The organism is Pseudomonas sp. G5(2012) (genome assembly GCF_000408945.1).
In the GTDB taxonomy this organism is placed as follows: Bacteria; Pseudomonadota; Gammaproteobacteria; order Pseudomonadales; family Pseudomonadaceae; genus Aquipseudomonas; species Aquipseudomonas umsongensis.
Genome location: NZ_APIO01000089.1, coordinates 1 through 48077, shown reverse-complemented (window position 1 = coordinate 48077; position 48077 = coordinate 1). Strand labels below are relative to the sequence as shown.

General features: G+C 60.1%; 43 protein-coding genes, 5 tRNA genes and 1 pseudogene. 31 read left to right on the top strand and 18 right to left on the bottom strand.

Going from position 1 to position 48077, the window contains the following annotated elements; all coding sequences use genetic code 11:
- Positions 1-27: 27 nt before the first annotated feature.
- From PG5_RS23980 to PG5_RS23965, 4 genes are all read right to left on the bottom strand, one after another.
- Positions 28-432 (bottom strand): META domain-containing protein, encoded by a 405-nt coding sequence (locus PG5_RS23980; protein ID WP_020799715.1) that lies wholly within the window; start codon positions 430-432, stop codon positions 28-30.
- A complete protein-coding gene (locus tag PG5_RS23975; RefSeq protein ID WP_020799714.1) occupies positions 432-866 on the bottom strand; it encodes a hypothetical protein in 435 nt (144 codons plus the stop codon). Before PG5_RS23975 ends, PG5_RS23980 begins: the two co-directional genes overlap by 1 nt.
- A 77-nt stretch (positions 867-943) precedes the next feature.
- Positions 944-1936, bottom strand: coding sequence for a 2-hydroxyacid dehydrogenase (locus tag PG5_RS23970; RefSeq protein ID WP_020799713.1), 993 nt, complete (start codon positions 1934-1936; stop codon positions 944-946).
- Between the two features lie 21 nt (positions 1937-1957).
- Entirely contained in the window at positions 1958-4711 is a 2754-nt protein-coding gene (locus tag PG5_RS23965; protein WP_020799712.1) for a response regulator, read from the bottom strand.
- A 213-nt stretch (positions 4712-4924) separates the two neighbouring features.
- Here PG5_RS23965 and PG5_RS23960 point away from each other — a divergent pair, with 213 nt between their 5' ends.
- The 8 genes from PG5_RS23960 to PG5_RS23925 all read left to right on the top strand — a co-directional run bounded on the left by PG5_RS23960 (position 4925) and on the right by PG5_RS23925 (position 14422).
- Entirely contained in the window at positions 4925-5644 is a 720-nt protein-coding gene (locus PG5_RS23960; protein ID WP_020799711.1) for a response regulator transcription factor, read from the top strand.
- The gene (locus PG5_RS23955; protein WP_042955696.1) at positions 5634-7037 is read left to right on the top strand and encodes a sensor histidine kinase; all 1404 of its coding nucleotides are present in this window, start codon (positions 5634-5636) and stop codon (positions 7035-7037) included. The genes PG5_RS23960 and PG5_RS23955 overlap by 11 nt, the downstream gene beginning before the upstream one ends.
- A 117-nt stretch (positions 7038-7154) precedes the next feature.
- Positions 7155-8177: a YhcG family protein gene (locus PG5_RS23950; protein WP_020799709.1), complete on the top strand. Its 1023-nt coding sequence runs from the start codon at positions 7155-7157 to the stop codon at positions 8175-8177.
- A 108-nt stretch (positions 8178-8285) separates the two neighbouring features.
- Positions 8286-9188 carry a cysteine synthase CysM gene (cysM, locus tag PG5_RS23945; protein ID WP_020799708.1) on the top strand — a complete coding sequence of 301 codons (903 nt, stop codon included), beginning with the start codon at positions 8286-8288 and terminating at the stop codon, positions 9186-9188.
- Positions 9188-10540 carry a 23S rRNA (uracil(1939)-C(5))-methyltransferase RlmD gene (rlmD, locus tag PG5_RS23940; RefSeq protein WP_020799707.1) on the top strand — a complete coding sequence of 451 codons (1353 nt, stop codon included), beginning with the start codon at positions 9188-9190 and terminating at the stop codon, positions 10538-10540. Before cysM ends, rlmD begins: the two co-directional genes overlap by 1 nt.
- 121 nt (positions 10541-10661) lie before the next feature.
- The gene (relA, locus tag PG5_RS23935; RefSeq protein WP_020799706.1) at positions 10662-12905 is read left to right on the top strand and encodes a GTP diphosphokinase; all 2244 of its coding nucleotides are present in this window, start codon (positions 10662-10664) and stop codon (positions 12903-12905) included.
- 112 nt (positions 12906-13017) lie between these two features.
- Complete coding sequence (gene mazG / locus PG5_RS23930) at positions 13018-13851, top strand: nucleoside triphosphate pyrophosphohydrolase (protein WP_008062856.1); 834 nt, start codon at positions 13018-13020, stop codon at positions 13849-13851.
- A 28-nt stretch (positions 13852-13879) separates the two neighbouring features.
- A complete protein-coding gene (locus tag PG5_RS23925; protein WP_020799705.1) occupies positions 13880-14422 on the top strand; it encodes a DUF2058 domain-containing protein in 543 nt (180 codons plus the stop codon).
- A 70-nt stretch (positions 14423-14492) separates the two neighbouring features.
- On the opposite strand, the gene PG5_RS23920 is transcribed toward PG5_RS23925, so the two are convergent.
- The 6 genes from PG5_RS23920 to PG5_RS23895 all read right to left on the bottom strand — a co-directional run bounded on the left by PG5_RS23920 (position 14493) and on the right by PG5_RS23895 (position 22021).
- Positions 14493-14681, bottom strand: a complete 189-nt coding sequence (locus tag PG5_RS23920; protein ID WP_020799704.1) for a hypothetical protein — start codon at positions 14679-14681, stop codon at positions 14493-14495.
- A 389-nt stretch (positions 14682-15070) separates the two neighbouring features.
- The gene (gene fabB / locus PG5_RS23915) at positions 15071-16291 is read right to left on the bottom strand and encodes a beta-ketoacyl-ACP synthase I (protein ID WP_008016529.1); all 1221 of its coding nucleotides are present in this window, start codon (positions 16289-16291) and stop codon (positions 15071-15073) included.
- Positions 16292-16302: 11 nt separating this feature from the next.
- Positions 16303-16818, bottom strand: coding sequence for a 3-hydroxyacyl-[acyl-carrier-protein] dehydratase FabA (gene fabA, locus PG5_RS23910; RefSeq protein WP_003179264.1), 516 nt, complete (start codon positions 16816-16818; stop codon positions 16303-16305).
- A gap of 247 nt (positions 16819-17065) precedes the next feature.
- A complete protein-coding gene (locus PG5_RS23905) occupies positions 17066-18967 on the bottom strand; it encodes an ATP-binding protein (protein WP_020799703.1) in 1902 nt (633 codons plus the stop codon).
- On the bottom strand, positions 18964-19896 hold the full coding sequence (locus tag PG5_RS23900) for an ABC transporter substrate-binding protein (protein ID WP_020799702.1): 933 nt from the start codon (positions 19894-19896) through the stop codon (positions 18964-18966). Before PG5_RS23900 ends, PG5_RS23905 begins: the two co-directional genes overlap by 4 nt.
- Before the next feature lies 1 nt (position 19897).
- Positions 19898-22021: a TonB-dependent siderophore receptor gene (locus PG5_RS23895; RefSeq protein ID WP_020799701.1), complete on the bottom strand. Its 2124-nt coding sequence runs from the start codon at positions 22019-22021 to the stop codon at positions 19898-19900.
- Positions 22022-22216: 195 nt separating this feature from the next.
- Here PG5_RS23895 and PG5_RS23890 point away from each other — a divergent pair, with 195 nt between their 5' ends.
- The 9 genes from PG5_RS23890 (at position 22217) to PG5_RS23850 (ending at position 30187) form a co-directional block, all read left to right on the top strand.
- Entirely contained in the window at positions 22217-23242 is a 1026-nt protein-coding gene (locus PG5_RS23890) for an NAD(P)H-dependent glycerol-3-phosphate dehydrogenase (RefSeq protein WP_020799700.1), read from the top strand.
- Between the two features lie 29 nt (positions 23243-23271).
- Entirely contained in the window at positions 23272-23619 is a 348-nt protein-coding gene (locus tag PG5_RS23885) for a DUF4389 domain-containing protein (RefSeq protein WP_020799699.1), read from the top strand.
- Positions 23616-24071, top strand: coding sequence for a phosphohistidine phosphatase SixA (sixA, locus tag PG5_RS23880; RefSeq protein WP_020799698.1), 456 nt, complete (start codon positions 23616-23618; stop codon positions 24069-24071). The genes PG5_RS23885 and sixA overlap by 4 nt, the downstream gene beginning before the upstream one ends.
- Positions 24072-24233: 162 nt before the next feature.
- Positions 24234-25889, top strand: coding sequence for an AMP-binding protein (locus PG5_RS23875; RefSeq protein WP_020799697.1), 1656 nt, complete (start codon positions 24234-24236; stop codon positions 25887-25889).
- A 31-nt stretch (positions 25890-25920) separates the two neighbouring features.
- Positions 25921-26364, top strand: a complete 444-nt coding sequence (locus tag PG5_RS23870; protein WP_020799696.1) for a hotdog fold thioesterase — start codon at positions 25921-25923, stop codon at positions 26362-26364.
- A 118-nt stretch (positions 26365-26482) separates the two neighbouring features.
- Positions 26483-27289 carry an alpha/beta fold hydrolase gene (locus PG5_RS23865; RefSeq protein WP_020799695.1) on the top strand — a complete coding sequence of 269 codons (807 nt, stop codon included), beginning with the start codon at positions 26483-26485 and terminating at the stop codon, positions 27287-27289.
- On the top strand, positions 27286-28140 hold the full coding sequence (locus tag PG5_RS23860) for an alpha/beta hydrolase (RefSeq protein WP_020799694.1): 855 nt from the start codon (positions 27286-27288) through the stop codon (positions 28138-28140). Before PG5_RS23865 ends, PG5_RS23860 begins: the two co-directional genes overlap by 4 nt.
- A gap of 118 nt (positions 28141-28258) precedes the next feature.
- A complete protein-coding gene (locus tag PG5_RS23855) occupies positions 28259-29065 on the top strand; it encodes a DUF4892 domain-containing protein (RefSeq protein WP_020799693.1) in 807 nt (268 codons plus the stop codon).
- A gap of 69 nt (positions 29066-29134) precedes the next feature.
- On the top strand, positions 29135-30187 hold the full coding sequence (locus tag PG5_RS23850; protein WP_033044862.1) for an AI-2E family transporter: 1053 nt from the start codon (positions 29135-29137) through the stop codon (positions 30185-30187).
- Positions 30188-30207: 20 nt separating this feature from the next.
- Here PG5_RS23850 and PG5_RS23845 read toward each other — a convergent pair whose 3' ends face one another.
- Positions 30208-31257 (bottom strand): HAMP domain-containing sensor histidine kinase, encoded by a 1050-nt coding sequence (locus tag PG5_RS23845; RefSeq protein ID WP_020799691.1) that lies wholly within the window; start codon positions 31255-31257, stop codon positions 30208-30210.
- Entirely contained in the window at positions 31257-32015 is a 759-nt protein-coding gene (locus PG5_RS23840; protein WP_020799690.1) for a response regulator, read from the bottom strand. The genes PG5_RS23845 and PG5_RS23840 overlap by 1 nt, the downstream gene beginning before the upstream one ends.
- Before the next feature lie 296 nt (positions 32016-32311).
- Between PG5_RS23840 and pyrF the strand changes: the two genes are divergently transcribed.
- On the top strand, positions 32312-33010 hold the full coding sequence (gene pyrF / locus PG5_RS23835; RefSeq protein WP_162247449.1) for an orotidine-5'-phosphate decarboxylase: 699 nt from the start codon (positions 32312-32314) through the stop codon (positions 33008-33010).
- Positions 33011-33115: 105 nt separating this feature from the next.
- On the opposite strand, the gene PG5_RS23830 is transcribed toward pyrF, so the two are convergent.
- The gene (locus tag PG5_RS23830; protein WP_020799688.1) at positions 33116-34120 is read right to left on the bottom strand and encodes an NADP-dependent oxidoreductase; all 1005 of its coding nucleotides are present in this window, start codon (positions 34118-34120) and stop codon (positions 33116-33118) included.
- 235 nt (positions 34121-34355) lie between these two features.
- Between PG5_RS23830 and PG5_RS23825 the strand changes: the two genes are divergently transcribed.
- The 3 genes and pseudogenes from PG5_RS23825 to PG5_RS35435 all read left to right on the top strand — a co-directional run bounded on the left by PG5_RS23825 (position 34356) and on the right by PG5_RS35435 (position 37216).
- A complete protein-coding gene (locus PG5_RS23825) occupies positions 34356-35117 on the top strand; it encodes an SDR family oxidoreductase (protein ID WP_020799687.1) in 762 nt (253 codons plus the stop codon).
- A gap of 134 nt (positions 35118-35251) precedes the next feature.
- Positions 35252-36358, top strand: a pseudogene (locus PG5_RS35440) (HAMP domain-containing protein); the annotation flags it as partial.
- On the top strand, positions 36335-37216 hold the full coding sequence (locus PG5_RS35435; protein ID WP_371106620.1) for a methyl-accepting chemotaxis protein: 882 nt from the start codon (positions 36335-36337) through the stop codon (positions 37214-37216). The pseudogene PG5_RS35440 and the gene PG5_RS35435, both read left to right, overlap by 24 nt.
- Positions 37217-37350: 134 nt before the next feature.
- Here the strand turns inward: PG5_RS35435 and PG5_RS23815 are convergent, their stop codons facing one another.
- Positions 37351-38109: a hypothetical protein gene (locus PG5_RS23815; RefSeq protein ID WP_020799685.1), complete on the bottom strand. Its 759-nt coding sequence runs from the start codon at positions 38107-38109 to the stop codon at positions 37351-37353.
- A 365-nt stretch (positions 38110-38474) separates the two neighbouring features.
- On the opposite strand from PG5_RS23815, the gene PG5_RS23810 reads away from it, so the two are divergent.
- The 5 genes from PG5_RS23810 (at position 38475) to PG5_RS23790 (ending at position 39040) form a co-directional block, all read left to right on the top strand.
- Positions 38475-38550 (top strand) — tRNA-Glu (locus PG5_RS23810).
- A 2-nt stretch (positions 38551-38552) separates the two neighbouring features.
- Positions 38553-38628: transfer RNA gene (locus tag PG5_RS23805), tRNA-Gly, on the top strand.
- A gap of 104 nt (positions 38629-38732) precedes the next feature.
- Positions 38733-38808, top strand: a tRNA-Glu gene (locus PG5_RS23800).
- A gap of 3 nt (positions 38809-38811) precedes the next feature.
- Positions 38812-38887: transfer RNA gene (locus PG5_RS23795), tRNA-Gly, on the top strand.
- 77 nt (positions 38888-38964) lie between these two features.
- Positions 38965-39040: transfer RNA gene (locus PG5_RS23790), tRNA-Gly, on the top strand.
- A gap of 68 nt (positions 39041-39108) precedes the next feature.
- On the opposite strand, the gene PG5_RS23785 is transcribed toward PG5_RS23790, so the two are convergent.
- Both PG5_RS23785 and PG5_RS23780 read right to left on the bottom strand, forming a co-directional pair.
- Positions 39109-39747, bottom strand: coding sequence for a LysE family translocator (locus PG5_RS23785; protein WP_020799684.1), 639 nt, complete (start codon positions 39745-39747; stop codon positions 39109-39111).
- A gap of 26 nt (positions 39748-39773) precedes the next feature.
- A complete protein-coding gene (locus tag PG5_RS23780) occupies positions 39774-40400 on the bottom strand; it encodes a hypothetical protein (RefSeq protein WP_020799683.1) in 627 nt (208 codons plus the stop codon).
- A gap of 91 nt (positions 40401-40491) precedes the next feature.
- On the opposite strand from PG5_RS23780, the gene PG5_RS23775 reads away from it, so the two are divergent.
- Positions 40492-41490, top strand: a complete 999-nt coding sequence (locus tag PG5_RS23775; protein ID WP_020799682.1) for a LysR family transcriptional regulator — start codon at positions 40492-40494, stop codon at positions 41488-41490.
- 133 nt (positions 41491-41623) lie between these two features.
- On the opposite strand, the gene PG5_RS23770 is transcribed toward PG5_RS23775, so the two are convergent.
- Together PG5_RS23770 and PG5_RS23765 are read right to left on the bottom strand one after the other, a co-directional pair.
- Complete coding sequence (locus tag PG5_RS23770; protein ID WP_008062898.1) at positions 41624-42031, bottom strand: PA2817 family protein; 408 nt, start codon at positions 42029-42031, stop codon at positions 41624-41626.
- An 81-nt stretch (positions 42032-42112) separates the two neighbouring features.
- Positions 42113-44560 carry an acyl-CoA dehydrogenase gene (locus PG5_RS23765; protein WP_020799681.1) on the bottom strand — a complete coding sequence of 816 codons (2448 nt, stop codon included), beginning with the start codon at positions 44558-44560 and terminating at the stop codon, positions 42113-42115.
- A 248-nt stretch (positions 44561-44808) separates the two neighbouring features.
- Between PG5_RS23765 and PG5_RS23760 the strand changes: the two genes are divergently transcribed.
- From PG5_RS23760 to PG5_RS23745, 4 genes are all read left to right on the top strand, one after another.
- Positions 44809-45468, top strand: a complete 660-nt coding sequence (locus PG5_RS23760) for a transglutaminase family protein (protein ID WP_020799680.1) — start codon at positions 44809-44811, stop codon at positions 45466-45468.
- Between the two features lie 43 nt (positions 45469-45511).
- On the top strand, positions 45512-46135 hold the full coding sequence (locus PG5_RS23755; RefSeq protein ID WP_020799679.1) for a glutathione S-transferase family protein: 624 nt from the start codon (positions 45512-45514) through the stop codon (positions 46133-46135).
- Between the two features lie 132 nt (positions 46136-46267).
- Positions 46268-47200, top strand: coding sequence for an ABC transporter ATP-binding protein (locus PG5_RS23750; protein WP_020799678.1), 933 nt, complete (start codon positions 46268-46270; stop codon positions 47198-47200).
- Positions 47197-47976 carry an ABC transporter permease gene (locus tag PG5_RS23745; RefSeq protein WP_020799677.1) on the top strand — a complete coding sequence of 260 codons (780 nt, stop codon included), beginning with the start codon at positions 47197-47199 and terminating at the stop codon, positions 47974-47976. Before PG5_RS23750 ends, PG5_RS23745 begins: the two co-directional genes overlap by 4 nt.
- Positions 47977-48077: the final 101 nt, after the last annotated feature.

The window sequence follows — 48077 nt, the reverse complement described above, 5'->3', positions numbered from 1 at the left end:
AGCGTGGGAACGATCAGGTAGAGGAGATCAACCCTCTTCCAGCCACCAGCGCAACGGCTTGCCTTCAGCTGGCCAGAAGCGCATCTGGTCGATCGACGAGACGTCCCAGCGCTGCACGCTTTCCAGCGCCTGGAGGAAGCGTTTTTCCTGCTCCATCAGTGCCGGCGCACAGAGCTTGCGAGTGCTGCCGATCTTGCCGAAGCTCAGCTTGTCGCCTTCCAGTGTGTACGGCGCAAACCAGTGGTTGCAACCGCCGCTACCGTAGGCGCGACCGTCTTCACCCAGGGTGATGGTCAGGTGGCTGTAGTCCATCAACGGCCGTTCGCCGATCCACTCCAGGATATAGCTGCGATTTTGCTGCAGTTGCACCGGCTCGGCGGCGCAGCCCAGCAGGCTTGCACCGGCCATCGCAGTCAGGGCGAGGCGTTTCATCACGCAGGCTCCTGGCATTTGGGGCACAGGTGTTTCTCGCCAACGGTGGTCCAGCCCAACTCGGCAATCCGCGCGGTGGCAGCAGGCTTTTCGGCCTTGTTGCCGAGCTTGGCGTCAACGGCGAATTCGAAACTCAGCTCCTTGGCGCAGCTGTCGCAGTTCACCTGCCAGGTATGGATCGCCAGTTCGCCGAACACTGGACCACTGGCCACCGCGACCCATTGCCCTGGCGGGTTGATCAGGTGGCGAACCGTTTCGACGGTCAGGCGCATGGACAGGTCCTTGGCGCCCTTGAGGGTCACGACCAGCACGTCGTTATTACGAATCGAGCCGCCGTTGCCGGTGACTTGATAACGTCCCGGCACCAGGGCGCGGCATTCAGTGAGGGTGTGTTGCGGGTTCATCAGGGTGTAGCGGAAATCGTGTTCGACCATGGGTCCTCCAAATATGCGCGATATGCTAGCACGGGCATAAGCGCAGCATGGCGCGGGCATATGACCTTCGATCAGGTTCAATCACCCTCGACCTGATTCTCCGGGGTTCCTGCCGCCCAGGCCGCGATGTTCTGCAAGGTGGTCGCGGCAATAGCGCCCAAGGCTTCGCGGGTGAGGAAGGCCTGGTGTGCCGTGACGATCACGTTGGGGAAGGTCAGCAACCGCGCGAGTACATCGTCCTGCAACGGCAGATCGGAACGGTCTTCGAAAAACAGTTGCGCTTCCTCTTCATACACATCCAGTCCCAAATAACCCAGTTGGCCAAGCTTCAAGGCATCGATCAGTGCCGGGGTGTCCACCAGGCCGCCGCGGCCAGTGTTGATCAACATGGCGCCAGGCTGCATGTGCGCCAGGGATTGGTGGTTGATCAAGTGCTTGCTCTGCTCGTTGAGCGGGCAGTGCAGGCTGATGATCTGCGACTCGGCCAGCAGCTGCGGCAAGCTCAAGTAGCGGGCGCCCAGCGCTTCGACCTGCGGATTGGGGAAGGGGTCGTAGGCCAGCAACTGGCAACCGAAGCCATGCATGATTTTCGCAAAAGTCGCGCCGATCTGCCCGGTGCCGACCACGCCGACGGTCTTGCCCACCAGGTCGAACCCCGTCAACCCGTGCAGGCTGAAATCGCCTTCGCGCGTGCGGTTGTAGGCGCGGTGCAGGCGTCGGTTGAGGGCCAGGATCAGGGCTACCGCATGCTCGGCCACGGCGTGGGGCGAATAGGCCGGGACGCGCACGACCGCCAGCCCCAGTCGCTTGGCCGCCGCCAGGTCGACATGGTTGAAACCGGCCGAACGCAAGGCGATCAGACGGGTACCCGCCGCAGCCAGGCGTTCGAGCACCGGGGCGCTTAGATCATCGTTGATAAAGGCACAGACCACCTCGTGGTGCTCCGCCAGCGCGACGGTATCGAGGCTCAATCGTGCCGATTGGAAGTGCAACTCGATACCCGGTGGCAGGCTGGCGGCGAGAAAGCTGTCGCGGTCGTAGGTCTGGCTGCTGAAAAGAATCGTGCGCATGCTGTCCTCCTGGAAAGTGCATCAGGCGTTGATGCGCGCCTGGGCGGCTAGGCGATTGATCGCCCGGTCGAGATCTTCAAGTGCGCCGAAGGCCTTCGGGTCTTGCTGCTTGAGCAAGGTTTCGCTGCGTTGGCAAGCGGCGCGCAATTGCGGAACTCCGCAATAGCGGGTTGCGCCATGCAGGCGATGAACCCGTTCGATCAGGGCGTTATGATCGTTACTTTGTCGAGCCTGGCGGATGGCTTCGCGGTCGGCTTCCAGAGATGCCAGCAGCATTGCCAGCATGTCAGCCGCCAGATCGGCCTTGCCGGCGGCCAGGCGCAAGCCTTCTTCGTGATCGAGCACCTGCAACTCGTAGGTGCTGGCGTGGCCATCGCCTGCACGCTCGGGCGTATGGTTGCGCAGTGCCAACCCGCTCCATTTGAGTACCACTTGCGCCAGTTGCCGCTCGCTGATCGGCTTGGTCAGGTAATCGTCCATGCCGCTTTGCAGTAATGCGCGTTTTTCGTTGGCCATGGCATGCGCCGTGAGGGCCACGATCGGCAGCGGCGTGCAATGCCGCTCGCTTTCCCACTGGCGGATCGCTTCGGTACTTTGGCGCCCATCCATGCCGGGCATCTGCACGTCCATCAATACCAGGTCGAATGTCTCGTTCTGCACCGCCTTGATCGCTGCGTAGCCGCTTTCCACGGCGAGCACCTTGGCGCCCATGTCTTCGAGCAGGGTTTGCACCAGCAGCAAATTGGCCGGGTTGTCGTCGACGCACAGCACCTTCGGCGCGCGGCTCGACAGCGGCTCGCTGGACTCGGTGCGCGACTGCCGTGGGTTGACCAGGTCGGACAGCGCGCGCCGCAGCTTGCGGGTACAGGCAGGCTTGGCCTGGAGCTGGCTGTGGGGGTTGGGCACCGACAGGTGGAATAGCGTCTGCTCCGTGGTGGGGCACAGCACCAGCACCTTGCAACCCAGGTGCTCGAGGTCCCAGATGTGTTGGTTCAGGCGTTCCGGTGGCATGTCGTTGCTGGTGATGCCCAGCACCGCGAGTTCGATCGCCTGATCGGTCTGATGCACGCCGGTGACGCCGTTCGTCAGGTTTTCCAGGGTATTGAACGTGGTGACGTCCAGGCCACAGTCTTCCAATTGATGCTGCAACGCCTGGCGTGCCAGCTCATGATTTTCCAGCACGGCAACCCGCCGTCCGAGCAGCGGCGCACTCGGCAGGTCCTCGGCATCGTCGCGGGTCTTGGGCAGGTTCAGGCTGATCCAGAATTCCGAACCCTCGCCCGGGGTGCTGTCGACGCCAATCTCGCCTCCCATCTGTTCGATCAGGCGCTTGGAGATCACCAGGCCCAGGCCCGTGCCACCGGGTTGCCGCGACAGCGAGTTATCGGCCTGGCTGAAGGCCTGGAACAGCGCGCGCACGTCCTGGTTCGACAGACCGATGCCGGTGTCCTGGATGCTGATGCGCAATTGCACGCTGTCTTCGTGCTCTTCTTCGAGCATGGCCCGGGCGACGATGGTGCCCTCGCGGGTGAACTTGATCGCATTGCTGACCAGGTTGGTCAGGATCTGCTTGAGCCGCAACGGATCGCCCACCAGCGACAGGGGCGTATCGCGATACACCAGGCTGATCAGCTCCAGCTGTTTGGCGTGGGCGGCCGGGGCGAGGATGGTCAGTGTGTCTTGCAGCAGGTCTCGCAAATTGAACGGAATATGGTCGAGCACCAGCTTGCCCGCCTCGATCTTCGAAAAGTCGAGGATCTCGTTGATGATCCCCAGCAGGCTGTCGGCAGACTTTTCGATGGTGCCCAGGTAATCGAGCTGGCGCGGGGTCAGTTCACTTTTTTGCAGCAGGTGGGTGAAGCCGAGGATGCCGTTGAGCGGCGTGCGTATTTCATGGCTCATGTTGGCCAGGAACTCGGACTTGATCCGACTCGCCTCCAGCGCCTCCATGCGCGCCAGGTCCAGTTCGATGTTCTGGATCTCGATGGTCTCGAGGTTCTGGCGCACGTCCTCGGTGGCCTGGTCGATGCTGTGTTGCAGTTCTTCCTGGGCATTCTGCAGCGTGCCGGCCATGCGATTGATGCCGGAGGCCAACTCATCCAGCTCCTGGCTGCCCAGGGGGGGCAGGCGGGTTTCCAGATGACCGTCCTTGAGTTGCGCCACGGCTTGTTTGATCTGGGTCAGCGGCCGATTGATCGTGCGGCCCATGCGCAATGCCAGCAGCGCCGCGCCGCCGAGACCGGCGCCGATCATCAACAGGCTGGCGAACAGGCTGCGGTAGCCACGCAGCAGCATGCCGTTGTGGGACAGTTCGAGTTCGACCCAGCCCAGCAGGCGATCGGCTTCATCGGGGATCACGTCGCCGGCCAGGTTGCGGTGTTTGCCGAACACCGGCAGCAGGTAACGCGTTGCTTCGTTGCCACTGCGACGCTGCATCTGCGAGCCTTCGCCCATTGGCGCCTGGGTCAGCATGGTCGGCCCGGCGTGGGCCCGCGGCGTGCGGTCTGGCGCAAGGAAGGTCACGGCTCGCACGTCCGGTTGTTCCAGGGACTGGGTGGCGATACGTTCCAGCATTTCGTTGTTGTTGTGCCCCATGGCTGGCGCCACCAGCGGCGCCAGTTGCTCGGCGATCATTTCGCCGCGCTGCAGGAGTTGGGTTTGCAGGTCCGATTGCTGCATCCAGGTGAAATAGCCGCCCAGGACCAATGCCATGAGGCTGGTCGGCAGCAACGTCAGCAACAGCACACGGCCCTTGATTCCCAGTTTCGTCAGCACGCCACTCTCCTGCAACCGGCTGTTTATCGAGCTGCGCGTGCGTCTGGCACGCGCCACTTGCGCAGTGTAGCGATTTGCAGGCGGGCGATCCTCGATAATTGATGCCGTCACTCGTCGGTTGGTCGTGCGCTTTTGCACCCTGCGCAACCCTTGGGTTGCCCCGGGAGAAGCAATCTTGAATAATTACCAACTGAGAATTATTTGCAGATACTAATGACGACCATCAACGCTGGCCATCCCCGTATCCTCTCCATCGAAGACGACCTCGTACTCGGTGCCTATGTGCATGAACATCTGGGCCGTAGCGGCTTTCAGGTGACGTGGTGCCAGAACGGCCGCGAGGGCCTGGACATTGCCCGCGAGCAAGCCTTCGATGTGGTGTTGATGGACATTTTGTTGCCAGGTATGGACGGGCTGGCGGTACTGACGCAACTACGCCGCAGCCATTCCACCCCGGTGTTGCTGATGTCGGCACTCGGTGCCGAAGCCGATCGCATCAGCGGCTTTCGGCTGGGGGCCGATGATTATCTGCCCAAACCCTTCAGCATGATCGAGTTGCGCGTGCGCATCGAAGCCATTCTGCGCCGCGTAGCGCTCGATCGCCGGCCGACGCCTGTGGCGATGGTGGCCGAGGTAGACAGTCTGCGTTTTGACGACGATCACTTCGACGTTTTTCATGGACAACAACCTGCCGGCCTGACTCGAACTGAGTATCGCCTGCTGGAAACCCTGAGCCGCAGCGTCGACGAAGTGCTGAGCAAAGCCTTTCTTTATCAACAGGTACTGCAACGCGGTTATGCCGCCCACGATCGTAGCCTCGACATGCACATCAGCCAGATTCGCCGCAAACTCAAGGCCATCGGCTATACCGAGCGGGAGGTGCGCACGGTCTGGGGCAAGGGCTATATCCTGAGTGCCGTCGATGAGATGTAACGTGCCGGGCCGGCACTCGCTGTTCTGGAAACTGGCGTGCCTGTTGGTGGCGTTCTGTCTGCTGATGATCTGGTTGAGCTGGTCCTGGGGCCGCTACATGGAGCAGCGCAACCAGTTCCTCTCCGATGAGGCCCGCGGCACCCTGGCGCGCTATGCCGCCGAAGCCGAACAAGCCTGGCAGCAGGGCCAGAGTGTCGGCATCGATGACTGGCTGCAGGGCATGCATCAGCGGGAAAAAGGCTGGGTCGGTGTCATCGGCGGTGATTTGCAGTCCTTGAGCAACCAATCGCTGACGGACAAGGAAGTCGAGCGCCTGACTTTTTTGCGTGGCCTCGATTGGCCGATCCACAAAAAAGGCCGGCCGTGGATGCGCATACCGTTTCCCAGTGACCCGTCCGTCGGCAGCCTGGTGATCGAACTGCCGCAACGCTTCGTGCCCGGGCGCTACCGGGTGTTCTGGCGGGTGATCACCAACGGTGTGATTCCGGGCTTGTTCACCTTGCTGTTGTGCGTGGGCCTGTATCGCTTGTTGGTGGTGCCGCTCAATCACTTGCGCGAACAGGCCAATGCCTGGCGTGCCGATCAACTGAACGTACGGCTGTCGAGCCGCACTACCAATCGTTCCGATGAGTTGGGCGAATTGGCCAGGGCGTTCGATCACATGTCCGAGCGCCTGCAAAGTACCGTGGCATTGCAGCAACAACTGTTGCGCGACCTGTCCCATGAATTGCGCACGCCGTTGAGCCGCCTGCGGGTGGCCAGTGAAAGCGAGCAGGGGCTTGAACAATTGCGCGAGCGTATTGGCCGCGAAGTCGATGGCATGCAACGGCTGGTGGAGGACACGCTGCAACTGGCCTGGCTCGATACCGAACGTACGCGATTACCCGACGAATCGATCCAGGTCCAGGCCCTGTGGGAAATGCTCACGGAAAACGCCTGTTATGAAAGTTGCTGGCCGGATACGCAGTTGCAATGCTCGGTGGACGCCTCCTGCTGGGTGCGCGGCCATCTCAATACCCTGGCCCAGGCCCTCGAGAACATGCTGCGCAACGCCATTCGACATTCGCCCGAGGGTGGCATTGTTCATTTGGGCGGGCGGCGTGACGGCGACTTCTGGCACCTGTGGCTGGAGGATCAAGGTGGTGGCGTGGCGGAGGCGGATCTTGAGCGGATCTTCCTGCCCTTTACCCGCCTCGACGGCTCGCGGCCGGGGGATGGCGGATTTGGCCTGGGCTTGAGCATCGCCAGGAATGCGGTGCGGCGTCAGGGTGGAAGGCTTTGGGCGCAGAACACAGGGAGCGGGTTGCGGATGAATATGCGGTTGGTGGCGGATGATGGAACTGTCAGTGACGATGCCATCGCGAGCAGGTTCTCCCATCCTGCAACGCACTGATTTTGCCGGAGCGTTCCTGAGTTTCTGTACGACATTTCCCAAAGGGTATCACCGGTCATTTCAAGCATCCTTGACGGCTTAAGCTCAGGCTCTTACTCGTGTCCAAGGAGTCATTGCATGACCGTACCCCAGGTGCCCGGCAGTACCACCGATGATCGCTTCAATGAAGTGCTTGCCCTGATTCACAGTGCCAGGCGACAGGCCGTGCAGGCGGTGAATACTCAACTGATCGAGCTCTATTGGCAGGTTGGTGCTTATATAAGCCGCAAGATGGAGAAGGCGGAGTGGGGTGATTCCGTTGTTGGTCAATTGGCGGAGCATCTCAGTCAGACCCAGCCGGGGCTGCGTGGCTTTACTCGGTCGAACCTGTTCCGCATGCGTCAGTTTTACGAAACCTACCGTAGCGAATTAAAAGTCGCACCACTGGCGCGACAATTGTCCTGGTCCCATAACTTGATCATCTTCGGCCAAAGCAGGCACCCGCAAGAGCGTGAGTTTTACCTGCGAATGGCCGTTCAGGAAAAATGGTCAAAGCGCGAGCTGGAGCGTCAGTTCAAGGCGGCGCTGTTCGAGCGCAGCGTAACCCAGCCGGCCAAAGTCTCCTCAGTACTGAAACAGACTCATCCCTCTGCGCTTGAAATATTCCGCGACGCCTACATGGTCGAGTTTCTCGACCTGCCCGGCGCCCACGGCGAAACCGATTTGCATCGGGGCTTGCTGGCGCGTCTCAAGGAATTTTTGATCGAGCTAGGTCGGGATTTCTGTTTTGTAGGCTCCGAATATCCGCTACAAGTCGGCGGGCGTGATTTTGCCCTGGACTTGCTGTTCTTTCACCGTGGTCTTAACTGCCTGGTGGCCATCGAACTCAAGGTCGGGCGTTTTGAGCCGGAGTATTTGGGCAAGCTGGGCTTCTATCTGGAAGCCCTGGATCGCGAAGAGCGCAAGCCTCATGAAAACCCGGCAATCGGTGTCCTGCTCTGTGCCAGCAAGGATGACGAAGTCGTCGAATACGCCCTTAACCGCAGCCTGTCACCCGCGCTGATCGCGGAGTATCAGGTCCAACTGCCGGACAAACAGTTGTTGCAGGCCAAGCTGCATGAGTTCTACGCCCTGAATGTCGCTCAATCGGAAGAAGGCTGAATCAGACGCTTATTCCCATAAACCATAAGCACCACACTTTGCGTGATATGGCCTTGCGAGGTTTGCCGGTATGATAGGCGCCCCCGCAGTCTGGATTGCGAATACGCCATGACCTTGCAGTACCCAACCATCGCCGATTGCGTCGGCAACACTCCGCTGGTCCGTTTGCAGCGCCTGCCCGGCGAAACCAGCAACACTCTTTTGCTCAAGCTCGAAGGGAACAACCCGGCGGGTTCGGTCAAGGACCGTCCGGCGCTGTCGATGATCACCCGCGCCGAGTTGCGCGGGCAGATCCATGCCGGCGATACGTTGATCGAAGCGACCTCCGGTAACACCGGCATCGCGCTGGCCATGGCCGCGGCGATCAAGGGTTACAAGATGATCCTGATCATGCCGGACAACTCCAGCGCCGAACGCAAGGCTGCCATGACCGCTTATGGTGCCGAACTGATTCTGGTCAGCCAGGAACAAGGCATGGAAGGCGCCCGCGACCTCGCCCAGCGCATGGAAGCAGAGGGTCGCGGCAAGGTGCTGGACCAGTTCGCCAACGGTGACAACCCGGAGGCGCACTACACCACCACCGGTCCGGAAATCTGGCGCCAGACCCAGGGCACCATCACCCATTTCGTCAGTTCCATGGGCACCACCGGCACCATCATGGGCGTCTCGCGCTACTTGAAAGAACAGAACGAGAACGTGCAGATCATCGGTCTGCAACCGATGGAAGGTTCGGCGATCCCGGGTATCCGTCGCTGGCCCCAGGAGTATCTGCCGAAGATCTACCAGGCCGATCGCGTGGACCGTATCGTCGATATGGCCCAGAGCGAAGCCGAAGACGTGACCCGTCGGCTGGCTCGCGAAGAAGGCATCTTCTGTGGCGTGTCATCCGGCGGTGCCGTGGCAGCGATGCTGCGCCTGTCCAAAGAAGTTGAAAACGCGGTGATCGTCGCGATCATCTGCGACCGTGGCGACCGATACCTGTCGACCGGCATTTTCGACGCGCCCAACTGATGGCCAAGCATGAGAGAGGCCTGCGCTTCCAGCCCACGGGCGGCAGCAAGGCCCCGCAAGTCCCGACCGGCAAAAAGCAGCGCCTGAACATCGAGCGCCTGGCCAACGACGGTCGCGGTATCGCGTTTTTCGAAGGTCGCACCTGGTTCGTCATCGGCGCACTGGCCGGTGAAGAAGTCGAGGCACGCGTGCTCGGTGCCCACGGCAAAGTGGTCGAGGCGCGTACCGAGCGGGTGTTCAAGTCCAGTGAACTGCGTCGCCCGGCACCGTGCGCCCATGCTGGTCGTTGTGGCGGCTGCAGCGTGCAGCATCTGCCCCACAACGAACAACTCGCCCTGAAACAGCGCATGCTCGCCGAGCAATTGTCGAAGGTCGCCGGTGTCGAGCCCGAAGAATGGGCCGCGCCTTTGAGCGGCTTGGAATTCGCTTATCGCCGTCGCGCGCGGGTAGCGGTGCGCTGGGACATGAAAGCGAAAAAACTCGAAGTCGGTTTCCGCGCCGCCGGCAGCCAGGACATCGTCGGCATCGATGATTGCCCGGTGCTGGTACAGCCCTTGCAGCCGATCATGGCCCACTTGCCGCAGATGCTGCGACGATTGAGCAAACCTCAGGCCCTGGGGCACGTGGAATTGTTCAGCGGCTCATCGCTGGCGGTATTGCTGCGCCACATGGCGCCGTTGTCCGAAAGCGACTTGACCATCCTCAAGGAATTCTGCGCGCTCCATGAAGCCCAGTTGTGGTTGCACGGGGACGGCGAGCCGCATCCGGTCGAGGCCGATCAGTCCTTGGGCTATCGTCTTGAACAGTGGGATTTGAATCTGGCGTATCGGCCCGGGGATTTCATCCAGGTCAATGCGGGGGTCAACGAAGCGATGGTTGCCCAGGCGCTGGATTGGCTGAAACCGCAAGCCGATGAGCGAGTTCTCGATCTATTCTGTGGGTTGGGTAACTTTGCCTTGCCATTGGCTAAAGCTGTTCGCGAAGTCGTTGCGGTGGAGGGTGTGCAGGTGATGGTCGATCGCGCAGCCGCGAATGCTGTCAGCAACAATCTGCATAATGCGCAGTTTTTTCAGGCCGATTTATCCCAGCCGTTGACCGATGCTGAATGGGCGCGTGAAGGCTTTTGTGCGGTACTCTTGGACCCACCGCGTGACGGCGCTTTCGAGGTCGTGCGCAAGCTCAAGTCCCTGGGGGCCGAGCGGTTGGTCTATGTGTCGTGCAACCCGGCAACCCTGGCGCGCGACACGGTCGAATTGATCAAGCAGGGCTACCGGTTAAAACGTGCCGGGATTCTCGATATGTTTCCTCAGACGGCACATGTCGAAGCCATGGCGTTATTTGAAGCGAGCTAGGATGCTCGTCTGGTCCGACTGGCCCGCCCGTGCAGCCGCGTACCAGCCCGACGTGGGCTCATGGGCAACGAAGGTCAGCGATTTGACGCATTGAATCTGCGTCGTAGGGAAGGTAAGCAAGATGGTACAGGTGAGAGCACACCAGCCGATCAACACCGACGGCAGTATCAATCTCGAGGCTTGGCTCGATCACGCGGTCAGTGTCGATCTGGCACTGGATCGCGAAGCCTTGAAAGAAGCCTGCGAGTACGCTCGCGAGGCCGAACAACAAGCCAATGCGGCGAAGAATTTGTGGTCCGAAGGGACCTCGAGTTTCCGCACCGGCCTTGAGATCGCCGAGATCCTCGCCGACCTCAAGCTCGATCAGGATTCGCTGGTTGCCGCGGTTCTCTACCGCGGTGTGCGTGAAGGCCAGATTCCGTTGCCGGCGGTCAGCCAGCGCTTTGGTCCCGTAGTCGCCAAACTCATCGACGGCGTGCAACGCATGGCCGCGATCAGCGACAGCCTGAGCCCGCGCAAGTCCATGGTGATGGGTACTCAGGGCCAGGTGGAAAACCTGCGCAAGATGCTGGTGGCCATGGTCGACGACGTTCGCGTCGCCCTGATCAAACTGGCCGAGCGAACCTGTGCGATCCGTGCGGTGAAAACCGCCGATGACGAAAAGCGCAACCGCGTTGCCCGCGAGGTGTTCGACATCTACGCGCCGCTCGCTCATCGCCTGGGTATCGGCCACATCAAGTGGGAACTGGAGGACTTGTCCTTCCGTTACCTGGAGCCGGACCAGTACAAGCAGATCGCCAAGTTGCTCCACGAGCGGCGACTGGATCGCGAGCGCTTCATCAGCGACGTGATGAGCCAGCTGAAAAACGAATTGCAGGCCACCGGGGTCGATGCCGATATCAGCGGCCGGGCCAAACATATCTATTCGATCTGGCGCAAAATGCAGCGCAAGGGCCTGGAGTTCAGCCAGATCTACGACGTGCGCGCCGTGCGTGTGCTGGTGCCGGAAATGCGCGACTGCTACACCGCGCTGGGCATTGTCCACACCCTGTGGCGGCACATTCCCAAAGAATTCGACGACTACATCGCCAACCCCAAGGAAAACGGCTATCGCTCGTTGCACACGGCGGTGATCGGTCCTGAGGGCAAGGTGCTGGAAGTACAGATCCGTACCCACGCCATGCATGAGGAGGCCGAACTCGGTGTATGCGCCCACTGGCGCTACAAGGGCACCGACGTCAAGTCTGGCTCCAATCACTACGAAGAAAAAATCTCCTGGCTGCGTCAGGTGCTCGAGTGGCACGAAGAGCTGGGTGACATTGGCGGGTTGGCCGAACAGCTGCGGGTCGATATCGAACCCGACCGGGTCTACATCTTTACCCCGGACGGTCACGCCATCGACTTGCCCAAGGGCGCGACGCCACTGGACTTCGCCTACCGTGTGCACACCGAGATCGGTCACAACTGCCGTGGCGCCAAGATCAACGGGCGCATCGTGCCGCTCAACTACAGCCTGCAGACCGGTGAGCAGGTCGAGATCATCACCAGCAAGCACGGCACGCCAAGCCGCGACTGGCTGAACCCGAACCTGGGTTACGTCACGACGTCACGGGCACGGGCGAAGATCGTTCACTGGTTCAAGTTGCAGGCCCGCGATCAGAACGTCGCCGCCGGTAAAACCCTGCTGGAACGGGAACTCAATCGCCTCGGCTTGCCAGCGGTGGATTTCGACAAGCTGGCCGACAAGGCCAACATGAAAACCGCCGAGGACATGTTTGCCGCGCTCGGTGCCGGCGACCTGCGCCTGGCGCAACTGGTCAACCTGGCGCAGCAACTGGTCGAGCCGGAACGTGGCAACGAACAGCTGGAACTGATTCCACGCAAGGCCACCGGCTACAAGCCAGGCAAGCGTGGTGATATCCAGATCCAGGGTGTGGGCAACCTGATGACCCAGATGGCAGGTTGCTGCCAGCCGTTGCCGGGGGATGCGATCGTCGGCTACATCACCCAGGGGCGTGGCGTCAGTATCCACCGCCAGGACTGTGCCTCGGTGCTGCAATTGGCCGGGCGCGAGCCTGAACGGATCATTCAGGTCAGCTGGGGGCCGGTACCGGTGCTCACCTACCCGGTGGACATCGTCATCCGTGCCTACGACCGTTCCGGATTGCTGCGTGATGTCTCGCAGGTGTTGCTCAACGAGCGAATCAACGTGTTGGCGGTCAATACCCGCTCGAACAAGGAGGACAACACCGCGCTGATGTCCCTGACCATCGAGATTCCAGGGCTGGACGCGTTGGGGCGGTTGCTGGGGCGGATTTCCCAGTTGCCGAACATCATCGAAACCCGGCGTAACCGTACGCCATGAACCTCACCCCTGTAGGAGCTGCCGCAGGCTGCGATCTTTTGATCTTGATTTTTTAAGATCAAAAGATCGCAGCCTGCGGCAGCTCCTACAGTGCGTTTGAATGGGATTAATGATGTACAGCCTTGAAGACTTATTGCACCTGATGAACCGCCTGCGCGACCCGCAGTACGGCTGTCCGTGGGACATCAAGCAAACCTACGCCACCATCGTCCCGCACACCCTCGAGGAAGCCTATGAAGTTGCCGATGCCATCGAGCGGGGTGATTTCGATCACCTGCAGGGTGAGTTGGGCGACCTGCTGTTCCAGGTGGTTTACTACAGCCAGTTGGCGCGGGAAGAAGGGCGTTTCGAATTCGCTGGCGTGGTCGACAGCATCACCCGCAAGCTGATCCGCCGTCATCCGCATGTATTTCCCACCGGTGATCTGTACGCGCCGCTGGATGTACCGCGCTTGAATGAAGAGCAGGTCAAGCAGCGCTGGGAGGAGATCAAGGCCGAAGAGCGCGCGGAGAAGTCCGCTGCACCGCAACAGCTGTCCTTGCTCGATGATGTCCCGGCAGCATTGCCGGCACTGTCCCGTTCGGCAAAATTGCAAAAGCGCGCAGGGCAGGTCGGCTTCGATTGGCCCGACGCCTTGCCTGTATTGGACAAGGTTCGCGAAGAACTTGATGAAATACTCGAAGCGATGGCCGACAACGACTCGGTGGCGATTGCCGATGAAGTCGGCGATCTACTATTTTCCGTGGTTAATCTGGCGCGTCACCTCAAGGTCGATCCGGAAACTGCGCTGCGTGGTGCCAACAGCAAGTTCGAACGACGCTTCCGTTTTATCGAACAGGCATTGCGCGACACCCATCGTCCCATGGAAGATTGCACCCTCGAAGAGTTGGACGCCCTGTGGGGCGAAGCCAAACGCCAGGAAAAGAATGTGCCCAGCTGCGGTTGAGCAGTTGCCTAAGTGAGTAATAAGCACCATGAGCATTTCCCTTCGCGACCAGTTGCTCAAAGCAGGGCTGGTCAACCAGAAGCAGGCCAAGCAGGTCAGCAAAGACAAACAGAAGCAGCAACGCCTGGCCCACAAGGGGCAGATCGAGCTTGATGATTCCCAGCAGCGTGCAGCCCAGGAGGCCATGGCCGAGAAGGTCAAGCGCGATCAGGAGCTCAACCGTCAGCAACAGGAAAAAGCCGAGGCCAAGGCCCGTGTCGCGCAGATCAAGCAATTGATTGAAGCCACGCGCCTGCCGAAACTGACGACCGAGGACTACTACAACTTCGTCGACGACAAGAAGGTCAAGCGCCTCTCGGTCAACACGCTGATGCGTAACAAGCTCAGCAACGGTTCGCTGGCCATCGTGCATCACGCCGGCGGTTATGAAGTGATCCCCCGTGAAGCTGCCCTGAAGATCCAGGAGCGCGATCCGCAGCGCATCGTGCAACTGAATGTGCAGACCGAAGAAGTGGCCGCCGAGGACGATCCGTACGCGGCCTATCAGATCCCGGATGACCTGATGTGGTAAGCGGTTAACGGCTGCAATAACGACAAACCCCGCTCATGGCGGGGTTTGTCGTTTTTAATGCGGTCATTGCTCAAGCGGAGCGTAGCGCTCGTTGCTGCTCCAGAGTTTCCAGTTCGGCCTTGTAGTTGTGGGCGTCAGTCTCGCTATGGAACATCCCGACCAGCAGGTCCTGTTGGTACACATCCCAGATGCGGACACCGGCGGCTACGCCTTCGTGTGACATGCGTGAATCGTCGCGTTCAGTTACTTTTACAGTCATCTGCTAGCTCCAATTTCTATTATCTGCAGCAAGGCATGTGCAGGACTCTGTTATAGAGTTTGGTAGCTAGCTAAGTAAACGACTGAGTCTGGAAAGAGTTTGTTGCAGAATTGGAAACAGTCCTGCAGCCCGCGTAATCCGCGACATTCAGTCGCAGGCTGTTGAGTTCCATGACAAAAGCTTCATGTTCACGAGGAAGATTCGCGGCCTAAAGGCCGACCTTGTGGGAGCGCGCCTGCTCGCGAAGACGGCATCACATTCAACATCTTTATCGACTGTCAGGCCGCCTTCGCGAGCAGGCTCGCTCCCACAGGGTTTTGCGTTTTTGAAGGCAAAAAAACGCCCCGAACCAGTCGGGGCGTTTTCATGTGCGGCTCAGCAGCGGGAAATTACTTGCCTTCCCAGCGCTTCAGTACCAGCGTGGCGTTGGTGCCACCGAAACCGAAGCTGTTGCTCATCACGGTGTTGATGGTGGCGTTTTCGCGGGTCTTGGTCAGTACCGGCAGGTCCGCCACTTCAGGGTCCAGCTCGTCGATGTTGGCGGAACCGGCAATGAAGTTTCCTTCCATCATCAGCATGCAGTAGATCGCTTCGTGAACGCCGGCGGCACCCAGGGAGTGACCCGACAGGCTCTTGGTGGAGCTGATGGCCGGAGCCTTGTCGCCGAACACTTCACGCACGCCTTTCATTTCCGCGACGTCGCCGACCGGAGTCGAAGTGCCGTGGGTATTCAGGTAGTCGATCGGGGTGTCGACGGTGGACAGCGCCTGCTGCATGCAGCGGATCGCGCCTTCGCCGCTTGGGGCGACCATGTCGTAGCCGTCGGAGGTCGCGCCGTAGCCAACGATTTCCGCGTAGATTTTCGCGCCGCGGGCCAGAGCGTGTTCCAGCTCTTCCACCACGACCATGCCGCCACCGCCTGCAATGACGAAGCCGTCACGGTCTGCGTCGTAGGCGCGGGAAGCTTTTTCCGGAGTGTCGTTGCGCTTGCTGGACAATGCGCCCATGGCGTCGAACAGGAACGACTGGCTCCAGTGTTCTTCTTCACCGCCGCCGGCGAAAACGATGTCCTGCTTGCCCATCTGGATCTGTTCCATGGCGGTACCGATGCAGTGAGCACTGGTGGCGCAGGCAGAAGCGATGGAGTAGTTCAGGCCCTTGATCTTGAACGGAGTGGCCAGACAGGCGGAAACGGTGCTGCTCATGGTCCGCGTGACGCGATATGGGCCAACGCGCTTTACGCCTTTCTCGCGCAGGATGTCCAGCGCTTCCATCTGGTTCAGTGTCGATGCGCCACCGGAACCGGCAATCAGGCCGGTGCGCGGGTTGGACACTTGCTCTTCGGTCAGGCCGGAGTCAGCAATGGCGTCTTTCATGGCCAGGTAGGCGTATGCCGCCGCGTGGCCGACGAAGCGATAGATCTTGCGATCGATCAGTTCTTCAAGGTTGAGGTCAATGGAGCCGGAAACCTGGCTACGCAGACCCATTTCGGCATATTCCGGGTTGAACCGGATGCCAGGGCGGCTTGCACGCAGGTTAGCGGAGACGGTCTCTTTGTCATTGCCCAGGCACGAAACAATGCCCAGACCAGTGATAACGACGCGGCGCATGCGGATAACCCTTAGAAGTTGTCAGTGGAGGTGAAAACGCCGACCCGGAGGCCTTCGGCGGTGTAGATTTCGCGACCGTCGACAGTCACCGAACCGTCGGCGATGGCCAGGTTCAGCTTGCCCTTGAGGACGCGCTTGATATGAATGTTATAGGTGACTTTCTTGGCGGTCGGCAGGACCTGGCCGAAGAATTTCACTTCGCCCGAACCCAGCGCACGGCCACGGCCCGGCAGGCCTTGCCAGCCCAGGAAGAAACCGACCAATTGCCACATGGCGTCGAGGCCCAGGCAGCCCGGCATCACCGGATCACCTTCGAAGTGGCAGGCGAAGAACCACAGGTCCGGAGTGATATCCAGCTCGGCGACCAATTCACCTTTGCCGTACTTGCCACCCTCTTCGCTGATCAGGGTGATGCGATCGACCATCAGCATGTTCGGGGCGGGCAGTTGCGCGTTACCTGGGCCGAACAGCTCACCGCGACTGCAGCGCAGCAGGTCTTCCCGGGTAAAGGCGTTTTGTTTGGTCATGCGAGCTCCTCAATAGTCCCATGCGGCAGGTGGGGCAAATCATCCCGGCCGATCGAAGCGTTCATGCCTCGAACCGGCAGCCTACTCATAGACTATTGCGTTGTAGTGAAAGTCACAGCACCAAGGACATGAATGTACACTTGTGCACTGAAATTTTTAATCAAGCCCCTTTTCGAGCTTGTTCGGGTGCCTAAGACTGCCGCACTTTCGCCTTTCACGCCAGTCACAGATGCTCGAAAGGCCTGTACTACTGCACCCATCGCTGCAGAATTTGCTGAAGATCAGTGCGTTTGAAGGGCTTGGCGAGGTAATCGTTCATTCCCGCCGACAAACAAGCTTCGCGATCCCCCTGCAAGGCGTTGGCGGTCAGGGCAATGATCGGCAAGTCGGTACAGCCGGGCAGTTCACGAATCTGCCGGGTGGCTTCATAACCGTCGATGACCGGCAGTCGGCAGTCCATCAGTATCGCCTCGAAAATCAGGCTCTCGGCACTGCGTACTGCCTGTGCGCCATCGGCGGCGACGCTGACAGTAAAGCCGAGGCTGCGCAGCATGGCTTCGATCACTGTCTGGTTGACCGGATTGTCTTCGACCAGCAGCACATTGCGCCCTTCGCCATCCCCCTTGTGGGTCGGTACGCGCGGTGCCCGAGCCGGCAAGGCTTGCTGATACAACGCCAGCGGAATCTCGAGGGTAAATATCGAGCCACGGCCTTCCTCGCTCTGGGCGCGCAAGGTGCCACCCATGCGTTCGGCGAGTGTGCGTGCAATCGGCAGGCCCAGGCCGGTCCCACCATAGCGTCTTGATATGGAGCTGTCGGCCTGCTGAAACGCGTCGAACATCAATTCCAGGCTTTCGGGGGGAATGCCAATCCCACTGTCGCGCACCGTGCAGGTGAACCACAGCAGTTCGTGATCCAGGGACTGCCACTGCGATTCGATGCGCACGCGTCCCTGTTCAGTAAACTTCAGGGCATTGCCGACCAGATTGACCAGTATTTGCCGGATGCGCGTCGGGTCACCCTGAACCTGCAGCGCGCGCATGTCTTGTGGGATCTGCAACTGTAGATCGAGCCCGCGTTGGACGGCGCTGTGCTGGAACGACTGGGCGCAACTGCCGATCAGGTCTGCGAGATTGAAGGGGATATGCTCTAACTCCAGTTCTGAGCGTTCGATACGCGAAAAATCCAGAATGTCATTGATGACTTTGAGCAGGTGCTCGGTGGATTCCGAAGCCAGAGCCGCGTATTCGAGCTGTTCTTCGGTCATCTGGGTGGTTTCCAGCAATTGCAGCATGCCAAGCACGCCATTCATCGGCGTGCGCAGTTCGTGGCTCATCATGGCGAGGAAGTCGGACTTGGCGTTATTGGCCTTTTCCGCTTCCTCGCGGGTCTGGATCAACTGCGCCATGGCCTGGTGCTGTTCGTGGCTGGCCTGCTCGAGCCCCTTGGCGAGGTTGTTGATGTGTTGGGACAGGGCGCCGAGTTCGGTGTCGTCAACGATGGGCAGGGGCGTCTTGTAGTCGCCGGCCTGGATCGCCTTGACCGCATTGCCGATATCGCGGATCGGTTGCGACAGGCTCGCGGCCAGGCGCCGGGCGACCATGAAGGTAAACAGCAGGGCGAACAGCGCCAGAATGCCGGCCTTGAGCAGGATTTCCTGTTGGCGCTGGCTGAACGCATCATTGGACAGGCCAACGATCACCCGACCCAGGTAATCCTCGGCGGGCGCCGTGGGGGGCACGCTGCCGTCCTGGAAAAAATCATTGTGCAGCGCGATCCGTTGCAGGCGCACGGGGGCCTGGAAGACTTCAATCTGGTGCGGCTTTTGGTAGCTTGCCGAAGGTTGCTCGACATACACCAGAATCCGGTTGGCGCTGTCCTGCACCTCCAGGAACCGTACGTTGGGCGTTGCCAGCGTGGCCTTGAGCAGGCTTTCGAGCACCTCGTTATTGCCCGAAATCACCCCGTATTCGGTGGCCGGCGCCAGTTGGTTGGCAATCAACTGGCCGGTGTGGTTGAGCTCCTGGCGCAGGTCCTGGATCCGCACGAAAGTGAAGAAACTGATCAACAGTAACGTCAGCAGCAGGGCAGGGCCGAGGCTGATGATCTGGGTACGGGTACTGATGTCCCAGCGGCGACGGAAGGTCATGGCTGGCGTTCTCCTTCTGCCAACAGCGTTGCGACAGCCACTTCATTTACCTGTTCAAGCCCCAGGGAACGAGACACCTGCCGATTGCTGGAGACTTTGAAGCGGTGTGGATATTGCGTGCGTGGCCACGTGGCGGGTGGCAGGTCGAGCAGCTCATCGAGAATCGCCAGCCAGTCGCTTTGATCGCTGTAGGTACTGGCCAGGCTCCCGGCCTTGACGAACCCTGCATTGGGACCGATCAAGGCCAGCTGCCGCGCATAGCTGCTGAGCAACAGGTTTTTCGCGGTTTTCGGGTTGTACAGATCGGGGTCGTCGAGGCCCAGTACTACATCGCTGTTGTCCAGCAAAGCCTGCAAGGGACGACTGTCCTGGGTGTTTTCCCAACGTTCGGTGACCACTTCAAGACCCAGGGGATAGGCGGCCTGGCGCAGTTCCCGCAACAGGAACTCGCTATGGCTGTCGTACAGGACGCCAACCCGCTTGGCCTCGGGCAGCAGGACACGGGTGAGGCGCAATTGCCGGTCCAGTGGCGGATCGCTCCAGAGCAGGCTGAGGTGCGGGGGCAGGGCGTGCCCAAGGTGTTGTCGCGCCTGCAGGCGGCTGATGCGCAGCACCAGTGTCGCCGGGCCGCGAGGGTCCTGCAGGCGCCAGTCGAGACTGGGCAGATCGAGCAGGATCAAGCGGGTGTCCGCCGCCAGCTTGCCCGGTGGCGGCAGGCTGGCCAATGGCTGGAAGTGCACGTTGTCGGCCGGTCGCAATTGCACCAGGGCCTGGACGAAGGATTGCACGCCGGGGCTATCGTCGACACCGGTCAGGAGAATGTCCGCGGCGCTGGCCGAATGGCTGTGTAGCCAGCCACCGAATACCAGGCAAGCCATGGCCAACAGATGGCCAAGGATTGACGGCTTGCGTGGCGGGCGATGCGGCATCTTAAAACGCCAGCTGCGCGCTGAAATACATCAAGCGACGCTCGTCATAGTTGTTGTCGACAAAGGAAGTAGGCTGGTTGTCGAGGCGCTGCTGCAGCACACCAGCCAGTTCCAGATGAGTCTTGCCCAGGCGGATGCGCCTGGCGATGCGCGTGTCGAGTCGTTCGAAGCGGTAGCCGTTGAGCGCGTCGTCAGCATAATAGAAGAGCGCGCTGTTCCAGCCATCGCCCCAGTCGCGCAACCAGGCGGCAGAACCACTGTTGCCTGCAGTCTGTTGTGCATCCTGCAGGTTGCTCGCGTCAGCGTCGACGTAGGCATAGGTCAGGCGCAAGCGGTCGGCGCTGCTGAATTTCCAGTCGAGTTGGGTTTCCGCTCCGGTGTAGCGCGCGGAGTTGGCATTGCTGGCGATGTACTGGTTATTGCGCAACGGCTCACTGATCATCCCGGTGATCTCGTCGTAGAACAGCTTTACATCGACGGCCAGGCCCGATTCGGCGAAGTAACCGTTATAGCCCAGTTCCCGGGAACGCATATGTTCCTGGTCGAGGTCGCCGGGGCCGCGGGTCTTGACGAAATAGCGGGCACTTGACTGGCCATAGGCGCCGGGTTGCAGGTGGGTGACCTGGTAGCTCCAGTTGACGTTGTTCTCGAACATGTCCGGCGAGCGGACGGCTTGCGAGTACACCGCACGCAGGCCCTGGCGCGGATTGATCAGGTAGTTGACCGCCATCCGTGGGCTCAGTGAGCTGCCGATCAACTGCGTGTCTTCGAACATGGCACCGCCCTGCAGGAGCCAGTGTTCGCTGGCGCGCCATTCAAGCTGGCCGAACGCCCGCCAGGTGGTGTCATCGAGAGTGCCATTGAAGTAGGTCTCGGAATCTGCCCGGTCGTAACGATAGTTCAATCCGCTGACCAGCCGCAGGTTATCGGACAGGCTCAGGGTATCCTGCAATTCAAGGTCATAGCGCGATTCCCGAGTGCTTTGATCGATATCGCCGCAGACCGTTCGCCGGGCGCCGTTGCGCCACTGGTCGAGGACTTGATTGGCCAATGCGCGTTGGGTCGGATCGGCGTCAGGGGCTCCGGAGACCAGAAAGCTCTCGATGTTGCGCGCCAGGCGTTCCGTGTAGTTCGGGTTGAGTTGCCAAAGCTCGCTGAGTTCGGGGCTGAACGATACTTCGGCATCGCAGGCGCGCCAGGTTTGCTGACGGTCCCAGTGCTGGGCCGAACCCTGGATGTAAAGGCTGTGCTCGGTGTTCAGGTCGAGATTCCAGCGCAGCGAGCCGGCGTAGTCCTTGGCGCTGACGTCGGAATTGTCCCCAGCGCGGGTAATCCCTGAAAACACCGGGCGGTAGGTATAGGGGCGTTGGTTGGTGCCGTCCTTGGCATTCACCTGCCATTCGATACTTTGCCGTTCGTCGAGCGCTTGACTAACGGCAAGGTTGAAGCGCTTCAAACGTCGACCGTCATGGTAGTCGCCGCCCCAACGGTCGTTATCAAAGCCATCGTCTTGCTGGCCAGACAGCGACAGGCGTAAATCGCCGTCCTCCCAACCCACGCCCTGGCTGGCATAAAAGTCGTCGATGCCACGCTGGCCGCGGGTGACTTTCAGGCGCGTACCGTGGCTGTCGGCCGGATTGCGCGTGATGATGTTGACCACCGCCATCAGCGCATTGGCGCCATAGCTGACGGTGTTCGGGCCGCGGAAAACCTCGATACGCTCGATGTCCTCCATGGCCACCGGAATATCGCTCCAGTCCACCGTGGCCAGTCCCGCGCGGTACACCGAGCGACCGTCGATCAACACTTGCAGGCGCCGTGCTTCGGTGGCGCTGGTGCCGTGGTAATTCACCGTGGCCTGATTACCGCTGATATTGCCGACCATCATGCCGGGTACCAGGCGTAGCACTTCACTGATGTCGCGCGCGCCGCTGGCATTGATCAGCGCGGTGTCGAGCACCGTCATGCTCCCCGGCACGGCAGCCGGCGATTGTTTCAGGCGCGTGGCCGTGAGTACTTGCGGCAACGGTTCGCTGTCGAGAAACAAGTCGTCGGCCATCGCCGGCGAGCTGAATACCAGCGCCAGGACCAACGGCGAATGGGGTGAAGTCGAACCCAGGGACACAGCACATCCTTGTTAACCATCGATGGCGCGCATGTTAACCGAGCCCGTTGACTTTTCCAGTCACGATGTAAGCATTTTCCTAGGTATTACCGGACTTCTTCCTACCCATGTCGGTAATTGACGCGGGGACTGGCCGACACGGGGGCGCTCCGTATAATGCCGACATTGCCACTGGTATGGATTAACGGATTACATATGACTCAACAGCGCCCGATCGCGGTTTTGGGAGGCGGAAGTTTTGGTACCGCCGTGGCTAACTTGCTGGCCGAAAATGGTCATCAAGTCCTGCAATGGATGCGTGACCCTGAACAGGCCGAGGCCATCCGGGTCAATCGCGAGAACCCGCGTTACCTCAAAGGCATCAAGATCCTGCCCGGTGTCACGCCGGTCACTGACCTGCTGGCCACCCTGGATGCGTGCGACCTGAGTTTTGTCGCGCTGCCCTCCAGCGCGTTGCGCTCGGTGCTGGCCCCGCATGCTGATCGACTCAGCGGCAAAATGCTGGTGAGCCTGACCAAGGGCATCGAAGCCCACACCTTCAAGCTGATGAGCCAGATTCTCGAAGAGATCGCGCCACAGGCACGCATCGGTGTGTTGTCCGGGCCGAACCTGGCCCGTGAAATCGCCGAACATGCATTGACCGCCACGGTGGTCGCGAGCGAAGACGAGGCGCTCTGCCAGCATGTCCAGGACGTGCTGCACGGCCGCACCTTTCGCGTGTATGCCAGCGCCGACCGGTTTGGCGTCGAACTGGGCGGTGCGTTGAAAAACGTCTACGCGATCATTGCCGGCATGGCGGTGGCGATGGGCATGGGCGAAAACACCAAGAGCATGCTGATTACCCGGGCGCTGGCGGAAATGACCCGCTTCGCGGTGAATCAGGGTGCCAACCCGATGACATTCCTTGGCCTTGCGGGCGTGGGTGACCTGATCGTGACCTGCTCGTCGCCAAAAAGCCGTAACTATCAGGTCGGGTTCGCCCTCGGCCAGGGCTTGAGCCTCGAAGAGGCAGTCAATCGCCTGGGCGAAGTTGCCGAAGGCGTGAACACGCTCAAGGTGCTCAAGGCCAAGTCCCAGGAAGTTGGCGTGTACATGCCGTTGGTCGCCGGGTTGCACGCGATCCTGTTCGAAGGGCGCACGCTTGAGCAGGTGATCGAACTGTTGATGCGGGGCGAGCCGAAGACCGATGTCGACTTTATTTCCACCAGCGGCTTCAACTGAACCCCCACTTCACAGGAACGGAGCGAGAAATGAGTGATCCAAAAGTAGAAGCCAAATACGAGTCCATCCTGCTTCGAGTGCTGTGGATGGTGGTGTTCCTGCTGGTGTGGCAGGTGGCGCAGTTCATGCTTGGCGCCGTGGTGCTGGTGCAATTGATCTATCGTTTGATCTATGGCGCCCCGAGCGCCAGCCTGATGAACTTCGGCGACAGCCTGAGCCAGTTCCTGGCCCAGATCGGTCGTTTCGGCAGTTTCCACAGCGACCAGAAACCTTGGCCGTTCGCCGATTGGCCGACGCCGCGTACGCCGGAAGGTGAAGCGCCGCACGTCGTGGCGCCTGCGCCACATCCGGCCCGAGATGAGGAACCCAAGCTATGAAACTCTGGGTATTGCGTCATGGTGAAGCCGAGCCACACGGCTCCAAAACCCACGATTCGGAGCGGGAGCTGACTGCCAATGGTCGTGAAGAAGTGCTGCGCGCCGCCGCCAACCTGGTTGGCCAGCCGCTGACAGCGATCTATGCCAGCCCCTACACGCGAGCGCAGCAGACCGCCCAGCTGGTTCGGGATGCCTTGGGTTTCGGACCGGAAATACGCACCGTCGAGTGGCTGACTCCGGATTATGATCCCGACAGGGTCACTGACCAGCTGAAGTCGGTCACCAATGCACTGCTGGTTTCTCATAACCCACTCGTGGGAAACCTGCTCAGCTACCTGCAACATGGTGCGGGTCATCCGCCAGAGAAGGTCAGCACCGCCGGCCTGGCCGAGCTGGAAAACTCTGAATTGCTGATTGGCGCGATGAAGCTCAACAGCATCAAGCACCCTTAAAGGCAAAAGACCACAGCCAGCGGCGGCGCCTAAAAGGGCTTTCAGCGTTCCCCCGTAGGAGCTGCCGCAGGCTGCGATCTTCTGATCTTGAAAAATAGCCAACCAAGCATTTGCTTGGTTGGCTACGCTTGCTCCAGACCAAGAAACAAAGGAGCGAGTCCCATGCCTGCTGCTTCCCGTTTGCCCCTGGACGTTTTCTACGAGCGCGAGGCCCGTCATCCTCGCCAGCGCTTTCTCGTCCAGCCTGTGGGCGGTGGCCGTGTCGAGACCTTGAGCTGGGAGGACGTCGGTCATCAGGCACGCTGTGCGGCCCATTGGCTGCGATCCCGGGAACTGCCCCAGGGCAGTCATATTGCCCTGATCTCGAAAAACTGCGCGCACTGGATCATTGCCGACCTGGCGATCTGGATGGCCGGGCATGTCTCGGTGCCGTTGTACCCCAACCTCACCGCCGAATCGGTGGCACAGGTGCTCGAACACTCCGAAGCGGCGCTGGTATTCATCGGTAAACTCGATGACTGGCCTGGCATGTCCCATGGGGTGAATCCCGAGCTGCCGACCATCAGCCTGCCGTTACATCCAACCGGCACTTTCGATTTCAGCTGGGACGACTTGCAACGCAGCTCGCCGATCCAGGACGATCCCAAGCCCGCCGCCGATCAACTGGCAACCATCATCTACACGTCCGGCACCACCGGCATGCCCAAGGGCGTGATGCACAGCTTCGCCAACCTGGGATTCGCCACCACGCGCGGCACGCAGTTGTTCGGTCTCAATGAGTCGGATCGACTGCTGTCGTATTTGCCGTTGTGTCACGTCGCCGAACGGATGTTCGTCGAACTGGCATCGATTTACACCGGGCAAACCGTGTTCTTTGCCGAAAGCCTTGACACCTTCCTGACGGACTTGCGCCGTGCCCGGCCAACGGCGCTGTTTGGCGTGCCGCGCATCTGGACCAAGTTCCAGATGGGGGTGTACAGCAAGATCCCGGCAAAGCGCCTGGATTTCCTCCTCGGCCTGCCGATTATCGGCAAGCGGGTCGGGCACAAAGTCCTCGCCGGGTTGGGGCTCGATGCCTTGCGCGTGGCCTTGTCCGGTGCGGCGCCGGTGCCCCTGAGTCTGTTGCTGTGGTATCGCAAGCTCGGACTGGACGTGCTGGAGGTCTACGGCATGACGGAAAGTTGCGGTTACTCGCACATTTGCCTGCCGGGGCAGAACAAACCAGGCTGGATTGGCATGCCGTGCCCGGAGGTCGAGGTGCGCATCGACGAATCGGGCGAGGTCATGGTACGTAGCGGCGCGATCATGCTGGGGTATTTCAAGGAGCCGCAGAAAACCGCCGACACCATCACCGAGGACGGCTTTCTGCGCACCGGCGACAAGGGCGAGGAAGATGCCGAAGGCAACTTGCGCCTGACCGGGCGCCTGAAGGAAATTTTCAAGACCAGCAAAGGCAAGTACGTAGCGCCGGCGCCGATCGAAAATCGCCTGGCGGTGCATTCGCGCATCGAGCAGGTGTGCGTGGTCGGTGATGGCTTGAATGCGCCACTGGGCCTGTGCGTGCTTTCGGCCGTCGGGCAGCAGGAGACACGGGCCGGGTTGCATTCAAGCCTGGAAAAGCTGCTGGAAGAGGTCAACAGCGTCCTCGACAAGCACGAACGCTTGCGGCGGTTGGTGGTGGTCAAGGACAACTGGGCGGTGGAAAACGGTTTTCTCACGCCGACCCTGAAGATCAAGCGCAACGTCATCGAAGCCACTTACGGCGCTCGCTTTGAAGAATGGAGCGAGCACACCGAAGCGGTGCTGTGGCAGGATTGAGCCACGATAAAACCAACAAGGAAAACCTGCTATGAGTCTGTGGCGTACCGTTCCCAACATCGAACAACTGAACGCAATTCAGAAAAACACCATTGGCGAACTGTTGGACATCCGTTTCGAAGCCTTCGATGAAGAGTCCTTGACCGCGAGCATGGTCATTGACCATCGCACCCACCAGCCTTATGGCTTGCTGCATGGCGGCGCTTCGGTGGTGCTGGCTGAATCAGTCGGCTCCATGGCCAGCTACCTGTGCATCGATGCCAGCAAGTTTTACTGCGTGGGGCTGGAAATCAACGCCAACCACCTGCGCGGCTTGCGCAGCGGCCGAGTGACGGCGGTCGCCAAACCCATTCACATCGGGCGTACGACCCATGTCTGGGATATCCGCTTGACCAGTGACGAAGGCAAGGCCAGTTGTGTGTCGCGGCTGACCATGGCCGTGGTGCCGCTGGGTGATAATCCGCCAGCACGTTGATCTCCCCGTTCCTTTATTTGCATGGCCGGACTGTCATCATTCCTGTCAGTTACGGTCATTGCTCAAGAACGCGGTCTTGCGGACAATCGGGTTTGTTTTCGCTGATGGATCGACCGGTATGTCGCAACAGATATTTTTCGCCCACGCCAATGGTTTTCCTTCGGGAACCTACGGCAAGTTGTTTGCGGCGCTGGCACCCGAATTTCGGGTGACGCATCTGGAGCAACACGCCCACGACCCGCGTTTCCCGGCGGACGACAACTGGTACAACCTGGTGGATGAACTCATCCACCATCTGCAGCAGCAGTCACAGCCGGTGTGGGGCGTCGGTCATTCCTTCGGTGGCGTACTGCATCTGCACGCGGCGTTGCGTTGCCCCCAGTTGTATCGCGGTGTGGTGATGCTCGATTCGCCGGTGCTGACGCGCACCGATCAATGGGTCATTCGCGCAGCCAAGCGCTTGGGTTTCATCGACCGCCTGACCCCGGCCGGCCGCACCCTGGGGCGTCGTGAAGAATTCGCCGATCTCGAGAGCGCCCGCCGTTATTTCGCCGGCAAGAGCCTGTTTCGCAGCTTCGATCCAGAGTGTTTCGATGCCTACCTGCACTATGGTTTGCATCAGGACGGCGACAGGTTGCGCTTGCGTTTCGACCCAGCCACGGAAATCAGCATCTACCGGGGCGTACCACACACCAGCCCCGGCCGCCTGCGGCAGTTGCAAGTGCCGCTGGCGGTCGTTCGCGGGCACGAGAGCCGGGTGGTGATGCGTCATCACACCAGTTCAGTCGGGCGCATGCCAAATGGCGAGGCGCTGAGCATGCCTGGCGGGCACATGTTTCCTCTGGAACGTCCGCAGGAGACGGCCGTACTGCTGAAAAACCTGTTCGAACGCTGGACCTCTCGCCAGCAACGGGATTGCGCATGAGCCAGGTCGTCGAAGAAGTGCGCCTGAGCCTGCCGCATATCGAGTTGGCGGCGCATTTGTTTGGCCCCGAAGACGGTTTGCCGGTCATTGCCCTGCATGGCTGGCTGGACAACGCCAATAGCTTCGCCCGCCTGGCACCCAAGCTCAAAGGCTTGCGCGTGATCGCCCTGGACATGGCCGGTCACGGGCACTCAGGACACCGCCCACCTGGCGCCGGTTACGCCATGTGGGACTATGCCCACGATGTGTTGCAAGTTGCAGAGCAGCTTGGATTGAAGCGGTTTGCTTTGCTGGGGCATTCGATGGGTGCCATCGCCTCGCTGATCATTGCCGGTTCGTTTCCGCAGCGAGTCACTCACCTGGCTTTGATTGACGGTGTCATCCCTCCCACGGACAAAGGCGAAAACGCTGCCGAACGCATGGGCATGGCCCTGCAGGCGCAACTGGATCTGCGGGAAAAACGCAAACCGGTCTACAGCACCCAAGACCGCGCCATCGAAGCACGCATGAAAGGCCTGGTGGCGGTCAGTCGCGAAGCCGCCGAACTGCTGGCCCAGCGTGGCTTGATGCCGGTGCCGGGCGGTTACACCTGGCGCACCGACAATCGCCTCACGCTGCCATCGCCGCTGCGCCTTACCACCGAGCAGGCCATGGCCTTCGTCCAGCGGGTCGCCTGTCCGGCGAAACTGGTGGTCGCCGCTGACGGCATGCTCGCCAAACATCCGGAGTTGCTGGAGCGTCTACCCTTTAGCCTAGAACAGCTGCCAGGCGGCCATCATTTGCACTTGAATGATGAACCCGGTGCCGACCTTGTCGCAGACTGTTTCAATCGGTTCTTCGCCATTCCTTGACTTGCGCCGGGCAACTGTCGAGGCTGGGTGGGTTGAAAAGGGAGACAACCATGATAGACCTCTACACCGCTGCGCCCCCGAATGGCCACAAGGGCATGCTGATCCGATGAGTCTATCCATGCGCTCATTCAGTTTGCTGATGCTCAGTTGTTTCAGTCCACTCTCATTAGCCGTCGATCTGCCCGGCAGTCAGGACTTGCCGATCGTGCCGCGCATGACCGATGCGCAGATCGTCGACTATCGCCCCACGGCCGAGCTTGAACGGATCTACCCGCTCGGCTCGATCCGCAAGATCAGCGGTCAGTTGCGCTTTGACGGGCAGGTCAGTGCTCGTGGGCATGTCACCTCAGTGACCTATGAATTGCCGGCGGAACATTCCTCGACCGAGGCCTTCACCGCTACGCGCGAAGCGCTTCAACAGCAGGACGCCCAATTGCTGTTCTGGTGCCAGGCGCGAGATTGTGGCGAAAGCAGCCTATGGGCCAACGAAGTGTTCGGCAACGCCAAGCTCTATGGCGCCGATAGTGAGCAGGCTTACCTGCTGTTACGCCTGGCCGCACCGAAGGACAATACGCTGGTGGCGCTCTACAGCATCACCCGTGGTAATCGCAAAGCCTATCTGCACGTCGAACAATTCGACGCCGTCGCCCCGCTGGGGGATTTGCTGCCGACGTCCGCAACCTTGCTGCGCGAGCTCAAGAGTACCGGTGAACTCGACTTCCCCAAGTTGACGCAAACACCCGATGACAAATGGCTGCGCCTGATCTCCCGGGGCCTGAACCTGGACACCACCTTGCGGGTCAGTGTGTCCGGGCCCAACGCTGAAGCCTGGCGTCAATCGTTGATCGAGCAGGGCGTACGTGCGGCGCGGATGGAAACCGGTGGTGTCGACGGTCCTGGATTGCATATCAAACTGCTGCGATAAGCGTCATCCGGCGAACACGCGTGGCGTGTTCGCCTACTCTTTTTGCTGAATGATTTTTTCGAGACTGTGATGATCAATAACGATCGGCTGTTGGTGCAGATCCTGCTCCTGGTGCTGTTTGGCGCGAGCTTATGGGTGATGGCGCCGTTCTGGTCGGCCCTGTTCTGGGGCGCGGTGCTGGCGTTCGCCAGTTGGCCGCTGATGCGCCTGCTGACCCGCTGGCTCAATGGCCGCGAATCCCTGGCGGCGGCCCTGCTGACCGTGGGCTGGATGGTGCTGGTGGCGGCGCCGCTGGTGTGGCTGGGGTTCAACTTGGCGGATCATGTGCGCGACGCCACGGCGTTCATCAAGGATGTGCAGGTCGACGGCCTGCCTGAAGCGCCGACCTGGCTGGGCAGCATTCCCCTGGTGGGCGAGCGGCTGGTGGTCATCTGGAACAGTATCGATCAGCAGGGCGCGGCGATGATGGTGTCGCTCAAGCCTTATCTGGGCCAGGTCGGCAACTGGTTGCTGGCGCGTAGCGCGCAGATTGGCGGCGGCATCCTCGAGCTGACCCTGAGCATTGTCTTCGTGTTCTTTTTCTATCGCGACGGACCACGGTTGGCGGCCTTTGTTCATGGTTTGCTGGAGCGGCTGATTGGCCACCGTGCCGGGTACTACATCGAACTGGTGGCGGGCACCGTGCAACGGGTGGTAAACGGCGTGATCGGCACCGCCGCGGCCCAGGCGGTCCTGGCGTTGATCGGCTTCCTGATTGCCGGCGTCCCTGGGGCACTTGTGCTCGGTATCGTGACCTTCCTGCTCAGCCTGATTCCCATGGGGCCGCCGCTGGTATGGATTCCAGCCACTGCCTGGCTGGCCTGGAAGGGTGAGTACGGGATGGCGGTGTTCCTTGGCGTCTGGGGCATGTTCATCATCAGCGGCGTGGACAACGTGCTCAAGCCTTACTTGATCAGCCGGGGTGGGAATTTGCCGCTGGTGATTGTGTTGCTAGGGGTGTTTGGTGGTTTGATTGCATTCGGATTCATTGGCCTGTTTATCGGGCCGACATTGCTGGCCGTGGCTTACAGCCTGTTGACCGACTGGAGCAAAAGCCAGTCGCGGATTGATGACCGTCGCTGAATTCAATCCTTGCGCTGCACTCAGGTCCTGGGCAGGCGGATGATCGCCGTCAGCCCACCACCGGGGGTTTCTTCCAGGCTGAGCTGCCCGCCCAGGCGTTGCGCCGCCTCGCGAGCAATGGTCATGCCCAGGCCGACGCCGCCGGAGTTGCGATTGCGTGAGCCTTCCAATCGGAAGAACGGTTCGAATACGGCCTCACGTTTATCCGCCGCGATCCCTGGACCATGGTCGATGACCCTGATCACCAGGTGTTGGCGATTATCTTCGAGCGTGATCAACGCATTCCCGGCATAACGCAAGGCGTTGTCCAGCAGGTTGTTGATACAGGAGCGCAGTGCCATCGGCTGGACTTGCAGCGGCGCGCAATGACCGCTGGCCTGGACGTTTGCCCCCTGGTCCTGGGCGTTTTCGCTCAGGGACTCGACCAGCGCCTGCACATCCATCCACTGTGACGCCTCGCTGGTGCGCTGTTCGTGCAGGTAGCCGAGCGTCGCATCGAGCATGCTGATCATGTCGTCCAGATCCTGGCGCATCTGTCCTTGCAGCTTGTCGTCGTCAATTTGTTCCAGGCGCAGTTTGAGACGCGACAGGGGCGTGCGCAGGTCGTGGGATACCGCGCCGAGCATGCGCGAGCGCTGCTTGACCTGCTCGATGATGCGTTGCTGCATTTTGTTGAACGTGTGCGCCGCTTGTCGCGCTTCCCGTGGGCCGGATTCCTCCAGTGGCGCACTGTCGAGGTTTTCACTCAGGCGCTCGGCCGCGTCGCTAAGGCGTTGAATCGGCCGGCTGAGTAATTTGGCGCCGTACCAGGCTGCAATGATCAGCGAGATCAGCTGAAACGTCAGCGGTACCAGTGGTCCGCCAAACCATGGCCTGGCAGGGCGGGGGGCCAGGCGCGGGTCCATCGGTGGGCGTTGACCGTCCATGTCTTCGGGAAACGCCGGCGGGGGAGGGGGAGGCGGCGGGCCGTAGTAGTGAAACCATGCAAATGCCAGCAGGTGTGCCAGGACAATCGCGATCAGCAGTACTCCAAACAGGCGGCCGAACAACGTATCGAAGCGCGCCCGCATCAACCGATATCCCGGGCGTCAAACAGGTAACCCTCACCACGCACGGTTTTGATCAGTTGCGGGGCCTTGGGATCGTCACCGAGTTTCTGCCGCAGGCGCGACACCAGCAGGTCAATGCTGCGATCGAAGGCTTCGATCGAACGGCCACGAGCGGCATCCAGCAGTTGCTCGCGGCTGAGGACCCGGCGCGGACGTTCAATAAACACCCACAACAGGCGAAATTCGGCATTGGACAGCGGCACCACCAGGCCATCGGCTGCAACCAATTGGCGCAGCACGCTGTTCAGACGCCAATTGTCGAAACGGATGTTCGCCCGTTGTTCGCTGCGGTCGTCCCGCACCCGGCGCAGAATGGTCTGGATGCGTGCGACCAGTTCGCGGGGTTCGAACGGCTTGGCCATGTAGTCGTCGGCGCCGAGCTCGAGACCGATGATCCGGTCGGTGGGTTCGCAACGGGCCGTGAGCATCAGGATCGGAATATCCGATTCGCCGCGCAACCAGCGGCACAGCGACAGGCCGTCTTCGCCGGGCAGCATCAAGTCGAGCACCACCACGTCGAAATGCTCCGCCTGCATCGCCAGGCGCATGGCGGCGCCATCAGTGACCCCGCTGGCATGGATGTTGAAACGCGCCAGGTAGTCGATCATCAGCTCGCGGATCGGCACATCATCGTCGACGATCAGGGCGCGAATGCTCCAGCGTTTTTCATCGCCGGGCGCTTTTTGATCGTCGTTCACGGGGGCTGGAGTGTTGTGCATGCGTGGGTTCATCTGCCAGGTAGGCTGCCAACCACAAAGATAGGCTGCGAGGTTGTGGTTCCAGCATAGGCGTCCTGCCCGGAGGCGGGAAGTGCTGAGCCAAGGACGTATTGCGGTTGCCGAGGGTAGCGGACAAGGATGTTGGGGGCGTGTCGTGACTGTACCGAACTCGACACAATTGCCGCAGAGGCTAGTCTTGGCGGAGCGATCTCGACGATTTACCGATCATCGGGTCCCGCAGGGCCATTGGTTCCGCTACAATGCGCGCCGATTTCGACTTGCCTGAGAGCCCACTCATGTCCGCCTGCCAGACTCCTATCATCGTCGCCCTGGATTTCCCTACCCGTGACGCCGCACTGAAGCTGGCCGATCAATTGGACCCGAAACTGTGCCGGGTCAAAGTCGGTAAAGAACTGTTCACCAGCTGTGCTTCGGAAATCGTCGGCACCCTGCGTGACAAGGGTTTCGAAGTGTTCCTGGACCTCAAGTTCCACGACATCCCCAACACCACGGCCATGGCCGTCAAGGCCGCGGCGGAAATGGGCGTGTGGATGGTCAACGTTCACTGCTCCGGTGGCCTGCGCATGATGGCGGCTTGTCGCGAAGTGCTGGACCAGCGCACCGGGCCAAAACCGCTGCTGATCGGTGTGACAGTGTTGACCAGCATGGAGCGTGAGGATCTGGCGGGTATCGGCCTGGACATCGAGCCGCAAGAGCAGGTTCTGCGCTTGGCCGCCCTGGCGGAAAAAGCCGGTATGGATGGCCTGGTGTGTTCGGCCCTGGAAGCCCAGGCGCTGAAATCGGCGCACCCGTCGCTGCAATTGGTGACCCCTGGGATTCGCCCGGCGGGCAGCGCCCAGGACGATCAACGCCGTATCCTGACTCCGCGCCAGGCGCTGGATGCCGGTTCCGATTACCTGGTGATCGGCCGCCCGATCAGCCAGGCCGCAGATCCGGCCAAGGCTTTGGCCGACGTGGTGGCCGAACTGGCGTAAAAGATCGCAGGCTGCGCCAGCTCCTACAGGGGGCCGCATTTCCCTGTAGGAGCTGTGTAGGAGCTGTCGAGTGAAACGAGGCTGCGATCTTTTAATCGACCACTTTTAAACCTTTAGAACCAACTTGCCGAAATTCTCCCCGCTGAACAACTTCATCAGCGTCTCCGGGAAGGTCTCCAGGCCTTCGACGATATCTTCCTTGCTCTTGAGCTGCCCCTTGGCGATCCAGCCAGCCATTTCCTGTCCGGCGGCGGCGAACTGCGCGGCGTAGTCCATCACCACAAAACCTTCCATGCGTGCGCGGTTGACCAGCAGTGACAGATAGTTGGCCGGGCCCTTGACCGCTTCCTTGTTGTTGTACTGGCTGATGGCGCCACAGATCACCACCCTTGCCTTGAAGTTCAAGCGGCTCAATACCGCGTCGAGGATATCGCCGCCCACGTTGTCGAAAAACACGTCCACGCCTTTGGGGCACTCGCGCTTGAGGCCGGCCACGACATCTTCGTTCTTGTAGTCGATGGCGCCGTCAAAACCCAGCTCGTCGATGAGGAACTTGCACTTGTCCGCGCCGCCGGCGATACCGACTACCCGACAGCCCTTGATCTTGGCAATCTGCCCGGCAATGCTGCCCACCGCACCGGCAGCGCCCGACAGTACGACGGTATCGCCGGCCTTGGGCGCACCCACGTCAAGCAGCGCGAAGTAAGCGGTCATACCGGTCATGCCCAGTGCGGATAAATAGCGCGGTAGCGGCGCCAGTTGCGGATCGACCTTATAGAACCCACGCGGCTCACCCAGGAAATAATCCTGTACGCCGAGGGCGCCGTTGACGTAGTCGCCCACCGCGAAGCCAGGGTTGTTTGAAGCGATGACTTTGCCCACGCCCAACGCGCGCATCACTTCGCCAAGACCGACCGGCGGGATGTAGGACTTGCCTTCGTTCATCCAGCCGCGCATGGCCGGGTCCAGGGACAGGTATTCGTTCTTGACCAGGATCTGGCCTGCAGCCGGTTCGCCGACCGGTACTTCCTGATAAGTAAATGTTTCCCGGGTCGCGGCACCCACTGGGCGTTTGGCGAGCAGAAATTGGCGATTGGTCTGGGACGTCATGGCAGGCACTCAGGATGAATGAAACCTTGTTGATAGACCCTCGAGGTCGATGCCGCAAGTTCGGCTGATCCGGCGAATACAGTCTTATCCAGTACAGTGATAGTTGGTACGGTAGTTCCATCACTGCCACTCATGGTGGCTCAACCGGCCGTTTGATAGTGCTGCCGGGCCTTGGGGGCTGTGGCTATGCTGGGAACTCGCGATCCCCCGCAAACTACTCTTCGAGGACAGCACAATGAGCATGACGTTTTCCGGCCAGGTGGCAGTGGTGACAGGCGCGGCAGCCGGCATCGGCCGGGCCACTGCCCAGGCGTTTGCCGCCGCAGGCTTGAAGGTGGTGGTGGCCGACATGGACACGGCGGGCGGCGAGGGCACGGTCGCGCTGATCCGTACGGCTGGCGGTGAAGCGACCTTCGTAAGGTGCAACGTGACAGTGGAAAGCGATGTAAAGAACCTGATGGATGAAGTGGTCAATACTTACGGCCGTCTCGACTATGCGTTCAACAATGCCGGTATCGAGATCGAAAAAGGCAAGCTGGCCGAAGGTACGGTCGAGGAGTTTGACGCGATCATGGGCGTCAACGTCAAGGGCGTCTGGTTGTGTATGAAATACCAATTGCCTTTGTTGCTGGCCCAGGGCGGCGGTGCAATCGTCAATACCGCGTCAGTGGCAGGTCTCGGGGCTGCGCCGAAGATGAGCATCTACGCGGCGTCCAAGCACGCTGTCATCGGCCTGACCAAATCGGCCGCGATTGAATACGCCAAGAAAAAAATCCGCGTCAATGCCGTGTGCCCGGCGGTGATCGACACCGACATGTTCCGCCGTGCTTATGAGGCAGACCCGAAGAAGGGCGAGTTCGCCAATGCGATGCACCCGGTCGGCCGCATCGGCAAGGTCGAGGAAATCGCCAGCGCGGTGCTGTACCTGTGCAGCGATGGCGCGGCCTTTACCACGGGGCACTCATTGGCCGTGGACGGCGGAGTTACCGCGTTTTGATAGCGGATCGACCTCCAGCGTTCTGAAAACGACGCGGGCGTAGCTTTTTGCCATTATTCAGGCGCCAGAGTCTTGTGTTGATACGGGGCCGTTGCGACTCTGCTGTTACTGATAATGGCGGGGGACTGAGTGCAATGAATTCGGCCGTGCAAGGACGTTTTGCCAACCTCGGTATGGCAAAAAAACTGGGTGTAGGGTTTGCGCTGGTGTTGCTGCTGACGGCCTTGGTGGCGGCGATCGGTGTATGGTCGCTGCAAACCATCAGTCAGCGCTTCGACGGGCTCAAGCAGATGTCTTCGCTCAATAGCGGTTTGCTCAAGGTGCGACTGCTGGAGCAGGAATATGCCTTGCATGGCAGCCCGAAAACCGTCGATGCCCTGCACGCAGGCGTTGACGGCCTGATCGCCCTGGCAAACCAGCTCAAGTCAGCATCGGCGGCCAATGTACCGGTCATGAATGATGTCGAGCAGTCCCTGGGGGCTTACCGCAAGGCGTTTGACGAGTTTGTCTCGCTCAGCCAGGCCAAGGACCTGGCGCTGGAAATGGCCAGTTGGTCGGTGTCCAGCGTGGCCAACAATCTCGACGTCCTGCAAGCCGGGCTCGCCGATGACGGCGCTTACACGCTGAAGGAAACCGAAGGCAAGGACGGGGCCGCGTTCATCGAGCAAGCCAGTCAGGTCAGCCAGGTTTCTCGGTTGATGTTGCAAGCCATGAACGAAGCACACGTGCGTCTGGCCCAGAGCCGCAAGGGCGACGACAGCGCCGGGCAGGGCAAGATCGAGCAGGCCAGCCAGGCGCTGGCCCAGGCCGAGCAACTCAAGACCACGGTCAAGGATGAGGGTTACCAGACGGTCCTCAATGAAGTCACCGGCCATATCGCCAGTTTCAGCGACAAGCTCGCTGAGTACACCGGCCTGCTGGAGCAGGAAAAAACCGTCTACCAACAATTGCACCAACGCGCTGCCCAGGTGGTGGAGCGGGTGGATCAGGCCTATGTCGCCGAAGACCAGTCGATGCAGGCGCAACTGAAAAACAACTCGCTACTGATACTCGGCTCTTCGGTGCTGGCCTTGCTGGTTGGCTTGATTGCAGCGTGGGTGATTACCCGCTTGATCGTGGCGCCGCTGCGCACTGTGATTCGTGTGGCGCAGCAGATCGCTGCAGGGGACCTGAGTGCGAAGGTCGAGGTGACCCGTCGTGACGAGATCGGTCAGTTGATGGAGGCCATGCAGCAGATGGGCGCAGGGCTGAGCCAGATCGTCAGCGGTTTGCAGGCGGGCATCGAGCAGTTGGCCACTTCAGCGCAATCCTTGTCTGCCGTGACTGAGCAGACCAACCTCGAAGTCAGCAGCCAGAAGGAAGAAACCGAGCAGGTTGCCACGGCCATGAACCAGATGACCGCCACCGTGCACGACGTTGCGCGTAACGCCGAAGAGGCCGCGCTGGCGGCGCAAACAGCGGATGGCAAGGTTGAAAGCGGGCAGCAGGTGGTGCGCCAGAGTATGGTGCGGATCGAGCAACTGGCGGATTCCGCGACTTCGGCCAGTTCAAGTATCGAAAGCCTGAGCGCGGAAATCCAGAACATCGGCACGGTGCTCGGCGTTATCAAGAGCGTGGCGGAGCAGACCAACCTGTTGGCCCTGAATGCGGCCATCGAAGCAGCCCGGGCGGGCGAGCAGGGCAGGGGGTTTGCGGTGGTGGCCGATGAAGTGCGGGCCCTGGCCAAGCGCACCCAGCAATCGACCGAAGAGATCGAGCGACTGGTCAGCGCCTTGCGCGCGGCGGCGCAGGCCTCGGTGCAGCAGATACAAAGCAGCGGTGAGTTGGTGAAACTCGCCGTCAGCGATGCACTGCAGACTGAAAGTGCGCTGGGGAGTATCGCGGCGGCCGTGTCCTTGATCCAGCAGATGAACCAGCAGATCGCCGCTGCTGCCGAAGAGCAGAGCTCGGTGGCCGAGGAAATCAATCGCAGCGTCACGAGTATTCGTGCGAGTGCGGATCAGTCTTCGCTGGCGATGCAGGGCAATGCGGCGTCGAGTATCGAGCTGGCGCAGTTGGGGGTTGAGCTAAAGGGAATGGTGGGGCATTTCAGGCTTTAATGCTGGCCTGACAGCCGCTAAAAAATCGCAGCCTGCGGCAGCTCCTACTGGATCACGTTTCATGTAGGAGCTGCCGCAGGCTGCGATCTTTTGATCTTCGTGTGTATTACTGCTTTTTTACGTTCGTTCTGTGATCAGTCGTAGATCACTTTCTTCTTCCAGTCCGCATCCGCCTCGACGTCCTTCAGGCCTTCGGTCAATTGGTTGACGTCACCCTCTACCGGAGCGATACGGTCCATGACCTGATCGTTGGCGCGGGCCAGGAGTTTTTCCAGGTATTCCAGTTGTTCGGCGTAGACCTGGGGTTCCTGTTGTTTGCGCAGGTACTGCACGCCGCGTTCGAACGCCAGTCGCGCTTGGCCGGGCTGGTTCTGCTGCAGGGCATGCTGGCCGAGGTTGTTGAAAAACTCGATGTGAAGCAGCACAAGGATATGGCGCACTTGACGAATCCATCCCTTGGCTTCATTGGGTGGCAAAAAACCATCCTGGGCAGCGCGGGTGATTTGGCCGTGCAGGGCTTCGAGCAGGAAACGCACGTCCTTGGCCTTGGCTTCGGTCTGGATCGGTGCCGGTGGGTTGTTGACTGGAATTGATTCGCCCTGGCCAACCAGAGCCTCAAGTTCAGTAATCCGGGCCTTGAGGTTGGCGCTGGTCTTTTCCAGATTCAGCAGGCGTTGGCAAACATTCAGTTCCAGGCGCGTCAGCAACAGTTTAAGCGCTGGCGTCATCAACTGGCCGGGAAACGTCTCGGTGATCTCCCCACAGCGACGCAGGCGATCATTGAGTTCAACCTTGGTGCGGGCCCTCTCCAGCTTATTGTTTTCCACCACATGGTTGATGTAGCCAATGGCGATCAAGAGTGCGATCCCGGCTACGACGAGCAGGGTGATCATGAGTGGTGTCACCGGTAAGACCTCTTTATAGGGTTTGCGTGCGAGTGAAGTGGCCTGGCCTTCAGGCGCCGGCTCGGCGTGGCTGAAGGTTTATCGGCCGCGATCCGCGTATATAAATGCTGGCACTCTGAAGCATATTGCCATCACTCATGGCGTCGACTATAACGTCTTGGCGAGTGTCAGAATATAGGCGCCAGACCCCAGGCGACAGAAAAGCCGGGAGGGGTCGCAAAGCAGCGCGAAGTCATTGATTTAAATAAATTTATAACAGGGGGTTGACGACCTCTCAATCCATCCATAGAATGCGCGCCACTTGCAGCGTAAAGCGAACAGCGAAACGAAGCAGGGAGTGAATGTTGTAGTGTGTCCCCTTCGTCTAGTGGCCTAGGACACCGCCCTTTCACGGCGGTAACAGGGGTTCGAGTCCCCTAGGGGACGCCAATGCGGGAATAGCTCAGTTGGTAGAGCACGACCTTGCCAAGGTCGGGGTCGCGAGTTCGAGTCTCGTTTCCCGCTCCATTTTTAAACAGTATTGCCTTCGGGCGGTACTGAGTGAAACCAGAACCAAGTCTTCGGATGCGGATCTGGGCACCGAAACACACACCATGTGTTCCGGGCAGCGTGTCCCCTTCGTCTAGTGGCCTAGGACACCGCCCTTTCACGGCGGTAACAGGGGTTCGAGTCCCCTAGGGGACGCCATTTGCGGGAATAGCTCAGTTGGTAGAGCACGACCTTGCCAAGGTCGGGGTCGCGAGTTCGAGTCTCGTTTCCCGCTCCATATTTAACGAGAATGCCGCTCATTGAGCGGCGTTTTTGTTTGAAACAAGTGTTTGAGTCCCCCAGGGGATGCCATTTGCGGGAATAGCTCAGTTGGTAGAGCACGACCTTGCCAAGGTCGGGGTCGCGAGTTCGAGTCTCGTTTCCCGCTCCATATTTAACAAAAACGCCGCTCATTGAGCGGCGTTTTTGTTTGTGCGCGATTTAGCTGCTGACGCTGCTTTACATCGACAGGATCAACCGCCCGGCGAACAGAATCAGGACCACCCCCATGCTGCGTTCGAACCAGTGTCCCATGCGCATGAACAGCAACCTGACCCGGCTGCTTGAAAAGAACAAGGCAACGATCACAAACCACAGGGCATTCACAAGGCACATCCATGCACCGTATAGCGCCTGGATCTTCAGGGGTGTCGTGGCGCTGATGATCGTGGTGAAGATCGCCAGGAAGAACAGTGTGGCCTTGGGATTGGTGGCGTTGGTCAGAAAGCCTGTCGTGAACGCCTTCAGCAGCGTTTGCTCGACAACGGGTTGATCTGTCGGCTGATCGCCTTCCAATACGGATTTCGGCCGGCTGCGCACCAGGCTGACACCCAGATAAAGAATGTAGGCTCCACCCACGACCTTGGCCACCGTCAATAGCCAGGGCGTGGTATGCATCAGCGCTCCGACTCCGAGCAAGGTATACAGCACGTGCACGGAAATCCCCGCGCCGATCCCCAGTGCCGTGCAGATGCCAACCATTCGGCCGAAACGCACACTCTGGCGAATCGTCACGGCGAAATCCGGTCCGGGCGCGACCACGGCCAGAAAGTGAATCGTCGCCAATGCCAGGAATTCGCCCAGGTAATTAGAAAGCATTGCAACTCCAGAAGGTCGGGGGGGACTCAGTCCACGTGGTAGTGGACGGACAACGTGCCTTTCTTTTGCGAAAGCGACGCGATCGTGACCGCGCCCAAATCCTTCAGGCTACGTACATGGGTGCCGCCACAGCCATAGGCGGGCAGTTCGCCAAAACTGATTTCCCGGGCGCCTTCGCGCAGCGATGTCAGGCGCGGCAGGTCATGGGCGATCCACTGTTCGAGGCCGTATTGCACGGTCTGCGCGTCAACGTCCAGCGCCGATTCTGACGGTTTGAATTGCACTCGCCCTTCACCGGGCCAGTGATGCGCCTTGATTGGCATCCAGCCCATGGCCTGGACGAAGTGTCCAATCAGATGGCCGGCTGAATGCATGCGCGTATTGATCTGTCGAGGTTGTTCATCCACCCGAATCAAGGTCATGCCAAGGTTGATCGGTTGATCGACGAAATGGACGATCCGGTCTGGGTCCTGGACTACGCGTAGTACCCGGCTGTCGCCAATCCATCCCGTATCAGAAGGTTGCCCGCCGCCCTGAGGGTGAAACAAGGTTGCGCGCAGCACCACGGCAAATTCGTTCTCGTGAGGTGCGCAGTCCAGGACTTCCACATTGGCCTTGAGGTCATCACTATGGAAAAAGAGGCGAAGCGTCATATTCCATGCTCGTATTCAAATTTCTATTTTTTATTATATGAAGCGCGGTTTGGCGTGATAATCCGTTCAAACATCAAAGGACTGTTGCGTTGTGAGCATAAATCTTCCACTGCCGTTGCTGGGTGAAATGGCGATTTTCGTCAAGGTCGTCGAAACCGGCAGCTTCTCCGAAGCCGCACGCCAGTTGGGCTCTTCGCCCTCGGCTGTCAGTCGCAGTATCTCGCGTCTGGAAAAGGCCCTGGCCACTCGCCTGCTGCAACGGACCACGCGCAAGTTACGGTTGAGCGACGGTGGCGAGGAGGTCTTCAAGCGCTGTCAGGAGATGGTCAACGCCGCCCGGTCAGTGATGGAAATCAGTGGCCAGTTCACGGACGAACCCGAAGGGGTGGTGCGCCTCAGCGTGCCGAAAGCGGTCGGTCGAATTGTGATTCACCCGCATATGCCGGAGTTTCTGCGCCGTTATCCCAAGGTGGATGTGGAGTTGCTACTTGAGGACCGTCAGGTGGATCTGATCGACGATCACGTCGACCTGGCGATTCGCATCACCGACCGGCCGCCAGCGGGGTTGGTGGGGCGACAGCTGCTGAGCATCGACCATTTACTCTGCGCCACACCCCAATACCTGGCTGAGCACGGTACGCCGACTCACCCCCATGACCTGCTCAACCACAGTTGCATCTACTTGGGCGAAACCCCGAGCGATGCGCGCTGGAAGTTCAAGAAGGGCAGCAAATCCGTAACCGTCGGGGTGCGCGGGCGATATGCCGCCAATCACACGGGCGTACGTTTTGGCGCGGTACTGCAGCACATCGGCATCGGCAGCCTGCCGTACTTCACCGCGCGTCGTGCCTTGGAGAAGGGATTGATGGTGCAAGTGTTACCGGACTGGACTTTCCTGGCGTCCTACCACGGAGGCGCGTGGTTGCTGTACTCGCCCACGCGATACCTGCCACCCAAGCTGCGGGTGTTGATCGATTACCTGGTGGAGTGCCTGGAGAAGGAGCCGACGTTGGGCAAGCCGGGCAAGTCGAGCAGTTCGAATATTGCGGTTTCGGAGTATGAGCTGCCCGAAAGTGAGGGGTTGTTCTGAGGAAAGATCAAAAGATCGCAGCCTTCGGCAGCTCCTACAGGGTGTACGTGATTTCCATGTAGGAGCTGCCGAAGGCTGCGATCTTTTGATCCTGAAAAAAGGCCCACATGTTCAACCATGCGGGCCTTTTTCATCAGTGCTTGCTGTCTTGATTGGACAGGGACAGCAGCTGTTTTTCCTGGTTCCAGTCGAAAGGCTCGTCATTCTGTTCGGCTTCGAAGCGACGTTCTTCCAGTGCCTGGTACAGGTCGATTTCATCATCGGGCATGTAATGCAGGCAGTCACCGGCGAAGTACCAAAGCAGGTCGCGTGGCACCAGGTGGGCGATTTGCGGGTAGCGGGTGATGACCTGGCACAGGATGTCCTGGCCCAGGTATTGGCTTTCGATCGGGTCGACCGGCAGCAGTGCAAGCAGTTCGTCGAAGCGCTCCAGGAACAAGGCATGGCTTTCGTCGGGAACCTGTTCGGCCTCACCTACGGCGACCAGGATGCTGCGCAGATGGTCGAGCAAAACGAGATGATCGGCAACGATGTTGGACACGAGATAAGTCCTCAAGAGCAAAACGGGCGCGGGAGTATAAAGCCCCCGCGCGCATTTTCCCATGATGGGGCGCTGGATGGATCAGCGGACCTTGCCATCGGTCAGTGCTATTTCCTCTTTGTCGAAAGCATCGACATCGATCACTTTGCGACGTGCCACTTCGGCCTCTCGAAGAGTGTGTGCTTCCACCGGTTGCAGTACGCCGGCTTCCAGTGCGGCATCGATGACATTTTCTCCAGCGACCGGTTTGACCTGGCCGCTCTTGAGCGCCATATGCAGTTTTTTACGCATGGGTAGCGCGGCGTTCAACTGATCGCAGGTGTGCTGCAGGACGCCAACAGGGTCTTCGACCGATTGCGGGCGATAGCAACCCAGCAGCACTTCCTCCAGGGCCGGATCCCCCTTGGCGCGGCCAATCACTGCGGCGACTTCGGCGCCGAGTTTGTCCGAAGGCCCTTTGTGACGACGCCCGAACGGGAACACGATCACCCGCAACAGGCAGGCCAGCCCCTTGCTCGGAAAGTTGTTCAGCAATTCATCCATGGCACGCTCGCCGTGACCGAGGCTTTCCTCCATGGCCCAGGTAAACAGCGGCTTCATGTATTCCGGCGAGTCGAGGTCGTTGTAGCGCTTGAGCGCGGCGCTGGCCAGATACAGGTTGCTCAGCACATCACCCAGTCGTGCCGACAGGCGTTCGCGCCGTTTCAGTTCGCCACCGAGCAGCATCATGCTGAGGTCGGCGAGCAGGGCGAATGCGGCTGCCTGGCGGTTCAGCGCGCGGAAATAACCCTGGCTGAGCTTGTCGCCCGGTACGTGCTCCAGGTGCCCGAAACCGAGATTCAGCACCAGCGTGCTGGCGGCGTTGCCCACGGCAAAGCCGATGTGCTTGAGCAACAGGCCATCGAATTCAGTGAGTGCCTGATCCTTGTCCTCCCGAGTGGCCAGGGCCATTTCCTTGAGCACGAAGGGGTGGCAGCGAATCGCGCCCTGGCCGAAGATCATCAGGTTGCGCGAAAGAATGTTCGCGCCTTCCACGGTAATGAAGATCGGTGCGCCGTTCCATTTGCGGCCCAGGTAGTTGTTCGGCCCCATGATGATCGCCTTGCCGCCGTGCACATCCATCGCCTGGCTGATGCACTCGCGGCCACGCTCGGTGAGGTGGTACTTGAGAATCGCCGACAGCACCGACGGTTTCTCGCCGAGGTCCACCGCGTTGGCAGTCAGCATCCGCGCGGCGTCCATCATCCAGGCGTTGCCGCCGATGCGCGCCATGGCTTCCTGGATGCCTTCGAAAGCGGCGATCGGCACATTGAACTGCTCGCGGATCTGCGCGTACTGGCCGGTCACCAGGCTGGTGAACTTGGCCATGCCGGTGCCCACCGCCGGCAGGGAAATCGAACGCCCGACGGACAGGCAATTCATCAGCATCATCCAGCCCTTGCCGAGCATTTCCTGGCCGCCGATCAGGAACTCCAACGGTACGAAAACGTCCTTGCCGGAATTAGGACCGTTCATGAACGCCGCCCCCAGGGGCAGGTGACGACGGCCGATTTCAACACCGGGCAGATCGGTTGGAATCAGCGCCAGGCTGATACCCAGGTCTTCCTCCTCGCCCAGCAAGTGGTCCGGATCGTACGCCTTGAACGCCAGGCCGAGCAGGGTGGCGACCGGGCCCAGGGTGATGTAGCGCTTTTCCCAATTGAGGCGTAGGCCGAGGGTTTCCTTGCCTTCCCATTCGCCTTTGCAGATCACCCCGGTGTCAGGCATGCCGCCCGCGTCCGAACCCGCGAGAGGGCCGGTCAGTGCAAAACAGGGAATTTCGTCGCCGCGCGCCAGGCGTGGCAGGTAATGGTTGCGTTGCTCGTCGGTGCCGTAGTGCAGCAACAGTTCGGCTGGGCCGAGAGAGTTGGGGACCATCACGGTAGAAGCCAGATCGCCGCTGTGACTGGCCAGTTTCATCGCCACTTGCGAGTGGGCGTAGGCCGAGAACCCCTTGCCGCCAAACTCTTTGGGAATGATCAGGGCAAAAAAGCCGTTGTCCTTGATGTAAGTCCAGGCCTCGGCCGGCAAGTCCATGGTTTGACCGAGCTGCCAGTCGCTGACCATGGCGCAGAGCTCTTCGGTCGGACCGTCGATGAAAGTCTGTTCTTCCTCGTTCAGTTGCACCTTGGGATAGGACAGCAGCTTGTTCCAGTCCGGACGACCGCTGAACAGCTCGCCGTCCCACCACACCGTACCGGCTTCGATGGCGTCGCGTTCGGTGTCCGACATCGGCGGCAAGGTTTTCTGGAACCAGTTGAACATCGGTGCGCTGAAGAATTTGCGGCGCAGGTCAGGCAATAGCAGAGGCGCCGCCACGGCGGCGGTGAGCACCCAGAAAATCAACAGCAGCCAGCCCGGTGCGCGGCTGAATGCGCCCATTGCCAGCAGAAAGACAGCCACGATGCCCAGGGCAGGCAGCGGCGCGATGCGACGGTGGGCTAAATAAGCTATCCCGACAACCAGAACCATTATCCACAACAGCAGCATATTTAATCCTCCGTGAACCCAGGGCGAACCAACCCACAGAGCTTAGACGGCATCCGCGAAACGGGGTGGTCAGAGCGAGGTGATTGAAATCGTGGGAAACCCTGGATGATTGTGTAGGCCTTAGGTGCGACAGACCGTGAAAAATCGTTCATTGAGCGGGCGGCAAAGCGCCCATGTTTGGCCGAAACGTCGTTATCTCTGTGCTGAACCTCTCGATAGACTCGGGGCTTGCCCTGGAGATTGCCCGCATGCATGAGTATCTGAGCCCCGGCCGCTTCATCGATAGTGACCACCCCTGCGTGGTGGAGTTCGCCGAAAAACATCGTGGCGCCAGTCGCGACCCGCTCCAGCAGGCGATCCAGCTCTATTACGCCGTGCGCGAGGCGGTGCGCTACAACCCGTACACCTTCAGTCGTGACCCACAGACCTTGCGTGGCAGTTATGCGCTGGCGAGCGGGGAGAGTTATTGCGTGCCCAAAGCCACGCTACTGGCCGGTGCCGCGCGGCATTGCGGGATTGCTGCACGCATCGGTCTGGCGGACGTGCGCAATCATCTGTCGACCCCGCGCCTGCTCGAATTGCTCAAGAGCGACGTGTTCGCCATGCACGGCTACACCGAGCTCTATTTGAATGGTCGTTGGGTCAAGGCCACCCCTGCGTTCAACCAGGGGTTGTGCGACTTATTCAATGTGGCGCCGCTGGAATTCGACGGGATCAATGACAGCGTGTTTCATCCCTTCAATCGCGACGGCGAGCAGTTGATGGAGTACCTGATCGACCACGGCCAGTTCACCGACGTGCCGGAAAAGTTCTTCTTCGAACACCTTGAAAAGTGCTATCCGCACCTGTTCGGCGAGCATCTTGCGCCGCTGCTGGGAGACATGCGCAGCGATTTGAGTCGCGCCTGATCCGGCGTATGCTGCCTGCGCATTCATCCATAAAGAGGTGGTCATGCTGAAGATCTGGGGTCGGAAAAATTCATCGAATGTCAGAAAACCATTGTGGGCCGCCGAGGAATTGGGCCTGGCCTATGAGGCCATTGATGCGGGCGGTGCCTTTGGTGTCGTCGATACGCCCGAGTACCGTGCCATGAACCCCAATGGCCGCGTGCCGGTGATTGAAGACGATGGATTCGTGTTGTGGGAATCCAACGCCATCGTCCGCTATCTGATGGCCAGGCATGCGCCGAACACCCCGTGGTATCCGGCAGATCTGCAAGCGCGGGCCAGCGCCGAGAAGTGGATGGACTGGACCACTTCGAGTTTTGCCGGACCGTTCCGTACGGTGTTCTGGGGCGTATTGCGCACCCCGGCCGATCAACAGGACTGGCCTGCGATCCAGGCTGCAATCAAGGAGTGCGAAGCGCTGCTGGCGATGGCCGATCAGGCGCTGGCGAGCCAGCCATACCTGTCCGGTGACGAGATCGGCATGGGCGACATTCCCTTGGGGAGTTTCATTTATGCCTGGTTCGAGATGCCGATCGAACGCTCGCCACAGCCCCATCTGCAGGCCTGGTACGCACGGTTGAAAGAGCGTCCGGCGTATCGCAAGGCGGTCATGACCGCGTTGACTTAATACTCACTATCGACACACTTGACTGTACTTGTGCGGCGGCGACAAGCACCATTGCACTGATGCGCCGCGGTTGCATTGCTCGCCGCCCGCCCATATCTGTCCCTTTCTTCCCTTCTTGGTGCGTAATCCGATATGAGTTCCGCTCTGTCCATCCGGCAGCTAACCAAAACCTACGGCAACGGTTTCCAGGCCTTGAGTGGTATCGATCTGGATGTCGCCGAAGGTGACTTCTTCGCCTTGCTCGGCCCCAACGGCGCCGGCAAATCCACGACCATCGGCATTCTTTCGACCCTGGTGAACAAGACCAGCGGCACGGTGAATATCTTCGGCCACGACCTGGACAAGAACCCGGCGGCGCTTAAGCGCTGCATCGGCGTCGTACCCCAGGAGTTCAACTTCAACCAGTTCGAAAAGACCTTCGACATCGTCGTGACCCAGGCTGGTTACTACGGCATCCCGGCGAAAGTTGCCAAGGAACGCGCCGAGCAATACCTGACCCAACTTGGCCTGTGGGACAAGCGCGATGTGCCGTCGCGTTCGCTGTCCGGTGGCATGAAGCGTCGCCTGATGATCGCCCGTGCGCTGGTCCACGAACCGCGCCTGTTGATCCTCGACGAACCGACTGCCGGGGTGGACATCGAGCTGCGCCGTTCGATGTGGACTTTCCTCACCGAGCTGAACAAGAAAGGCATCACCATCATCCTCACCACGCACTATCTGGAAGAGGCTGAGCAGTTGTGCCGCAATATCGGCATCATCGATCACGGCACCATCGTCGAGAACACCAGCATGAAACAGTTGCTCGGCCAGCTGCACGTCGAGACTTTCCTGCTGGATCTGAAGGGCAGCGTGAGCGCGCCGCCACAGTTGATCGGCTATCCGTCACGCTTGCTCGATGCCCACACCCTGGAAGTCCAGGTGGACAAAAGCATGGGCATCACTGCGCTGTTCACTCAGCTTGCCCAACAGAACATTGAAGTGCTGAGCCTGCGTAACAAAACCAATCGCCTCGAGGAGTTGTTCGTGTCCCTGGTGGAGAAAAATCTGTCGAAGGTGGCGGTATGAGTTCCGAGCTGCAGCCCAACCTCGTTGCCCTCAATACCATCGTTTACCGTGAGGTCCGGCGCTTTACCCGGATCTGGCCGCAGACCCTGCTGCCGCCAGCGATCACCATGGTTCTGTACTTCGTGATCTTCGGCAACCTGATCGGTCGACAAATCGGCGATATGGGTGGCTTCACTTACATGGAGTACATCGTGCCGGGCCTGATCATGATGTCGGTGATCACCAACTCCTACGGAAACGTGGTGTCGAGTTTCTTCGGCAGTAAATTCCAGCGTTCCATCGAAGAATTGATGGTGTCACCGGTGTCGCCGCACACCATCCTGATCGGCTACACCCTCGGCGGCGTGCTGCGCGGCTTGATGGTCGGGATCATCGTGACGCTGTTGTCGCTGTTCTTCACCGATCTGCAGGTGCATCACTTGGGCGTGACCATTCTGGTGGTGGTGCTGACTGCGACCATCTTCTCGCTGCTGGGCTTCATCAACGCCGTGTTTGCACGCAACTTCGATGACATCTCGATCATCCCGACGTTTGTGCTGACGCCCTTGACCTATCTGGGCGGGGTGTTCTACTCGATCTCGTTGCTGCCGCCGTTCTGGCAGACCGTGTCCTTGGCCAACCCGGTGCTGCACATGGTCAATGCGTTCCGTTACGGCATTCTCGGGGTGTCGGATATTCGGATCAGCATTGCGATTACGTTCATGGTGGTGGCGACGATCGTACTGTACATCGGTTGTGCGCGGTTGCTGGTGAGTGGGCGGGGGATGCGTACTTAAGATTTTCAAACGATGGCGGCCTGGCAGCCGACCTATTGATTGTTGACGGAGTACATATCCATTCCTGCGGTAACGGCCACTTAGGGTTTCGCTCTTACAGC

Coding starts and splice junctions, on each gene's coding strand:
- cysM (WP_020799708.1), top strand. CDS start 8,286: ATGACCTTGCAGTACCCAACCATCGCCGATTGCGTCGGCAACACTCCG.
- PG5_RS23925 (WP_020799705.1), top strand. CDS start 13,880: ATGAGCATTTCCCTTCGCGACCAGTTGCTCAAAGCAGGGCTGGTCAAC.
- PG5_RS23745 (WP_020799677.1), top strand. CDS start 47,197: ATGAGTTCCGAGCTGCAGCCCAACCTCGTTGCCCTCAATACCATCGTT.
- PG5_RS23955 (WP_042955696.1), top strand. CDS start 5,634: ATGAGATGTAACGTGCCGGGCCGGCACTCGCTGTTCTGGAAACTGGCG.
- PG5_RS23850 (WP_033044862.1), top strand. CDS start 29,135: ATGATCAATAACGATCGGCTGTTGGTGCAGATCCTGCTCCTGGTGCTG.
- PG5_RS23815 (WP_020799685.1), bottom strand. CDS start 38,109: ATGATCACCCTGCTCGTCGTAGCCGGGATCGCACTCTTGATCGCCATT.
- PG5_RS23960 (WP_020799711.1), top strand. CDS start 4,925: ATGACGACCATCAACGCTGGCCATCCCCGTATCCTCTCCATCGAAGAC.
- pyrF (WP_162247449.1), top strand. CDS start 32,312: ATGTCCGCCTGCCAGACTCCTATCATCGTCGCCCTGGATTTCCCTACC.
- PG5_RS23765 (WP_020799681.1), bottom strand. CDS start 44,560: ATGCTGCTGTTGTGGATAATGGTTCTGGTTGTCGGGATAGCTTATTTA.
- PG5_RS23825 (WP_020799687.1), top strand. CDS start 34,356: ATGAGCATGACGTTTTCCGGCCAGGTGGCAGTGGTGACAGGCGCGGCA.
- PG5_RS23855 (WP_020799693.1), top strand. CDS start 28,259: ATGCGCTCATTCAGTTTGCTGATGCTCAGTTGTTTCAGTCCACTCTCA.
- relA (WP_020799706.1), top strand. CDS start 10,662: ATGGTACAGGTGAGAGCACACCAGCCGATCAACACCGACGGCAGTATC.
- PG5_RS23750 (WP_020799678.1), top strand. CDS start 46,268: ATGAGTTCCGCTCTGTCCATCCGGCAGCTAACCAAAACCTACGGCAAC.
- PG5_RS23900 (WP_020799702.1), bottom strand. CDS start 19,896: ATGCCGCATCGCCCGCCACGCAAGCCGTCAATCCTTGGCCATCTGTTG.
- PG5_RS23870 (WP_020799696.1), top strand. CDS start 25,921: ATGAGTCTGTGGCGTACCGTTCCCAACATCGAACAACTGAACGCAATT.
- PG5_RS23920 (WP_020799704.1), bottom strand. CDS start 14,681: ATGACTGTAAAAGTAACTGAACGCGACGATTCACGCATGTCACACGAA.
- PG5_RS23905 (WP_020799703.1), bottom strand. CDS start 18,967: ATGACCTTCCGTCGCCGCTGGGACATCAGTACCCGTACCCAGATCATC.
- PG5_RS23885 (WP_020799699.1), top strand. CDS start 23,272: ATGAGTGATCCAAAAGTAGAAGCCAAATACGAGTCCATCCTGCTTCGA.
- PG5_RS23950 (WP_020799709.1), top strand. CDS start 7,155: ATGACCGTACCCCAGGTGCCCGGCAGTACCACCGATGATCGCTTCAAT.
- PG5_RS23980 (WP_020799715.1), bottom strand. CDS start 432: ATGAAACGCCTCGCCCTGACTGCGATGGCCGGTGCAAGCCTGCTGGGC.
- PG5_RS23785 (WP_020799684.1), bottom strand. CDS start 39,747: ATGCTTTCTAATTACCTGGGCGAATTCCTGGCATTGGCGACGATTCAC.
- PG5_RS23780 (WP_020799683.1), bottom strand. CDS start 40,400: ATGACGCTTCGCCTCTTTTTCCATAGTGATGACCTCAAGGCCAATGTG.
- PG5_RS23845 (WP_020799691.1), bottom strand. CDS start 31,257: ATGCGGGCGCGCTTCGATACGTTGTTCGGCCGCCTGTTTGGAGTACTG.
- PG5_RS23830 (WP_020799688.1), bottom strand. CDS start 34,120: ATGACGTCCCAGACCAATCGCCAATTTCTGCTCGCCAAACGCCCAGTG.
- rlmD (WP_020799707.1), top strand. CDS start 9,188: ATGGCCAAGCATGAGAGAGGCCTGCGCTTCCAGCCCACGGGCGGCAGC.
- PG5_RS23755 (WP_020799679.1), top strand. CDS start 45,512: ATGCTGAAGATCTGGGGTCGGAAAAATTCATCGAATGTCAGAAAACCA.
- PG5_RS23860 (WP_020799694.1), top strand. CDS start 27,286: ATGAGCCAGGTCGTCGAAGAAGTGCGCCTGAGCCTGCCGCATATCGAG.
- PG5_RS23865 (WP_020799695.1), top strand. CDS start 26,483: ATGTCGCAACAGATATTTTTCGCCCACGCCAATGGTTTTCCTTCGGGA.
- PG5_RS23970 (WP_020799713.1), bottom strand. CDS start 1,936: ATGCGCACGATTCTTTTCAGCAGCCAGACCTACGACCGCGACAGCTTT.
- fabB (WP_008016529.1), bottom strand. CDS start 16,291: ATGCGCCGCGTCGTTATCACTGGTCTGGGCATTGTTTCGTGCCTGGGC.
- PG5_RS23975 (WP_020799714.1), bottom strand. CDS start 866: ATGGTCGAACACGATTTCCGCTACACCCTGATGAACCCGCAACACACC.
- PG5_RS23890 (WP_020799700.1), top strand. CDS start 22,217: ATGACTCAACAGCGCCCGATCGCGGTTTTGGGAGGCGGAAGTTTTGGT.
- PG5_RS23840 (WP_020799690.1), bottom strand. CDS start 32,015: ATGCACAACACTCCAGCCCCCGTGAACGACGATCAAAAAGCGCCCGGC.
- PG5_RS35435 (WP_371106620.1), top strand. CDS start 36,335: ATGGAGGCCATGCAGCAGATGGGCGCAGGGCTGAGCCAGATCGTCAGC.
- PG5_RS23875 (WP_020799697.1), top strand. CDS start 24,234: ATGCCTGCTGCTTCCCGTTTGCCCCTGGACGTTTTCTACGAGCGCGAG.
- sixA (WP_020799698.1), top strand. CDS start 23,616: ATGAAACTCTGGGTATTGCGTCATGGTGAAGCCGAGCCACACGGCTCC.
- fabA (WP_003179264.1), bottom strand. CDS start 16,818: ATGACCAAACAAAACGCCTTTACCCGGGAAGACCTGCTGCGCTGCAGT.
- PG5_RS23760 (WP_020799680.1), top strand. CDS start 44,809: ATGCATGAGTATCTGAGCCCCGGCCGCTTCATCGATAGTGACCACCCC.
- mazG (WP_008062856.1), top strand. CDS start 13,018: ATGTACAGCCTTGAAGACTTATTGCACCTGATGAACCGCCTGCGCGAC.